38 protein-coding genes and 4 pseudogenes (1 of these 42 running past the window's edge) are annotated in these 48,352 nt (G+C 43.1%); 29 read left to right on the plus strand and 13 right to left on the minus strand.

Going from position 1 to position 48,352, the window contains the following annotated elements:
* Nucleotides 1-212 carry the 3' end of a ubiquinone-dependent pyruvate dehydrogenase gene (gene poxB / locus O9139_RS19400; protein WP_270881125.1) on the plus strand. It extends 1,510 nt beyond the left edge of the window, so 212 of the gene's 1,722 nt are visible here — the last part of the coding sequence; its start codon lies beyond the left edge, outside the window; it ends in the stop codon at nucleotides 210-212.
* Nucleotides 213-1,815: 1,603 nt separating this feature from the next.
* On the opposite strand, the gene O9139_RS19410 is transcribed toward poxB, so the two are convergent.
* The gene (locus O9139_RS19410; RefSeq protein ID WP_270881127.1) at nucleotides 1,816-3,717 is read right to left on the minus strand and encodes a TOMM precursor leader peptide-binding protein; all 1,902 of its coding nucleotides are present in this window, start codon (nucleotides 3,715-3,717) and stop codon (nucleotides 1,816-1,818) included.
* 491 nt (nucleotides 3,718-4,208) lie between these two features.
* Here O9139_RS19410 and O9139_RS19415 point away from each other — a divergent pair.
* A pseudogene (locus O9139_RS19415) lies at nucleotides 4,209-5,441 on the plus strand (IS110 family RNA-guided transposase).
* A gap of 424 nt (nucleotides 5,442-5,865) precedes the next feature.
* Here the strand turns inward: O9139_RS19415 and O9139_RS19420 are convergent.
* The gene (locus O9139_RS19420) at nucleotides 5,866-6,126 is read right to left on the minus strand and encodes a hypothetical protein (protein ID WP_270881128.1); all 261 of its coding nucleotides are present in this window, start codon (nucleotides 6,124-6,126) and stop codon (nucleotides 5,866-5,868) included.
* A gap of 236 nt (nucleotides 6,127-6,362) precedes the next feature.
* Here O9139_RS19420 and O9139_RS19425 point away from each other — a divergent pair, with 236 nt between their 5' ends.
* The 7 genes from O9139_RS19425 (at nucleotide 6,363) to O9139_RS19450 (ending at nucleotide 11,020) form a co-directional block, all read left to right on the plus strand.
* Nucleotides 6,363-7,718 carry a copper amine oxidase N-terminal domain-containing protein gene (locus O9139_RS19425; protein WP_270881129.1) on the plus strand — a complete coding sequence of 452 codons (1,356 nt, stop codon included), beginning with the start codon at nucleotides 6,363-6,365 and terminating at the stop codon, nucleotides 7,716-7,718.
* 366 nt (nucleotides 7,719-8,084) lie between these two features.
* Complete coding sequence (locus O9139_RS19430; RefSeq protein WP_270881130.1) at nucleotides 8,085-8,231, plus strand: hypothetical protein; 147 nt, start codon at nucleotides 8,085-8,087, stop codon at nucleotides 8,229-8,231.
* Between the two features lie 513 nt (nucleotides 8,232-8,744).
* Nucleotides 8,745-9,266 (plus strand): GNAT family N-acetyltransferase, encoded by a 522-nt coding sequence (locus O9139_RS19435; RefSeq protein WP_270881164.1) that lies wholly within the window; start codon nucleotides 8,745-8,747, stop codon nucleotides 9,264-9,266.
* Nucleotides 9,267-9,417: 151 nt separating this feature from the next.
* Nucleotides 9,418-9,885 carry a hypothetical protein gene (locus O9139_RS19440; protein WP_270881131.1) on the plus strand — a complete coding sequence of 156 codons (468 nt, stop codon included), beginning with the start codon at nucleotides 9,418-9,420 and terminating at the stop codon, nucleotides 9,883-9,885.
* A gap of 413 nt (nucleotides 9,886-10,298) precedes the next feature.
* Nucleotides 10,299-10,376 (plus strand): potassium-transporting ATPase subunit F, encoded by a 78-nt coding sequence (locus O9139_RS33380; RefSeq protein WP_377526295.1) that lies wholly within the window; start codon nucleotides 10,299-10,301, stop codon nucleotides 10,374-10,376.
* A gap of 32 nt (nucleotides 10,377-10,408) precedes the next feature.
* The gene (locus O9139_RS19445; RefSeq protein ID WP_270881132.1) at nucleotides 10,409-10,579 is read left to right on the plus strand and encodes a hypothetical protein; all 171 of its coding nucleotides are present in this window, start codon (nucleotides 10,409-10,411) and stop codon (nucleotides 10,577-10,579) included.
* A 21-nt stretch (nucleotides 10,580-10,600) separates the two neighbouring features.
* Nucleotides 10,601-11,020: a GNAT family N-acetyltransferase gene (locus tag O9139_RS19450; RefSeq protein ID WP_270881133.1), complete on the plus strand. Its 420-nt coding sequence runs from the start codon at nucleotides 10,601-10,603 to the stop codon at nucleotides 11,018-11,020.
* 232 nt (nucleotides 11,021-11,252) lie between these two features.
* Here the strand turns inward: O9139_RS19450 and gpmA are convergent, their stop codons facing one another.
* A complete protein-coding gene (gpmA, locus tag O9139_RS19455; RefSeq protein WP_270881134.1) occupies nucleotides 11,253-12,026 on the minus strand; it encodes a 2,3-diphosphoglycerate-dependent phosphoglycerate mutase in 774 nt (257 codons plus the stop codon).
* A gap of 116 nt (nucleotides 12,027-12,142) precedes the next feature.
* Between gpmA and O9139_RS19460 the strand changes: the two genes are divergently transcribed.
* Entirely contained in the window at nucleotides 12,143-12,379 is a 237-nt protein-coding gene (locus O9139_RS19460) for an Imm53 family immunity protein (RefSeq protein WP_270881135.1), read from the plus strand.
* Nucleotides 12,380-12,674: 295 nt separating this feature from the next.
* Here O9139_RS19460 and O9139_RS19465 read toward each other — a convergent pair whose 3' ends face one another.
* Entirely contained in the window at nucleotides 12,675-14,576 is a 1,902-nt protein-coding gene (locus O9139_RS19465) for an N-acetylmuramoyl-L-alanine amidase (protein ID WP_270881136.1), read from the minus strand.
* 905 nt (nucleotides 14,577-15,481) lie between these two features.
* On the opposite strand from O9139_RS19465, the gene O9139_RS19470 reads away from it, so the two are divergent.
* From O9139_RS19470 to O9139_RS33525, 13 genes and pseudogenes are all read left to right on the plus strand, one after another.
* Nucleotides 15,482-15,643: a hypothetical protein gene (locus tag O9139_RS19470; RefSeq protein ID WP_270881137.1), complete on the plus strand. Its 162-nt coding sequence runs from the start codon at nucleotides 15,482-15,484 to the stop codon at nucleotides 15,641-15,643.
* Nucleotides 15,644-15,717: 74 nt separating this feature from the next.
* Nucleotides 15,718-16,086, plus strand: a complete 369-nt coding sequence (locus O9139_RS19475) for an ABC transporter permease family protein (RefSeq protein WP_270881138.1) — start codon at nucleotides 15,718-15,720, stop codon at nucleotides 16,084-16,086.
* Between the two features lie 33 nt (nucleotides 16,087-16,119).
* Nucleotides 16,120-17,598 (plus strand): sulfatase-like hydrolase/transferase, encoded by a 1,479-nt coding sequence (locus O9139_RS19480; protein ID WP_270881139.1) that lies wholly within the window; start codon nucleotides 16,120-16,122, stop codon nucleotides 17,596-17,598.
* Between the two features lie 386 nt (nucleotides 17,599-17,984).
* On the plus strand, nucleotides 17,985-19,511 hold the full coding sequence (locus tag O9139_RS19485; protein WP_270881140.1) for an extracellular solute-binding protein: 1,527 nt from the start codon (nucleotides 17,985-17,987) through the stop codon (nucleotides 19,509-19,511).
* A 30-nt stretch (nucleotides 19,512-19,541) separates the two neighbouring features.
* Nucleotides 19,542-21,086: a type 2 periplasmic-binding domain-containing protein gene (locus tag O9139_RS19490; protein ID WP_270881141.1), complete on the plus strand. Its 1,545-nt coding sequence runs from the start codon at nucleotides 19,542-19,544 to the stop codon at nucleotides 21,084-21,086.
* Between the two features lie 22 nt (nucleotides 21,087-21,108).
* Nucleotides 21,109-22,005: an ABC transporter permease gene (locus O9139_RS19495; RefSeq protein ID WP_270881142.1), complete on the plus strand. Its 897-nt coding sequence runs from the start codon at nucleotides 21,109-21,111 to the stop codon at nucleotides 22,003-22,005.
* 1 nt (nucleotide 22,006) lies between these two features.
* Complete coding sequence (locus O9139_RS19500) at nucleotides 22,007-22,876, plus strand: carbohydrate ABC transporter permease (protein WP_270881143.1); 870 nt, start codon at nucleotides 22,007-22,009, stop codon at nucleotides 22,874-22,876.
* A 33-nt stretch (nucleotides 22,877-22,909) separates the two neighbouring features.
* Complete coding sequence (locus O9139_RS19505; RefSeq protein ID WP_270881144.1) at nucleotides 22,910-24,232, plus strand: sulfatase family protein; 1,323 nt, start codon at nucleotides 22,910-22,912, stop codon at nucleotides 24,230-24,232.
* Nucleotides 24,233-24,270: 38 nt separating this feature from the next.
* The gene (locus tag O9139_RS19510) at nucleotides 24,271-25,722 is read left to right on the plus strand and encodes a sulfatase family protein (RefSeq protein ID WP_270881145.1); all 1,452 of its coding nucleotides are present in this window, start codon (nucleotides 24,271-24,273) and stop codon (nucleotides 25,720-25,722) included.
* 30 nt (nucleotides 25,723-25,752) lie between these two features.
* Nucleotides 25,753-27,213: a sulfatase family protein gene (locus O9139_RS19515; protein WP_270881146.1), complete on the plus strand. Its 1,461-nt coding sequence runs from the start codon at nucleotides 25,753-25,755 to the stop codon at nucleotides 27,211-27,213.
* A 4-nt stretch (nucleotides 27,214-27,217) separates the two neighbouring features.
* Complete coding sequence (locus tag O9139_RS19520) at nucleotides 27,218-28,624, plus strand: sulfatase family protein (RefSeq protein WP_270881147.1); 1,407 nt, start codon at nucleotides 27,218-27,220, stop codon at nucleotides 28,622-28,624.
* A gap of 80 nt (nucleotides 28,625-28,704) precedes the next feature.
* Nucleotides 28,705-28,921 (plus strand): annotated as a pseudogene (locus tag O9139_RS33385) (IS6 family transposase); the annotation flags it as partial.
* Between the two features lie 301 nt (nucleotides 28,922-29,222).
* A pseudogene (locus O9139_RS33525) lies at nucleotides 29,223-29,411 on the plus strand (formylglycine-generating enzyme family protein); the annotation flags it as partial.
* A gap of 290 nt (nucleotides 29,412-29,701) precedes the next feature.
* Here the strand turns inward: O9139_RS33525 and O9139_RS19535 are convergent.
* On the minus strand, nucleotides 29,702-30,649 hold the full coding sequence (locus tag O9139_RS19535; protein WP_270881149.1) for a serine hydrolase domain-containing protein: 948 nt from the start codon (nucleotides 30,647-30,649) through the stop codon (nucleotides 29,702-29,704).
* A gap of 771 nt (nucleotides 30,650-31,420) precedes the next feature.
* Nucleotides 31,421-31,822: a DoxX family protein gene (locus O9139_RS19540; protein ID WP_270881150.1), complete on the minus strand. Its 402-nt coding sequence runs from the start codon at nucleotides 31,820-31,822 to the stop codon at nucleotides 31,421-31,423.
* A 1,258-nt stretch (nucleotides 31,823-33,080) separates the two neighbouring features.
* Here O9139_RS19540 and O9139_RS19545 point away from each other — a divergent pair.
* Nucleotides 33,081-33,995 carry a hypothetical protein gene (locus tag O9139_RS19545; RefSeq protein ID WP_270881151.1) on the plus strand — a complete coding sequence of 305 codons (915 nt, stop codon included), beginning with the start codon at nucleotides 33,081-33,083 and terminating at the stop codon, nucleotides 33,993-33,995.
* A gap of 643 nt (nucleotides 33,996-34,638) precedes the next feature.
* Nucleotides 34,639-34,823: pseudogene (locus O9139_RS19550) on the plus strand (hypothetical protein); the annotation flags it as partial.
* 254 nt (nucleotides 34,824-35,077) lie between these two features.
* Here O9139_RS19550 and O9139_RS19555 read toward each other — a convergent pair.
* Both O9139_RS19555 and O9139_RS19560 read right to left on the minus strand, forming a co-directional pair.
* A complete protein-coding gene (locus O9139_RS19555) occupies nucleotides 35,078-35,293 on the minus strand; it encodes a hypothetical protein (RefSeq protein WP_270881152.1) in 216 nt (71 codons plus the stop codon).
* On the minus strand, nucleotides 35,290-35,421 hold the full coding sequence (locus O9139_RS19560; RefSeq protein ID WP_270881153.1) for a hypothetical protein: 132 nt from the start codon (nucleotides 35,419-35,421) through the stop codon (nucleotides 35,290-35,292). Before O9139_RS19560 ends, O9139_RS19555 begins: the two co-directional genes overlap by 4 nt.
* A 248-nt stretch (nucleotides 35,422-35,669) precedes the next feature.
* On the opposite strand from O9139_RS19560, the gene O9139_RS19565 reads away from it, so the two are divergent.
* The 3 genes from O9139_RS19565 (at nucleotide 35,670) to O9139_RS19580 (ending at nucleotide 39,382) form a co-directional block, all read left to right on the plus strand.
* Nucleotides 35,670-37,040: a flavin monoamine oxidase family protein gene (locus O9139_RS19565; protein ID WP_270881154.1), complete on the plus strand. Its 1,371-nt coding sequence runs from the start codon at nucleotides 35,670-35,672 to the stop codon at nucleotides 37,038-37,040.
* Between the two features lie 227 nt (nucleotides 37,041-37,267).
* The gene (locus O9139_RS19570) at nucleotides 37,268-37,771 is read left to right on the plus strand and encodes a DinB family protein (RefSeq protein ID WP_270881155.1); all 504 of its coding nucleotides are present in this window, start codon (nucleotides 37,268-37,270) and stop codon (nucleotides 37,769-37,771) included.
* A 1,002-nt stretch (nucleotides 37,772-38,773) separates the two neighbouring features.
* Complete coding sequence (locus O9139_RS19580; RefSeq protein WP_408638369.1) at nucleotides 38,774-39,382, plus strand: maltose acetyltransferase domain-containing protein; 609 nt, start codon at nucleotides 38,774-38,776, stop codon at nucleotides 39,380-39,382.
* A gap of 1,087 nt (nucleotides 39,383-40,469) precedes the next feature.
* On the opposite strand, the gene O9139_RS19585 is transcribed toward O9139_RS19580, so the two are convergent.
* Genes O9139_RS19585 through O9139_RS19595 form a run of 3 tightly spaced genes read right to left on the minus strand, consistent with a single transcriptional unit; the run spans nucleotide 40,470 to nucleotide 44,175 of the window.
* The gene (locus tag O9139_RS19585) at nucleotides 40,470-41,585 is read right to left on the minus strand and encodes a Ger(x)C family spore germination protein (RefSeq protein WP_270881158.1); all 1,116 of its coding nucleotides are present in this window, start codon (nucleotides 41,583-41,585) and stop codon (nucleotides 40,470-40,472) included.
* Nucleotides 41,578-42,657, minus strand: a complete 1,080-nt coding sequence (locus tag O9139_RS19590; RefSeq protein WP_270881159.1) for a GerAB/ArcD/ProY family transporter — start codon at nucleotides 42,655-42,657, stop codon at nucleotides 41,578-41,580. The genes O9139_RS19585 and O9139_RS19590 overlap by 8 nt, the downstream gene beginning before the upstream one ends.
* An 18-nt stretch (nucleotides 42,658-42,675) precedes the next feature.
* Nucleotides 42,676-44,175 (minus strand): spore germination protein, encoded by a 1,500-nt coding sequence (locus tag O9139_RS19595; protein WP_270881160.1) that lies wholly within the window; start codon nucleotides 44,173-44,175, stop codon nucleotides 42,676-42,678.
* Between the two features lie 712 nt (nucleotides 44,176-44,887).
* Between O9139_RS19595 and O9139_RS19600 the strand changes: the two genes are divergently transcribed.
* Nucleotides 44,888-45,460, plus strand: a complete 573-nt coding sequence (locus tag O9139_RS19600) for a CBO0543 family protein (RefSeq protein WP_270881161.1) — start codon at nucleotides 44,888-44,890, stop codon at nucleotides 45,458-45,460.
* A gap of 490 nt (nucleotides 45,461-45,950) precedes the next feature.
* Here the strand turns inward: O9139_RS19600 and O9139_RS19605 are convergent, their stop codons facing one another.
* Both O9139_RS19605 and O9139_RS19610 read right to left on the minus strand, forming a co-directional pair.
* The gene (locus tag O9139_RS19605; protein ID WP_270881162.1) at nucleotides 45,951-46,394 is read right to left on the minus strand and encodes an ASCH domain-containing protein; all 444 of its coding nucleotides are present in this window, start codon (nucleotides 46,392-46,394) and stop codon (nucleotides 45,951-45,953) included.
* A 472-nt stretch (nucleotides 46,395-46,866) separates the two neighbouring features.
* The gene (locus O9139_RS19610; RefSeq protein ID WP_270880676.1) at nucleotides 46,867-48,084 is read right to left on the minus strand and encodes an IS110 family RNA-guided transposase; all 1,218 of its coding nucleotides are present in this window, start codon (nucleotides 48,082-48,084) and stop codon (nucleotides 46,867-46,869) included.
* Nucleotides 48,085-48,352: the final 268 nt, after the last annotated feature.

Here is a 48,352-nt window from a genome sequence, read left to right on the forward strand (position 1 = left end):
ATCCTAATGACTTGGAAAGCGCAGTTCGCCGAACGCTCGAACACAGCGGTCCGGTAGTGCTAGACGTAGTCGTCAATCGTCAGGAGCTGGCGATGCCGCCGAAAATCAACCTCGAGCAGGCTCGCGGATTTACGATGTGGATGCTGAAAGCCGTTTTGAACGGGCAAGGCAACGAAGTCATCGAGCTGGCGAAAACCAATCTCCTTCGCTAATAAATAGGAGTATTTTGGACTCCTACAATTGACTGGTCACACTGCCTTAGTCGCAAGTTTAAAATAGCCCCCATCTGATTGCCAGATGAGGGCTATTACGCTTACGTTAATACAAATAGAATTACAGCCGGTTACATCGCAAATATCTCTAGTATGTATCGGAATTTATTTGATTTGGTGACTATGTCCGATTAATGAGGTAGAGAACTTTGAGCGGCAGACCGTTAAACTAAAGGGCAGATTACGCTAATACCTGGTAAATGCTATAATTTAGAAAATAGTGGTCAAAAAGGCGGGAAAAGATGGATTACAAACTTTTACATTAGTGGATACTTAGCAATGCTCCCTTAGGTTGATTGGCGCTAAGAGAGATTTTTAAGAAATTATTTTATGATCATGGGAGGTTACTCATATCATTTCAACTAATAGAATGAAGTCGATTATATTAAACCATAAATTAAATTTTCTTGTATTATGTGTATCATTGTTCGTAGCATTATACTTGTTCTTTTTTATTGTGCCATATGCAGACAAGAAAGGATTTTTTAATGAGAACGAAACGCCGAATCATGAAGAAGTTATTAAATATATCCTCTTATGCATCCCTATCATAATTGGTTTTATTCTGTTTGCTACTAGTTACATACGAAAGACCACTTTTTTGAGGAGCTTTAATTATCCATTATTTATTGTAAATATTTATTTTGGATTCTGGTTTTGCATGTTAGCTGAAGGAGGCACAATATTATGGTTAATGATCCCGACATTAATTTTCTTAATAATCGCGTTGCCAATAAGCCTCTATAAAGGCATAAAAAAAGACAGGACATCCAAAGGTGAATAATACATTTGTTTGATATATCGAAGAAGGCGCTAACACCTTATAACTCGCACTGAAGCGTCGTTTTCCTGACTGAAGCGGTTTAGTCCCATGGCGATTAAGCTCCCTCGGAATGATTCAGTTTCCTCACTCAGACTCATGAATGCGCGTTTCCTCAGCGTTTGCCTTCCAATGGCATTTGTCCAAGCAAACAATATGTACCGAACGTATATTAAACCGAAGTGAAAAATCACTGGAGAGGAATGAGTAAATATGGGAGTAGGTTTTGGTGGTAGTTGCGCCGGTTACGGCCTGGGTACAAGCACCGCAGTTGTTTTAGTTCTTTTTATTCTCTTGGTAATCGTCTTAGCAACTTTTGCAATTTAAATATGAGGTAAACAAAAACGGTCCTATCGCGAAATAGATGCGACACGGGCCGTTTTTCTCAAAGGTGAACAAAAAGATTATCAAAGTATAGAGGGTAAACAAGAAAGACACTGGTCATTATGATGATAAAGACAAGTAAAGACTTAGATATATAAGAAGAAAAAGCACTTTGGGTGGCCCTCATTCGAAACCTTTTAGTGAGCAATTGACCCGTAGAATAATTTCATAGGTCGTAATGAGGAATCTGGTTTATTTCTGTAAAAAGAGGCTTTGCTTGCGTGATCCGCGGATTGTTGGCAGGCCCCGATTCTTTGAGCTACTACTTCTTATTATTCGTAACCTTGGTAATCAGGGAGTCTCGACAATAATAATGAGGGTATATCGATCCTTCGTGTCTTATAGAAAAGGATGTGGATACGGATTGAGTTGCCCGGCCATTAATAATTCTTTCGCATATCCAAGCTCCGCCGGCACCCGAAGCACTCTATCCAGCCCCGTCAATCGTTGCAAATGATGTCCGAACGTCATCGGCAGCATTCCCGGAATCAGAACTTTTACACAATGCAGCCCGTTTCGCAGCGTTTCCAGCGACGACTGATCCACTACAATCACATCGAGGTTTAAACGGCGAAATATCTCGATCGTGTCCTTCAGATCATCGGTTAGATCCGCATGACTTGCCTTACGCTTGAACTCCTCGTCGAATGTTCTAAGTGGGCGCTGTCCGTCCAGCAAAAATTGCAGCCGCTCCTCTGCTTGCGGCAAACCGTACAGCATAGCATGATCCTCCATTTGACATACGAGAAACGGATCGTCGAGCATTTGTAAAAAATGGTCCTTGTCCGTCTCAAATTTCTCTTGCAGGAAGAGCAACCTGCCGGCCAATTCGTGAATGGCACCTTTCGCGGCCCGTACCGGATCCAAATGAGCTCCCGCAGCACAGATAAGATTCATCTTATCTGGACTCACGCTTTTCGCGAGCGCCCAAATGCTCGGAATCCCATTCTCCATCGTCATGTTAAACAAATGTATATCGTATCCGGCCACTGTGTGCAGCCTTTCGACCATAAGCCGCAGTTCCTGATCGTTAGTGGAATAGGGGTCCAGTCGGGGGATAGGTAACTGAGCGTACCATGTCATCAGGAACGAGTCGCGCTCCGCTACTTCCAAAATTCCGTACAAGACGGCTTCCTCCAAGCTTCCGCCTAACGCGCACCCGTTGGAGCCTTCCTGGACGAAACCTCCACCGAATCCCGAACTGTAATAAGCGAGACTCTCCGGAACAAGGATCGGACACTTCCGCACTAGCGAATAGCCCCATATCCAATCGATCGGAAGATCGGGATCAAACGGTTCGTAAGTGAAATCAGGCTGCGAGTACTGTTCCTTCGAATATAACCCTACCATGGAGGGGTCGAGCGCATGATCCGCAACATGGTTGTAGCTGTCGTAGATTACGGTCCGTTTGCCACGGGGGGTTATACCGCAGTGTCGCTCCAATCCTTCCAAGATCGCAGTCAATTCGCTTTCCGCATAAGAAAAGCTGCGGCCACCCGTTATCTCATCTCCAACCAGAAACGACGGCAGATTGACCCCCACCCCGGCAAATGGTGACTCGAGGTCAAGCATCTTGGCATTAAAAAGGCCGGTCCGGGAATCCAAATAGTCTTTAACCAAATGTTGCTTTAGGTCGTCTATCGGACGGCATCGGTAACTATCGATGCTTATCTTCGGTCTCGGCTTGAGCGATATATTGGCCGCTTCGGATGAATCGTCGGACAAGCGGCCGCACACCGAACAAAGCGGGTCAGGCAGAATGAAATGGAGCGAGCTATTCAAAGTTTTCAGGTTAACGATATACATATGCTCTTCCGTATGGGCTCGGCTGCCCCGCAGCACTCGCTGCGTCTCTGCAATCAGCAAGTAAGCTACATGCCAAAGTTCAGAAAGGGAAGGACTTACGGCACGTTGTATGTACTCAGTCGAAGCCGTGAAACGCCGGTTATCCGCACACTGGGAGCAACTCGGTACACCAGGACGAACCAAAGGCCCAACTATGCCCTCATCCCTTGAAATAAAGCCCCGCAGCCACGGGATCCTGGCCTGCTGCAGCGCCTCTTCAGCCTCGATGTATCCAGAGGAAGGCCAGTCATCGTGCAGCACCAGAACCAATTTCGCCGCTATAGGTACGTCTTTAGTAAAATCTGTCTGTCGAATTACCTGATAACTGTCCAATAGCTTTCCGCATACGAATTCGGCCAATAAACCATCTCCGATAATTGATATGATAGCATTCATTCAGATCACCTCATCTTGCAGTATAAAAGCCGTTGAAACATGTATTTAAGCTTCTCTGCAATTTTTAGAAGCGTATTCCCATCTACCATTATCTTGAAATAAATAAATTAACGCGGAGCTATCACTTATCATTCATACCCAAAGATGATTTCATTTTATATTTGTGATGACTAATATATGCACGTATTGGACAGGGTGCTTATAATTATTCAATAAATACCCCAAAGCTGATTTTTAAATCGATCATCAATCTACCAAATGAGAGATTTTTGGGTACTTACTACATTGGCAGCATGGTAATGATGCAGAATATGTTTTTGAAAGTGGCGTTTTCAATTTTGATACAACTAATGACTAAGCTAACAGGACACGATAGCATTCCTGTAAAGCGTTAATTTTGAGCTTTGCAAAAAAAAAAGCGCCTCGGTACGATGGGAGTACGCAACGGGTCATAGCCCTTAAAATCCCATCATCCAGGAGGACGCTCTACTATGAAGTTTAAAGCACAGGACAAACAAAATCAACTCATTGAAAAAATTACCCCTCAGCATCTCGTCGTCGGAATCGACATTGCGCAACTAACACACGTCGCTCGAGCTGTAAACTTCCGCGGGATCGTAGTCGGTAATCCGTTATCTTTCTCAAATGATGAAGAAGGGTTTCAGATCCTCATACGCTGGATTCAATCGTTGCAAGCATCCCATAACCTTAACACCGCAATCATCGGCATGGAACCGACAGGGAACTACTGGTTAAGCGTCTCCAGATGGTTGTCTGAGAAACAATTCGAAGTTGTTCTTGTTAACCCTCATCTCGTAAAAAAGAATAAAGAGAATCGCGACAATACGCCATCGAAGAGCGACAAAAAGGATGCCCTCGTCATCGCAGATATGGTTAAAAATGGCTACTACTCGTTCATTCGCAACGCGTCTGAAGCTTTCGAAGAGCTTCGTGTCTTTCTCTCCAACCGAGACTCTGTTGTAACGAGACTCGTAAGTGCGAAGAACCAAATTCATCGTTGGGTTGACGTTGTGTTCCCTGAGTTGCGACAAGTATTTAAGAAACTAATGTGCAAAGGCTCATTGGCGACGTTACGTCTTTTTCCGACGCCTGAAGAATTGAAAAAGTTAACGCCTCCGGACATAGTAAAGGGATGGAAGTCCATTATGCAACGTCACCCTGGCGAGAAAAAGGCTCAAGCCCTTATTGCGTTTGCCAGTCATTCTGTTGGTTCTGTGCAAGCAACGCATGCGTACAAGCTGCACTTAAAGCAACTTCTTGCTGAATATGACCTCGCTTATGAGCAACTACAAGTCGTGGAGGCAGAGATTATTGCCGTTTTAGAGCGCATTCCTTTTGCTAAATCCATGCTTGTCGTCAAAGGGATTAGTGCGATTTCATTGGCAGGTATTCTTGGCGAAGCCGGAGATTTAAGCGGCTTTGTTCATGGCAACGCTTTGCTTCGTCATGCTGGTCTCAACCTTGCTGAGGCAAGCTCGGGCAAATGGACTGGACAGATGAAGATTAGTAAACGTGGACGTTCCCGCCTACGACGATTTATTTTCCTGATGACCATGAGATTGACTATCAGGAGAAGAAGATGAAGAAAATGAGGTCACTCAATGAAGCTTTGTGGTAAACTAGCTCGCACTCTCGTAGGGATGGCTCGCAGCAGTGAAGCCTACGATCCTCATAAAACAATGCCACTTCAGTTAGCAGCTTAAGCAGTATCTTACCGTTTCGTCGTACAAATTTTGGCTTATTCGCTGAATTTCAAAAGAAAGCACGGAGTACCGGATTCGATTAAACCAAAGGGCATCGACCCGTAACGATAGCAAGTCCGGCCTCCACCCCTTGGACAGGTGTAACGAAGGAATGAGAGGGCAAAGACCCGTTGAGCTATTGGAGTGAAAACCTCCAGGGGCGGCGTAGAGAATGGAAGAACATGGGGTTCTAATCTCACCCTCTATTTCCGCACGCCTTCATGTTTCCTGATCCTCAACTAGGGTTGCTCTAACAATCTTACCGTAGATCTGGCAAGACGAAATCTTGCGAATAAGCGAGCATTCGTGAGAAAACTGAATCGTACAGAGTGAGTTTAATTGCAAGTGGCTTTGTTTCTGAAGTGATTCAAAATTTTATTGTATTTTAGCTTTTTTGAACAACATAGGAAAAGTTACACAAGTAGTGCCTTTCGATTACTCCTTGGATAAACAGATAGGCACAAACCAATAGCCACAACGTTTTTTTATCGATACCCATCGTGGCAAATGCTAAAACTAAGGCCCCAAACAAAAAAACAATCATGTCATATGCTTTCGCTTTAGCTCGATTCGCGATTACCAGATTACGCTCATCTTTTTTGTCGATTTCCATCTGCTTTGCTGAGTCAGGATGATTCTTCACCATGCGTCGGCCGATTAGCTCTCCCATGCCGTAATGTAAAGCAAACTTTCCATAAAAAGGGCCATCCTGGCGAAGGATGGCCCTAAAACTTGCCGTTACAGATAGCGCTGAGAACCTTAGCAAATATACGAGTGCATTGTGAAAATATTAACAAATTCTCAAAATAGCATAAATACATATTTTACATAAGTCATATATAGTAGAAACTATTCATTTAAATATTTTTAAGGAGAGAATCGATGAAGAAGATGTTGAAGTGGATTGGAGCGGCGGCATCAGTCATGACCGCTATACTTGCCGGAGGAGCTTCCGTCGCAAGTGCTGCAGACGCTGACATTGCACTTCGTTCGGCAATGGAAGGTATGAACGGCACGTTAGGCTGGGCAGCTGATACCCAGATGATTATCGTTGACGTGGCCGGCAGCAAAGCCAGCCTAAAGGTGGGTTCGACTGATGCGACGATCAAAGGTCAAGCGGTCAAGCTGGATAAAGCACCCTACGTAATGAACGGAGCGACGCAAATTTCTCCTGCGACTCTGAAGCAGATTCAGGATGCTCTCAAAGGTAGCGACAAGCTGTTGTTCACATTCTCCTCGGTGGGTGACTGCCGCATCGAAGACGGCTACACTGGAGCTTCCGCACAGGATCTGAAGTGGATGGTTAATACAAAAGTACTGACCCGCATGACTGATGAGATGGAGGCAAAGAAATCGAACATGTTGCTCTTTAACGGCGATATGATTTTGGGATACTCGAAGAACTCCGACGTCAATTACTTGAACCGTCAGTACGCCTACTGGCGCGGTGTGGTTGGAACGGCTTTCGAGCACGGCATGTACGTATTCCCTGTGCCTGGCAATCATGAGGTGCAGGACAAGTACAAGGATGAAAATGGGAAAACGGTTAAAAAAGCTACGGAGTCAAACGAGAACACCTGGCGTGATAACATGGGCGACATTATAGTCGATTCGCAGCGGTTTTCGCAAATTCTCGGTGACAACATCGCTGGATTTGATCCGAATAATTATCCGCAAATCGGGGGCGTAGACAAAATTTCCACAAACCAAAAGCAGCTCGATTATTCGTTCGACTACCGAGGATCGCACTTTGCCATCATTAATACTGACCCGACAGGAAACGATTCGCATGCTCCAACTGAGTGGTTGGCGAAAGACCTCGCAGCTGCCAAAGCTCGAGGTATGAAGCACAACTTCGTATTTGGCCATAAGATGGCTTACACGTATATTTATGATCCTTCAATTACTGAACCGGGGGGCCTTGACGCAGATAAAACAGCTGCGGATGCGTTCTGGAAGGTGATTGAAGATAATAAAGCGACGTACCTAAGCGGTCATGAACATATTACAGATATTAGCCGTCCGAATAACGGCTCCGCGTACCAAATCATTGTAGGCTCCGGTGGTTCGCCATTTGAAGCCGTGAAGCCGACCGGTAAGGATACGGATCGTTACTATGCCTATGTAACGGCTAAGGTATACGAGAGCGGCAAGGTGCATTTCGATGCGTACGGTTTTGATGCGAACTTCGGTCCTACGCAGAATTTCATGAGCTGGGATCTGGAGCAGGGCTTCTAATCGGTCAATTAATAGTGAAGAGGCTTGGCGAGTTGCGCCAAGCTTTTTTGTGATTTGCGCTTTGCCAACCTGTTTAGGGTTATTAAGTGATTTTATAAAATAATAATAATAATATATCAGGTAGCCTGAAAGAAGCACAATCCAATTCAATTTACTTCGCAGAATACGGGTTCTGCGAAGTATGTGGTAAATTGAGAGAGCTAAGAACTCCCCATAAAATAAGCATATGCCTGCTGCTGCACACTTACACTACGCCAGACGGCCATCTTATCTGCTGGCGTTTTGAGTTAAAGTAACTAGCAGGATGCTTGAACGAGTAATTGAATAAATACCAATATTAATCTATGAGTCAGGATGTTGCTAAAAATGAGTTATCTGGGAGCCTTAAGGTTAAATCAAGAAAGCAAACAGAAAAAAATTGAAGAAATACTTGAAGAAAATAAAGCACAAAGCGTCGGGCAGGGTTATATTGACATCATAACTACTCTAGATATATTCGAAATTTGGTGTTAGAGCTCACAGAAATCGGAATAGCCATTAATAGTGTATCTTGGTGGTGCCATTGTATTGATGAGAATAGGAGTCTTTATGAATGTCCACATGGAATGGGAGGTCCCCAAAGCATTCATTTTGATGGCTGGTTCTGTGAAATGGGCTTAGATTTTGAAAGTTTTGATCTACCTGATGGTATAACAAAAATTAGAACAGGAAAATGTATCACCTGCTGAAATAAATTCAATAAATGAATCAATATTGGTATATATAAATCAATTTAAGTCAGATGAACGGACCTCGTGTGCAACCCCATCGTAGCGAGGCGCTCGTTTTTGTTCAAACGCCAAATTATTCATTTTACAGGAGTTCTAACGGGCAGGGTAGAGGTGATGAGGTGGTGATATTGTAATCAATGTGGACTTATTCGTTAAACTAACTGGCAGTTTAGATAAGAAGGAAATAATAGTAAAATAGGCTTAGCCACTTTTACAACGGTAATTTGCATGTTAGGAGTGTGGATCCGTGTTTACAATGGAAATTTTGCAAATAGAAGATGTATTAACTGAGATGCTTGATTCTTTTGAACGTTTTCAAATAACTACACGGGTGATTTTTAATGATAGGGGTACATGGTTTGAGACCGGCGATTCGTTTGAAGATAATTGGACGTTGGAAAGGAAACGGCAAATAGTCGAGCATTTTAAAGATACGATTAAGAATGGCGGTGCTGTTGTAATTGCTAAACAAGGTGCACAATTGATTGGTTTCGCTATTATAGAAGCTGTGCCATTTGGAAGTGAGTCTATTTATCGGGAGTTATCTTTTCTTCATGTAACCCGTTCCGTGCGAGGACGAAAGGTGGGTGAGTATCTTTTTCTGAAGGCAAAAGAAGTTGCAAAATTATTAGGTGCAGAAAAACTGTATATAGGGGCGCACCCATCCGTGGAAACTCAAAATTTCTATCGCAAAATGGGTTGTGTGCAAGCGGTAGAGATTAATGAGTTTATTTATAAACGAGAAATTCGGGACATTCAATTAGAGGTCACGTTATAACAAGTGTATTTTCTAAATCTGTAAACTAAATGGAGGTGATTAAGAATTTGATTAAGGTGTATAACTAAGAAAGCCTACCGTTCCTTCATGTATTGCAACCAAGTGTTCGACAATCGAATACAGCATATACTGATGTACGGAGGTGCTTGAGATGGATTTTCTGAAGGATTTAGGCAGGCTGGCAGGCGATGTGACAGGCAAAGTGCTCGGAGGAACTGTCCGTGTGGCAGGGGAGCTTGTTCGCAGTGAATATATAAAGGAAATCGGTAATGATATAGAACAGGTCACGGCCAAAACTGGCGTGATCGCAGGCCATGCAGCGAGCGGTATATGGAATTTAAGCACAGGCCTAATTACCGCGGATAAGCAGCAATCGAAAGCTGGACTCCATGAACTTGAACAAACGGCCATTACGACGGCAAGAGGAGTTGTCCATGGCATCGAGTATGTGGTTGAGTGCGGAAAAGATGTCGTGACAGGCTTCAAGGACAGCGATAAGGCGCGGTTGAAAGACGGCGTGAAAAAGCTGGGAAAAGCGGCTGCTATCAGCATTCTGGCTATCGGTGTGATCGATGTCGTCGATGGTCCGGACGTACCGGATTCCTCAGGTACAGTGTAAGTAAGACAATGTGCCTTCATAAAAACAGATATAACGAGATATCGTTGTGTCTGTTTTTAGTATTGGTACTAGTTAGTGTACCAGAATAGTGGTCAAGACAGCTAAATGAATATCGGGACGAAATGGACGTTCTTAATCATACGGCACCTGTTGATCGAAGGAACGCTGCAAAAGGTGTATTTATTGAATTGAAGAGATTTGGGTTAAACTTATAAAGAGTGGTGCGATGATGAAAAGCACCGGGGAAAGACTAATTACCAGAAAAAGCAAAAGGCACCCTGTTGGGTGCCTTTTGCTTTTAACTTTCGTCGTATTCGGTTTTTCCTCGCTTGCATAATTTCATCACTAGACTCCTCCATCATTTGCTCAATGACAAACCCCTCTTTTGACAACGCATTCACATAGGTTGATGCATGATCGTGATAGGGATAATTGCGGTTGCATTAATTGTATATCTCGGAATTGTCTTGGTAAAACCCGAGAAATTTTAATTATCTGATCTAAATGAAAGGGAGATCTTGAGATGGGAATGGGATTGTTACAGGTAGTTATTACACTGGTTATCATCATGTTGTTAGTGAAACCGGTCTTGGTAGCTTGGTACATTTTTGATATCAATAATAGAACGAATCCATCTAAAATTAATTATTTTCTTGGTAGGACTGTAACCTTATTATTATTTGATCCAGAATAATCAAAAGGGTGGGGATGGGAAATGAATTTATTCAGAGAGATGACAATAAATGATTATGAACAAATGATTGAATTATGGAATGGCATTGAGGGATTAGCTTTAAGCAATGCTGATTCTAAGGAAAACATTGAATTTTATCTGCAGAGAAACAGTGGATTAAGTTATGTATGCGAACAAGATAATAAAATCGTTGGGACTATTTTATGTGGGCACGATGGGAGAAGAGGTTTCATCTATCATGTGTCCGTAAATCCAGATTATCGAAAACAAGGAATTGCTAACAAACTAGTGCAAAAGAGCTTGGACCAATTGAACAAAGCGGGCATTGATAAGTGCCACATATTTGTGATTGAAGATAATTTAGTTGGAAATGCCTTTTGGTCTTCATCTGGCTGGGAAAAAAGAAGTGGATTTTTTGTATATTCAAGGAATACGCGATAAGCAAACACAGATGCAACTAAATGGATACAAGAGCTCAATAAACACGAAGAAACGGCAGCCGCACAAGGACTGCCGTTTTCTCAACTAACTGGCGGGATAGATTAAGATCATACGCAGGGAAACGTACTATAAGAAAGTGCAAGTTATATATCTTCCGCGCCTTGATTATAGCCACTGTCGATCGCGACGTGCTGAATGGACGCGATCAAGGCCACTTCTCCGAATGCACCTCTCACTCGGACGGAAGTGGTGACTGCCCGACATTAATAGTGGGGGGCATATGGGAAGGAATCGTTCCTTCCGGCATCTCGCCGTCAATGCCCAAGAAATAATGCCGGATCGGCGATAATTGCTCGTTCAATTCGTACACGAGCGGGATGCCGGTCGGTATGTTCAGATCGGCGATCCCGTCGGCAGGGACTCGATCCAGATGCTTCACCAACGCCCGTAACGTATTGCCGTGAGCCGCAATGAGAATGTGCTTGCCGGACGAGAGAGCGGGGGCGATTATCTCCTTCCAGTACTTTAACACTCTGCGCTCCGTATCATCGAGATTTTCCGTTAACGGAAATTCCCCTTCTTTTAAATTCCGGTAGCGTGGCGCGGACGCTTCGTATCGGGCATCGTTTTGATCCAATGCAGGCGGGCGAACGTCGACGGACCTGCGCCACAAGTGAACTTGCTCTTCTCCGTATTTCTCGGCCGTCTCGGCTTTGTTCAATCCTTGCAGGGCGCCGTAATGCCGTTCGTTCAGCATCCAGCTTTTGAATTCCGGAATCCACGTCAAATCCATTTCTTGAAGAATGATCCACATCGTCCGAATCGCACGCTTCAGAACGGATGTATGCGCTGCGTCGAAGACGTAACCCTGATTTCTCAGGATGATTCCGGCTTGTCTTGCTTCTTCGAGACCGTTCGGAGACAAATCCACGTCTGTCCAGCCCGTAAATCGGTTCTCGAGATTCCATTCGCTCTGTCCATGGCGGATCATTACTACTTTGATCATGCGGAATTCTCCTTGTATAAGGATAAGTTGCCTAACTCCATCATAGTTGTCAGCTTTGGCAAAAGCAAATGACCATAAAAATGGTCAGTATATAGTAAGGATTGTCTTGGGAGCATATGCAGCAAATAAAAATTGATACAATCGATAATCCTGGTTGGTTCATTCGAATTGACTTACTCGAGACTAGTCTCGAAAACGAAATTTTCAATCGCATTCAAATTGAACGTACTGAAACTGACTGGCTTATATGTAGAGTTGAAGACCACACTTTTATGGGAAGTGGAGGAGTGTTTAATTTAGATGAAATAATCGAAGTTTTTAAAAATTGGGCAATTTCTTGTATACAAAAATAAAACTCTAGGTGTTTCCCGCATCTCAGAAGAATAGAAGACCGACTACCGTTAATGGTATGCCGGTCTTCTATTTAAATTACGCAATATCATAATTTGATAAATTTGAAAATTTCAATTGTTAATACCTAGGGCTACGATAGCACAGTAGATAAAAGTATTTACGAGTTAGCAAGTTCTTGGATCTGGAACTTCAGTTATTTTTCGAAAAGTCCATCCATCGTATTTCCGTACAACAAACCTATAGAACTCTCAGGGAAATCAACATCTTCATCCGTCTTTCCTTGATAATTTTAGATCAATTGGCGTCGATGTCGACGTCCGAAGCTTTCACGAAGGCAAATCGATGGTTGAATTGTATGCGGTAATATTCTTCGTTGCCTATTACTTCTTTAGAATCAAGATAAGGATCATAGGTAAAAACTTTTGCATTGTAATAATCGCCTTTCACTTTCTCGAAGGCCACATACTCCTGTCCTTGTTGAATCGTATATTGCAGGGGATTGAGAGTGTTAGGGCTAACACCGCTCGGATATGCGCTGACTTCCGGATAAGCGCCTCCATATACCGGAATCGTTGCTTTTCCCGCTTTCGGCTTAATGATTAGTCCATCGGATTTCACCGTATTCCGTTGATTAGGATCGTAGAACCACGCCTTTTGTCCGCCGTACCAAATCGCGTCCCAATCCCCTTGACGGTCGGCTAGATAAAATGTTTGCCCAGTTACCGCTTTATCGCCCCAATTTAAGGCCTCCGTCTTATCTTCGCCTTGGGTAGCAGCATCGTCCAAGAGTGGAGCTTCGAAGCTTGGCGAAGTATACAAGTAAACAAAGTCGGAAGGTTGTGAAGGAGCGTCACTAAATGAGTTCTGGTTTGTCTGGAAATGCGGTTTAATCATCACAAGCTTTTGAGAGCCCCCGCTAGGATGAATCGGTGCACCCAGCAATTCCATATAATGTTCCCAATCCCAGAACGGTCCGGGATCACGATGCATCGTTTTTTGCTTGGATGCGGACAACCCGGGAACTTCTTCATGCCCGAAAATATGGGCGCGGTCGATCGGAATGTTATACTTATTGGCTAAGTATTTCACAAGTTTTGCCGAGGAACGATATAGTTGTTCGCTATACCAGGTAGCCCCTTCCTTGGCGAAGCCTTCGTGCTCGACCCCGATCGAATGCATGTTAAAGTACCAATTCCCTGCATGCCAACCGACATCTTTATTATTCACCATCTGCGTCACATCGCCGTCAGAGGATCGAATGACATAATGCGCCGCAACGTAGGAATACGGATTTTGAAAAATATTGATCGTGTCGTTGTAGCTTTCCTCCGTATCATGGATGAGAATATAGCGGATATCTGGCCCGTAATTGGGACGGTCGGCCGGGTCATAATTAGAGTAGTCGCCTGGATTGGCGCTGTGCTGCTGATAAGCAGCCGGAACGAAATGGCAGGAAATACTATTCGGACAATCCGCATCGTCTTGTTTACTAGTATGCAACTTTAGAGAATTCGCTGTTGCATCGTTATGTTTTAACTGTTGGGCGGCAAGATGCACAAGTTGTCCATTGGACGTTTGCCGTTCGGCCCCTTGATTGATCGTATCGTATACTACATTGGCAAAATCCAGAGCAGCAGACGCTTCCGTTGAACCGCTGAATTTGACTACGGCCCCATACCAGTCCTCTGGATTAGTCGGAACCGTTCCGGTCGTTTCCTTAGCGTATTGGGCTAGTAAAGCTGCCGCACCGCGAATATTTTGCTTCGGATCGCTTTTTAATTCATCCGGAGTAAGCTGAAGCAGCTTCGCCGCAGCTGAAAGAGTGAGATTGGAATCCTGTGTAACTGTTGTATTTTGCTGTTCCTCTGATCCTTTGGAATCTTCAAGGTCTCCATGTTCATTATCGGTAAGATGCATGATTCCGTATCCGGCTGATGTACTTGGCTCGCCATTGTGGTGCTCCCAACGGGTAAGGTTGTAAGAAACAGATAATAGGATGCTTTCCGGGACACCAAATTCTTTCGCGGCTGCAGTAAAAGCATCTTGAAGCGAATCACTCTGAATGACTGCGGCATTTGCAGAAAGAGGTTGCTTCACCCACGGTAATGAAACAGGTGTGAAGGAAACGATTCCAAAGAGTAAGCCGGTTAGTGCGAGTGGAACGATGAATTTCTTAATACGAAAATGATGGCGCATGATCAATCCTCCTACTAGATTAATTTACTAAATTTACTAATAGTTTCAGTAACATTATAGATGAAATTTTATATCCTCATCAACATTAGAAAATGAAATAAATTTACAAAAATGATACCTGGATCTAGTCAAATCAAACTAAATGCTAAAAAATACTTCAGGAATTTCCAATGATTCTACACTATTACCTATTTTTCAACGCAATTCCTAGCCGACCGCTACTTATCATCCCAAAAAAATGAACTAAAAGCACTATACTTTTTACCCTGAAAAACACGCCTGAAATGAATAGAATAAAGGTCAATATGGTGTTAGTGGAATAAAATGTGAATTTTGTTGAAACGCGTGAAGAGATCGTTAGAAGTACTTTTTCTATACTCGAGAGAACGTATCAAATCTGATGATAAACTAATTAAGGCTTAATAAGCAGCGCTAAACATCGTCTTGTCATTTATGACATCAAGTTCTTGTCAACCGACAATAAATTTCGCTGTCCAATGAAACAAATGTGCCTACATAAACTAGAGCGAAAAAGCTAGAGAAATCAAGCTTTTATTTTTTTATGTAGGTGAATTTGTGTCATAGAAAAATGCAAAAATTTCCCTACATTGTAGTCCTGTGAGACAAATCTCCCTACATGCAAGACACCGACCTCTAGACAAGTTAAAGATTCGATCAATTTTCAGCAAGCAGGAGATAAACTAACGGGAGTTTAGTGCAACAAAAAAATATTGTACACCTCCAGAATATGGAATAAACTTAACGTATCAATGTAGAACTTCGTATGGTTTATGAGAATGGAGGATTCGACCAATGGATAATAATTCAAACAAAAAAATGGCAAGTGGACTGGCAATTTAGTCAAAACCTTGACGGGCGGAGGGCCATTCTACGCGACCGAGACGGTGGATCTGTACATTTATAATTTCGCCTTCAGCACAAGCGGCTTCCCACAGATCGGGTATGCGTCGATGGCTGGTATTGTATTTGGCGTTGCCATTTTTATATTGACTGCACTTCTCGGTCTTCTTGCGAAGTGGCTGCAGCGGGCAGGAGGCAGGGGATGATGACAAGAAAAAATGGTCATCTGGTCATATCCTGCTGACGGTCTTCGGATTCATCTCTGGATTTTTCCTTTTATTTGTTGAAAACGAATCAGGAGTATATCACCTCGGGCTTAAATCTCCTTTCCGAATCCATGCAGTGGATGAACTATGCGCGCGCATGGAAGGCTGGCCACTTCTCGGATTATTTCAAAAACTCGGTGATCGTGACGGTATCGCCGGTCGTTATTGTTACCTTGCTGTGCATGTGGACCGGCTGCGCGCTCGGTCGCGTCAACTTCCCGGGTAGAAAGCTGCTCGTATTTATCTTCAGCGCTACAATGTTTATGCCAAAGGGATACACCATTATCCCGGTGTATTTGATCCTGAAACAGTTGGGACTCCTCAATACGATGCCCGGTGTCATTTTGGCGGAATCCTCCGGTGCCCATGTGTTGTTAATCTAAGGATAATAAATTTAGCCAGGGAGGCTGCTCTGAATGGAGAAAAAACCGCATATCGTTATTTTCAATCCTGATCAATGGAGGGGGGACGTCCTCGGACATGTCGGAAACGCTGCGGCGGTAACGCCGGTTCTCGATCGACTGGTCGAAACCGAGGCAGTTTCGTTCCGCAGCGCCTTTTGCCAAAACCCGGTGTGTACGCCGAGCAGATGCTCGTTTATGAGCGGCTGGTATCCGCATGTACGGGGTCATCGCACGATGTTCCATATGATGCAGCCCGATGAGCCGGTTCTGCTGCGCACGATAAAGGAGCAGGGCTACTCCGTATGGTGGGGCGGGAAGAACGACCTGGTTCCTGCGGAGAGCGGCTATGACGCTTACTGTGATATCAAGTATAAACCGGAGAAGCAGCCGCGCCCGGAATCAAACCTGCACGGATATGATCTGTGGAGGGGTGAGCCCGAAGGGGACAACTATTACTCCTTCTACGCCGGCAAACTTGAAAAAGACCCGGCCGAGGAAGCTTATTATGACAGCGATTGGGCGAATGTGTTAGGAGCCATCGAATTTATCAAGAACGCTCCCGAGGATCAGCCGATTTGCCTCTACCTGCCCTTGCTTTATCCTCATCCGCCTTATGGCGTGGAGGAGCCTTGGTTCAGCCAGATTGACAGGAAGAAGCTGCCGCCAAGGATTCCTGCGCCCGACAATTGGGACGGCAAGCCAAGTCTGCTTAAGGGTATTTACGAAAGGCAGAATCTTCAAACATGGTCGGAGGAACGCTGGGACGAGCTGCGGGCGACCTATTACGGTATGTGCTCCCGAGTGGATCATCAGTTCGGATTGCTTCTCGATGCCTTGAAGGAAGCCGGCATTTATGATGATACGGCGGTGTTCTTCTTCTCCGATCACGGCGACTTCACGGGAGATTACGGACTCGTAGAGAAAACGCAGAATACGTTTGAGGATACGTTAACCCGGGTACCTTTTGTTATTAAGCCGCCGAAGCACATTCCCGTTGTACCCCGAGTCAGCGATGCTTTGGTGGAGTTGATCGATTTTCCCGCTACTGTCGAGGCGCTACTTGATTTGAAACCGGAGCACACCCATTTCGGACGCTCGCTTCTGCCGCTTCTGGCGGGGGAAACGTACGAGCATCGTGATGCCGTCTTTTGCGAAGGCGGCAGAATCCATGGCGAAATTCACTGCATGGAGAAGGACAGCATCGCTCAGACGACACCAACCGGCTTATACTGGCCCAGGGTAGGCTTGCAGCAGAGTGAAAGAGCGGAGCATACGAAGGCCGTCATGTGCCGCACCAAAACGCATAAGTATGTGAGGCGCTTATATGAGTCGGATGAGCTTTACGATCTGCAAAGCGATCCCGGAGAAATGGCCAATCGGATAGATGACCCTTCTTTATCCGGCGTACTCGCTGAACTGAAGGACCGGCTGCTGACTTTTTATCAGGAAACGGCGGATGTGGTCCCGCATAAGACCAACCAGCGTTTTTAGCAAAGTTTTCGGTAAAAAGCCTATACAGATCGAAGATGAGGGGCACCTTTAGGTGCTCTCTCTTTTTTTGCGCCTGACTAGGCCCCAAATCATGGTACACATTTATACACCGTCCCTCCCACGGTCCCATTTCTTGTTTTTTGTATACCTGGAATTAAAAATAAATGGATTGACACAAAAATAGGCAAATGCTAATATAATTTTCATACTAAAGTAAGTTAATAGGAATTATATGTTTTATGTTTAAATTGTTCTTATAAAAAAAATAATCCGAATGTCAACCGGACCACCGGAGACTTCCCTTTCTCACTAAATGAAAGGGAAGTCTCTTTTATTTTATCTATGCGAGGAGAACGATGGAAATGGCAAAACGTAGGATGGGAAATATGAAAAAAAGAACCTTTTTATTAATGGCCGCAATGTTAGTAGTCGGGATGTTGGAGGGGTGTGCGCCCGATAGCAAGACTACAAGTAGCGTAGCTGGAAACACCTCACCCCAGGATGATTTAAAGGATAAGCTGGCAATTAACATAACGACGATCAGCTATGAGGGTGGAGGCTGGCCGGACCATCACCCAATGATTGATTTCCTAAACAAAAAATTCAATATTGATTTAAATATTCAGTGGATACCGGCTGATAGTTACTCCGAGAAATTAAATGTTCTTGCGGCCTCGGGTGAATTCCCGGATGCATTTCTATTGCAAAGGCCAGACTTTTTAAAATTTCGTGATAAGGGCGTATTCCTTGACGTCAAGCCATTGCTTGCTAAATACCCGAATTTGGTTAAAAATCTCGGTGGAGATAAGACCCTCCAATATATGAACCCGAACGGCAAATATTTTGGCCTCCCATACTACGGAATTGAAACACGAGATTCACTCGGCATTCGTAAAGACTGGCTTGATAAGCTTGGTTTGCAAATGCCAACAACCACCGATGATTTTCTAAAAGTAACGACAGCGTTTGCCACTCAGGATCCGGACGGCAACGGAAAGAATGATACAATCGGCTTTTCTGCAGCATTAACACCGACCAAGACGGATTTCCAATTTATTGACCAGATCAAAATGGCCTTCGGGTTAGTCAACGGGTGGGGGTTAAAAGACGGTAAATTAATCAGTTGGCATACGCAAAACCGGGAGCTGAAGGATTTCGCAACGTTCATGAACAAGGCTTACACTTCGGGAGCGCTTGATAAGGATTTTGCTGTTAACAAGAACAAGGACCCACAAGACAAATATACGTCGGGCAAGGTAGGTACGGACCAGATCGTTCCGACACAAGTGTACCAAAACATTGTCCCACCTTTGTTAAAAGTGGATCCCAAGGCGGAAACGGTACAGCTTTTGCCGCCGAAAGGTCCTACCGGGTTACAAGGGACGACGACTTCCTCTGCCACGCAAAAGGTTGTCATCAACGCAAAGATCGATCCGAAAAAGCAGGATCGGATCATGAAGCTGTTCGATTATTTTCTTTCGGATGAAGGAAATATTCTAACCAAGAATGGCATTGAGGGGCTCGATTACAAAAAAGACGGCAACAGTTACGTGAAGTTACCAGACTTTGATAAAGACCGGCCTTATTTGATCTCGATCTGGCTGCTGCGGAGGAACGATCCCAATATACAGATTCGCTTATGGGACGATCAAACAATGGTGGACAATGTCAATCATTGGTTTAAAAACAACGCTCCTTACAAAAAACCGAATGAAGCGGCCGGACTGGAGTCGGCGACAGATACGAAGCTTGGACCGAACATCGATGTGAAATTTATGGGAAGCATGGTCAAGGTGATTATGGGTGAACAGCCTATCGATTCCATTGATCAGGCGGTAGAACAATGGAAAAAAGACGGTGGCGATAAAATTACACAAGAATATAACGATGCTTATCAAGCACTTCAAAAGTAGCTATTTACTAAGCAGCTAGGGGCGTTGAACATGAAAAAATGGATGCTTACATCAGTGAGTGTATTATTAACAGCAGGATTTCTAACAGCATGCATGTCCATAAGCAAGTCGACTTACAGTGGAACAGATGGCGGCTCCTATGATTCGGGAACCAAAACAGTTCAAGACGACATGAAGGAAAAGCTGGAAATCAATATCATGACGATCAGTTATGAAGGGGGAGGTTGGCCGGACCACCATCCAATGATCGATTATTTGAATAAAAAATTCAACGTCGATCTGAAGTTCCAGTGGATACCCTCGGATAATTATGATGAGAAGTTAAATGTGCTCGCTGCCTCGGGAAGTTTTCCTGATGCATTTACCACCACAGGTGGCGAATTTTTGAAGTGGCGGGACAAAGGGGTTTTCCTTGATGTCAAGCCCATGATATCCAGGTATCCGAATTTGCTGAAAAACCTAGGCGGGGAACAGAGCCTTCAATTCATGAGTCCAAAAGGGAAATATTTCGGACTTCCCTATTATGCTATTGATACCCGTGATTCGTTTGGCATCCGTCAGGACTGGTTAGATAAGCTCGGTCTGAAATTACCAACAACGATGGACCAATTTTACAATGTCGCAAAGTTATTTGTTACCCAAGATCCAGATGGTGACGGGAAATCCGATACAATCGGATTTTCGACATCATTGACGCCGACTAAAGACGACTTTGATCACATCGACGACATTAAGGCGGCTTTCGGTCTTGTCAACGGATGGGGATTGAAGGACGGTAAAATAATTAGTTGGCATACGCAGAACAAAGAACTTAAAGACTTTGCGTCCTTCATGCACAAAGCTTATGTCGAAGGAGTATTGGATAAAGACTTCGCTGTGAACAAAACGAAGGATCCTCAGGAAAAATATTCGGCTAATAAAGTGGGAATTATGGACGTGGTGCCCACCAACTATTATCAAACCTACGATGTGAATTTGAAAAAACTCGCTCCGAAAGCTGTGACAGCCCAGCTCCTCCCTCCGAAGGGTCCCAATGGGCAGCAAGGTACAAAAACTAGCATGGGAACGCAAAAGCTTGTTATTAATTCAAAGATCGATCCAAAAAAACAGGAACGCCTATTGAAAATGTTCGATTACTTTGTTTCAGATGAGGGCAACATCATGACCAAGAATGGAATCGAAGGCGTACATTATAAAAAAGATGGGGACAAATACAGTAAGCTTGACGCTTTTGCCGGAGACCGTCCCTACATTATATCTACATGGCTACTGAGGCGGTTTGATCCCGATATTCAAATCAGACTTTGGGACGATCAGGAGATGGTAAACAAAGTAAACCAGTGGTTTACCAATAACGCCCCTTTCAAATGGCCGAATACATCAGTGGGCCTGGAATCTGCTACTTATAATAAGCTTGGAATTACAATTGACCAGAAATTTATGGCCGCACTCGTTAAAGTTATTATCGGCGAACTACCTATTGATACTATTGACCAGGCAGTGGATCAATGGAAAAAAGATGGTGGCGACACGATAACCAAAGAATATAACGATGCTTATCAGAAACTGCAGTAAGCATTCCTAGCGGAGGAACAGCATGAGAAACGGATTAATCAGGGGAATTCCTTTATATTTGATGATATTGCCGGGATTTCTATTTTTCGTCGTTTTTAAATATATCCCTATAGGAGGTCTGGTGATCGCCTTTCAGGAATACGATCCCTTTGAGGGGTTTCTGGGCAGTCCGTGGGTAGGCTTTGCCAACTTTCAAAGGTTATTTACCGATCAGGACTTTACGAGTTTACTTCGTAATACTTTAATACTTAGCGGACTCAATCTGTTTCTGTTTTTTCCAGCACCAATTGTTTTCGCTGTATTATTGAACGAAATCAGAAGGAGCTGGTTTCGCAAAAGTGTGCAGACGATCGTTTATATGCCTCACTTTTTGTCTTGGGTCGTTGTGGTCAGCATCACTGTACTGTTATTTTCCACCCAAGAAGGAGGGATTAACAATTTGTTGGCCGACTTAGGGTACCAAAGGGTAGAGCTGATGACCAATCCGCATTATTTTCGTGTATTGTACTTGGTGCAGAACATCTGGAAGGAATCCGGATGGAATGCGATTATTTTCTTAGCTGCTTTGGCGGCCGTTGATCCGACGCTGTATGAGGCAGCAGTAGTGGATGGGGCAAACCGTTGGCGCCAAATGTGGCACATTACTTTACCTGCGTTGAAAACAACAATTGTCATCCTATTCATTCTCCGGCTCGGACAAGTAATGGAATTGGGTTTTGAGCATATTCTGCTGTTGCAAAATCCTGTCAACATGAGCGTATCCGACGTATTCGACACCTACGTATACCGAAATGGAGTGCTGCAGGGGGATTTTAGCTATTCCACAACTGTGGGCGTTTTTAAGTCAGCCGTTGGTTTAGTGCTCATTATTCTGGCCAACCGGTTGGCAAAAGTATTTGGGCAGGAAGGAGTGTACTAACATGAGAAGATTTGATGCACGAGGAAACAGCGTGACATTCACTTGGTTTACATGTGGTCTCTTGCTGGTATGCCTGTTCTCGGTGCTCTTTCCCTTTTTGTATGTGATCATGACATCCTTTGCACCGCAAGAAGAGATTTTGACCCGAGGATTTTTTCTTATTCCGCATCATTGGACCATTAACGCTTACAGATACCTCATGCATAATGTTAATTTCTTACATTCGTTCTACAACGCCGCTTACATTACGATCGCGGGTACTCTGATAAACATGGTACTAACGTCGTTCATGGCATATGGGCTTTCCAAATCGTGGCTAAAGGGGCGCAAAATCCTTAATTTCATGGTTCTTTTTACCATGCTTTTTGGCGGGGGCATTATTCCTACTTACCTGATCGTTAAAAGTCTGCATCTTGTAAACAGTTATTGGGCGTTGTTCCTGACCGGAGCAATCGCTCCATTTCACCTTATCGTCTTACGCAGCTTCTTTCAGACGATTCCGCTCGAGCTGGAGGAATCCGCGCGGATTGACGGGTGTGGCGAACTCCGGTTGTTTTACCGGATCATCCTTCCGCTTTCACTTCCAGCCATCGCCACGTTCACCTTATTTTATGCGGTTCAAAACTGGAACTCTTATTTTAACGCGATATTGTATCTGAACGATTCAAGCAAATGGCCTTTGCAGGTGTATCTGCGACAACTGCTGAATCAGTCCGACGGAAGTGTGGAAAGTGCTGCGGATGCGTTACAGTTTACCCCAGCGGTAAGGATGGCTGCAGTTGTTCTAACTGCTGCACCGCTACTGATGGTGTACCCATTTTTACAGAAATATTTCAACAAAGGGATGCTCATGGGTTCTGTAAAAGGATAATTCCAGAGTAGGAGATAATGGGGAGGATGAAAAGTGAGAAATGTGATCATGATTGCTACCGATCAGCAGAAGGTAAGCGCTATGGGCTGTGTAGATGCAAGCTACCGGACACCGCAACTTGATAGACTAGCCGAACGCAGCGTGCGGTTTACAGGTGTCATCAGCACTTCTGCGCAGTGTTCGCCTTCCCGTGCAAGTTGGATGACTGGTAAATACCCGCATCAGGTTGGAGTAAACCAAATCGGTCATGTCCTTGATCCGAGGGAATGGGGAATTGCCAAGGAGTTTAACCATGCAGGGTATGAAACCGCTTATTTCGGAAAGTGGCACCTTGGGTTATCCGCTTCAGCCCACGACTTTCAAATTACGCACTATCGCACGGATGAATTGGAGCTTGGAGGAGCGAATACCGATCCGAGATTTCTTAGCAATAAAGATGCGGTTACGACAGCTATGGCTTTGAATTATTTGGAGGACTACCAGGGAGACAAACCTTTCTTTTTAAAAGTATGCTGGCACATGCCACATCCTAACGCGCCGATAGATCAACCCTTCGAACTGATCGAGCGTTACGCGGAACAATTTCAACTAGCTGACATGCCGATCCCGGACAGTTTTTTGCGGGATAACTTGGCAGGCAAACCGGTATTTCAGCGGGAACGTTCCGAGACAGGGGAGTCGTTGTTGACAGAGGAGCTTGTCCGTCGGGATGCCCAGCGTTACCGGACGATGCTCTCACTCATGGATTGGAATCTAGGCCGCTTAATCGCGAAGCTGGAGGCAAAGGGCCTGCTGGTCAACACCGCCATCCTATTTACAAGTGATCATGGGGATATGCAGGGAGCACACCGGCTGAGGCTAAAAGGGGTGCTTCCATATAAGGAATTGTACAATGTACCGCTTATTCTGTATGTACCTGGGGTGTCCCCTTCACGAAAGGTGATTCCCGATCTTGTTTCCAGCGCGGCTGTCCCTGGTACGCTGCTTGCTGCCGCCGGCCTTGAGGTGCCTGCTGAATTTGAAGGCGGTTCCCTGCTTCCGCACCTGAACCTAGTCGCTCCTCCCGTCCAAGAGCATGTATTTTTCGAGCATTACAAAGCTTATTGGGGGTACCATCCGATGCGTGGCGTGCAAACACCAGACTGGAAGTATGTATACTACTATGAAGACGATATGGAGGAAATGTACGATTTGAGGCAAGATCCTGACGAGCTTGTCAATGTGGCCGGGGAGCTCGAGGCGGAAACGGCACGCCTGCAATTGCGGCAGCAGGTGGACGACTGGTGGGATGCAACGGGAGGTTTATCAAGGCCTGCCATTGAGGATCTGAACAGCACTTGGGGGAAAAATGGGTAAACAAGGAGTTCAAGAATGAAACCATTGATGTTGGGCGTATGAACGAAAGGAAAATGAATATTATCTTGCTTATGACCGACCAGCATAGGTTGGATCATGTTAGTTACCATGGGTACGGACGCATGTCGACGCCAAATATTGATCGAATCGCAGAAAGTGTCGGCTTTACAAATTGCGTGTCCGTCAATCCGGTCTGTACTCCTGCTCGTGCAGCTTTGCTGACCGGAAAGTACACGCACCAGATCGGGATGGTGGCCATGTCCGGAGATTTGTCACTGCAGCACCCCACCTATCCTCGCGCATTGCAGGCACATGGGTATAAGACATATGGTATCGGCAAGTTTCATTGGCTACAAGGGTGGAAATTTGGTTCTCCCATCGGGAAGGGACATCCTTTGATAGAAATTAAAAATGACATTCGCCAATTCGGCTTCGATGAAGTATGGGAAGTGTCGGGCAAACAACTCGTCAGTCGCAATTATTGCGATTACGCCGAGCACTTAGATCGGCAGGGATTATTGGAGGAATACCGAAAGTTCAATGATCGTAATACGAAAAACACCAACGATGCAGAAACCCAACGTTTTACAGCAGAATCGTTCCCATTCGGTGAACACAATTATATGGATATCGTTATTGGCAATAAAATCGTCGAAGCGATTGAACGAAGACCCAAGGAAAGTCCGTTTTTTCTGTTCGGTTCGTTTGTCGGACCGCATCCTCCTTACGACCCTCCGCAATCGTACTTAGACAGAGTGCCTTACGAAGAAATCGACGATTTTTTACCCGGACCAAAAGGTCCTCTATCGAAGGAAACCAAGAAGCATCTATATAAGCTTCGACAGGCTTACAAAGCGATGATCACCATCATCGACGAGCAAGTCGGACGGATTTTAACCAAACTGGAGGAGGAAGGGATATTGGACGATACGGTCCTTCTGTTCACGGCTGATCACGGCGAAATGATGGGCGATCACGGACGTGCACAGAAGCAGTCTCCATATCATGCTTCTGCCATAGTGCCTGCGGCTATCCGTCATCCCAGTTATTTGCACGGGGAGCGGAATTCCGCTCCCATGGAGTTAACCGACTTTACCGCTACAATCCTCGATTTGGCAGGCCTTGACCCTACAGAGGCTCTCAGTAAGGATTGGCCCGCTTTTCATGACCGTGTGCCTTGCCGGTCGCTTCTACCAATCGTTGCAGGTAAAGTCGAGAGGGTGCGTGATTATGCTTTTTCTGAATGCCAGGGGCAGTGGCAGATGATCCAATCGGAACGCTGGAAATATGTTCGGCACTTGCAGTATGAAGATCCGGACAAGGTTCCTGAACAACTCTATGATCTAATGAACGACCCGGATGAACTTCATAATTTAATAGATCACCCCGCCTATTCGGACGCTGCGGAATGGTGCCGTAAGAGACGAGATTTCGTTCTCGATCAAACGCCAGCGGCCCAGCTGCGATGGGCTCCTGTTATCGGGGAATAGCTTTTATTTTAAACGAGAGGATGAAATTTTTTGCGTATTTTATTACTCGATTTAGATTCAACAAGCCCGGATCATTTAGGATGCTATGGGTATCATCGTAACACTTCGCCTAACATTGACCAAATTGCTGCCGAAGGCGTAAGATTTGAACGTTACTATACAACCGACGCTCCCTGTGCTCCATCACGCGCGGCACTAATGTCAGGAAGGTTTGGCATTCACAACGGTATCGTCGGTCACGGAGGTACGGCGGCCGACATGAGGCGTGAAGGAAAGACAAGGCTGTTTAAGGATACTCTTGCTAAAGAAAGCTTGCCTGCCTTTCTCCGTTCCGCCGGGTTAAAAACTGTGTTGTTTAGCCCCTTTGGGGAGCGTCATTCGCAATGGACGTTCTATGCCGGATTCTCTGAGATTCACAATTCCGGAAAGAGCGGCATGGAGTCTGCAGAAGAGGTAACGCCGGGTGTATTGAAATGGATTGAAAACAACGCTAAGGACGATAATTGGTTCATGTACATCAACTATTGGGATCCACATACACCTTACCGCGCACCCGAGGAGTTTGGAAATCCGTTTAGCGAGGAACCGCTACCGGAATGGCTAACCGAAGAAGTATTGGAGCGGCATAAGCAAAAAGTCGGACCGCATAGCGTCCATGAAATCAATATGTTTAACAACCGTACATCGCCTAATTACCCAAGGTATCCCGGAGAGATTCTCGATATGGATGGGCTGCGAAAAATGATCGACGGCTATGATACGGGCATTCGTTATTTAGACACACATATCGGGAAATTACTCGACGCGCTGAATAAGCAGGGAGTTATGGATGACCTAGTGGTCATAATTACGGCTGATCATGGAGAAAATCAGGGGCATTTGGGTATCTACGGTGAGCATGGAACTGCCGACCAAGGGACTTGCCGTATTCCTATGATTATCCGCTGGCCGGGCATTACGGGTAGTCGTGTAGACAACGGATTACATTATCATCTGGATCTGCTGCCTACACTTGCCGAAATGCTTGAAAAGCCGGTAGCTCCAAGCTGGGATGGAAGAAGTTATGCTTCATCTTTACAAAATGGAAATGACTGCGGTCATGATTATCTAGTCATTTCGCAATGCGCCCATGTATGCCAGCGTAGTGTGCGATTCGGCGATTGGCTCTACATTCGTACTTATCACGACGGTTATCATCTTTTCCCACAGGAAATGCTCTACCATCTCAAGAATGACCCCTACGAACAAGAGGATGTGGCCTTGCAGAATCCTAATGTTTGCAGGGATGCGGTGTATTTATTGAATCAATGGCATGATGAAATGATGATGACTATGCCGTACGATACCGACCCATTGTGGACGGTAATGAAAGAAGGCGGACCTTTTCATGCCAAGGGGCATTTAAAGGATTACATTGTGCATTTGGAGAATACCGGACGTGGAGATGCGATACCAGAACTGAAACGCCGACACCCGAGGGAGTTCGTTTAAGACGATGAAACGACCAAACATTCTCATCTTGTACACGGATCAGCAGCGGTGGGATGCACTCGGAGTCAACGGTAATTCCGATATTCAGACGCCCTATTTGGATCAGTTAGCAAAGGAAGGCATCAATTTTGACCATTATTTTGTACAAAATCCTGTCTGTATGCCGAGTAGAGCCAGCTTTCTTACCGGACAATACCCATCTGCTTTAGGGCTAAGCGAGATGGGGATACCTGTTCCCACAAACACGGTTACACTGCCCCAAATGCTAAAACCATATGGCTATATATCTGCTAATATAGGGAAGCTGCATTTTTTGCCTCATGCCAACCGGGATCATCGAAACCCTCATCCTGCATATGGTTTCGATCACTTGGAAATATCCGATGAGCCGGGTTGTTATGAGGATGCCTACCGGGCATGGGTACGAAGAAAAGCCCGAGGGGAGGAGGAGGATGTAGTCAGCATTGGACTGCCTCCTGCCGCGAAAATCTGGAATGATGCCATGGGGATTCAGGACCGGGTCATTCATCCAGACGAACGTTTTCCCAAGAGGGCGATACCGTTTCCAGGCCCTGACGATCTTACTCATACCGCGTTTGTAGCCGAACAAACGATGGAATTTATCAGTCAGAATATGGGGCAATCCTGGCTCTGCATTTCAGGTTTTTACTCTCCACATAGTCCTTGGGTTGTTCCTCGTCGTTTTCTGGATCAATATGAGCCTTCCAGTTTCATAATGCCGAATTTCCCTCCTGATTTGGAGAAAAAAAGGCAAGGAAAGCCTGATTTTACGGATGATACACTAAGAGCTGCACGCCATGGTTACTATTCCATGGTCAGCGAGGTGGATCACCACATTGGTCGCATACTGAGTCTCTTGGAATCCAAGGGGTTAAAGAACGATACGATTGTCATTTTTACTTCCGATCATGGGGAATGGCTGGGAGAACATTTGAAGTACGGAAAGGGCTTCCCGGGACTCGATAGTGTAAGCCGTGTACCTTTGATCATACGCTGGGGCGAAGATACTCAATCTGCTGGACGGACAATCCCGGATATTATAGAAGCGGTTGATGTCCTTCCGACGTTGTTGGAAATGGCGGGAGTGCAAATTCCTGGTTCCTTACAGGGGAAGTCGTTGCTTCCCTTCTTCGAAGGGAAAGTACATCCGCGTCGTGATAGCGCACTTACCGAGCATAAGGGTTGGAAAAGTTTGCGTACTGCCGAAAACCGTTATGTGTTGAAAGAAGATGGGGAAGAGATGCTGTTCAACATCACGGAAGATCCCCACGAATATGTTAATGTTGCACATGAATTCAAATATGCACAACAGCTGTCAGACATGCGCAAATTACTACTAGGTCGCCTTCTTGACAGAGAACGGTCTCTTCCGCGCACATGGGTCTATTAGGTATCCGAATTGGTTCTAGTGCAATGACGAAATCGTATGGTAACATAGACAAAAACAAGGGAAAGTAAAGGAACCATTAGATGAAGTCAGTAACAAATCTATTCAAATGGAAACATTTGATGTTGAAATCATATTGCTAACGGTGAGATGGTATCTTCAATATCGTTTAAGTTATCGGGACTTGGTAGAAATGATGGTCCGAACGACGTTTCTCGATTTCTCTTACAACAATAATGAGATGGTACATCAATTTGCTCCTTTCCTGAAATAGCAAAAAAAGTTCGTCCTCATCTACGTTAATGCTCATGATGATTACGATTGTTGTGATCCTGACAACCCCAATTCAGCCGTTATTCGTCATCTTGTTCGGATAATGATATTCCCTGTCAGCCCGGTTAAGGTTATAATCAATTTATTCCGATTATTTCCATGTGATTTATATGGTATAAGATAGGATTTAAAAAAGGGAAGAGAAGACATGTCGGAATTCGAATTGAAACCCTCCTGCTGCAATGTGAAGCGGGATCAGTTGGCTCCTGCGGAAGGTATTCAAGTAACCGGACTAAAAGCAACGCGGGGAAACGGCAAAGAGGGCATGGTTTATTTGCCAGGCGGCTCATTCTGGATGGGGACCGACGACGCGGAAGGATTCCCTTCGGATGGTGAGGGACCTGTGAGTGAAGTAGAGCTGTCTCCTTTTTATATCGATGAGACTACTGTGACCAATGCGCAGTTCGCCGATTTTGTGCAAGACACCGGTTTTGTAACGGAAGCTTTATTACTGGGATCATGAGCAAGAAACCTGTGACCCTTCAGAAGGATTGGTATTGTTAAAGTTACAACAACCCCTGAATTTTTAGCATTAGTAGAGAAGTTTAAGAATAAAAAGTAATAAATAATCACTTAAATAACTTGCTTTCCTTAACCACCTTACGACTTAACCGTCGTAGGGTGGTTTCAGTGTACGCAAAAAAATATGTGGATAGATTTGTGTCATTAATGTTGGCACATTTGTGTTATTAGACATCGGAAGACACCGGAAGATCTTAGGAATCTATTGGATTGCACGAATACGTATTATAGCTGCTGCAGTAGTAAAGGTGCGATAATTTGGCGGAACACATCTACAGGGTACTGTTCTTTTTTTCGCTTATCATTGGTTAAAACAACAACGGTCTTAAGACTAGGGACTATATAAATATATTGTCCTCCATACCCTCGGGCGTAAAAGTACTCCACAGAATGTGTGGACGAATTGTTTGAAGCCACAGGGTATGAATCAGTCCACCAATGCCAGCCATAGTAGCCCTGGCGTGGGGCTTCCACGAGGAATGCGGATCGTACAGAACGTGCAACCAGTTCCTGTGAAATGAGCTGTTTGTTATCCCATTTTCCTTGCTGCAAATATAGCTGCCCGAACTTCAGCATATCTGAAGGGGAAAGCCAAAGTCCAAAGCCACCTGTATGAATGCCTTGAGGATCCATTTCCCACTTATAGGATTCAATTTCAAGAAGCTCAAACAAATATAACTCCGCAAAGCGGGCGGTTGTCATACCTGTTGCTTGTACCAAGATGGCAGACAATAATTGAGAAACCCCTGAATTGTATTCCATTCTAACTCCAGGAGAATCTGATAGGGGTTGTTCCAAAACAAAATTGACCCAGTTGGGTGATCTAGCCATACGCGGGAAAGAATTCTGTCCACCAAATTCAGTCCAATTAAAACCGGCAGACATCGTCAACAGATGCAACAGAGTAATTTCCTTCTTGCGCGAATCGCGGTGCTGAGCAAGCTGCGGGAAAAATACGGATATGGATGTCATTAGTGGCGGCAGCAATCCCTTATCTATTGCGATACAAATCAGCGAAGCTAGGACACTTTTGGTGCAGGAGTTGATCCTTGCTATTGCTGTTTCTGTTTGAAGATCTCTATAGTGTTTAAAGGTAAGCTGACCTTGTTGAGTTATTAAACAACTTCTCAAATCCAGTGGTGCAATAGCAGTAAATAATGATGACAAATCCATTGTAGCCTTCCTTTACTGTCATAAGATGTAATTCATTCAGATTCACCATGTATCATACCATTTGGAGTGTCTGTATGACAAAAGCGTCGGTAGACGTAAGCATGCACCGATGGTCAATAAATGAGATTCATATAAAACGCTAAAGTATAAAGTAATTCGCATCGTACAGCACCTTTTTTTGTACGGAACTATTGGAGTCGGACAATGGAAACTGAGGAGAGACAGGACTTTCAGACGCAACTAGGAGCAGGCACAATGAATACTCCAAATGAAGTCTTTTAATCCAATGAGAGTATCCATGCTAATATTCAATAATCCAAGTGATATAAATCAATTCGTGATTACGTTGATAAATACGTTAGAAAGTTTATATAACGGTAAGTATGGAACTAAAATCGGATGGGGAAAAGACATTTCTTTAAGGCCTGCAAATAAATGTGAATTAGAAAGTGAAGGGATTCTGGGATAATGATAACACAGGAATTCTGCAAAACTGCGTAACCACCTCTTTCAACTCCGCGGCTGGCTCCCAAAGAACTCATTACGAGGTTATCGAGGTCTATTCCGCTAACGGATACGTTAGTTTAATAAAGACAGCGGCAGTCTAAGACTTTATTTTTCAAGTCTTGGTCCGCCGCTGTTCCATTTTTATAGACTATCTTTCAAGGTCTGGCGAAATTCATTCTAATAAACCTTGTTAAATCGCGCTTCTCAGTCTAAAACTTTATTTTCACAGGACAACTGGGATTGAAAATTGAATTTGAATTGATATTATGATGTTATGTTGAGGATAGGAGGGCTGGACACAGCTGCTTTTTGCTTTTTGTGATAACACACATAGGAACCAGCGATTAAGGCAAAACCGATAATGAAAAAAGCCCAACCGCTAGCTGGGTCGCCCACGGCGATCGAGGAATACATAGCACCTGCCAAGTCAAATGTGAGACCAGCGTATGCCCATTCTTTAACACGCGGAAAGCCGGGAATCAAGATAGCCGCCAAACCTAGTAGTTTGGCGATGCCAAGAAAGGGCAATAGATAAGCAGGGTATCCTAAATGCTGGAATAATTTTATCGCATCTGGAACTGACAGTACATCAGGAATAGCACCTGCCCCCATCAAGAGAACTAATAATCCTGTGATAAGCCAGTATAAGATTGTATCTCTTTTCATTTGAAAATCACGTCCTTATTCGCACGATTTAAACTTGCATATTAGCTAATTACTCTTTAAGTCGGCGTCTATTCTGCCTATCTTATAGGACTATTATGTCTTGCCAAGTAATTGTCTAATTGTTCGAATGTTCCCTCAAACCCTTGTTCAAGCATTGGTGCCATCGCATCGAATTTAGCTTGCTCCTCATCAGATGCACTGTTGGTCCTCCTTGAAGGGACAGGACGGTCATACCGTCACTTGCCTCGAGCGTCAGAATCTTTAGAATTTCAAGTGGCCAGTTCGGATTGAACGACTCGCGAATTATATTCCCTTCCTCATCGGAGAATGATTCGACCCGACTGGCCGGACATCCATTCTGGTTACTTCAAGAGAAAAGCCCTTTGGTCCCCACTCTAAATACAAGCTCGCGCGGTGCATTGAATTCACGTTTCAACAAAAGTCCTTTTTGGTTACTCATTGATTACCCTCCTTAGACTTCAGAGATGACCCTGATCTTTTAAATGTTTAATCAATTCGGTTAGTCTGGCCATTCTCTTCCCACATTTGGCGAAACGATTTCAGCAGATTATCTAATCCCATAATCGGTCCCGGTCAAAGATGGGTTCCGCAAAGAATTCAAAGTTGTTCTATTCATTGGCAAACCCTCCGATAATTTGCCGTTAAAGCCTTTGACTAGTATGGACTCATAACCTTCGAGTATAATATACCTCATTAGGAATATTCCAGTCAAGGAATATTCATTATAATTTCCATTGAAAACCTGAGAAAGCTTCAGAAAGAGTGTCGAGAGATATTTGTTGGAGCGAAAATGGTGCCAACTTTTTGAGGGCTCAAGCCTGTTTCGTGAACTCGGTATTCTGCAGCAATAACAGATGGAACTTGAAGTATGTTCACCGTGCATTAATCGGTACTGGAACCCTTGATCCTCCAATTTGGAGATCAGGGGAGAATTGAAAAAGAATAAAAGCTATTCGCCATCAGATAAAAACTAAAGCCGAATTTCGGTTGGAACAAGATAAAACCCGCTTCATATTGGGAGCGGGTTTTATCTTTTATTTTATTTGTAAGCAAGTTATGCTTTCGGAAAAATGAATCATGTAGATTAGAAGACAGTCAATTACGGCAGAAGGTGTATGTGCATTGACATTGAATAACAGAAAAAATAAGACATAGACTGTATTATTCCTGCTTCGAGTAGTGAAATTACATTAATTTTATTTTGTACAAAGGAAAAATAAAGTGAGGAGTGAAAGGCATGAACTCTAAACAACAAGCTCCAACCAAGCGGGGAGAGATAACTACAACCACACTTATAATACGTGTCCTTATCGGTGGTCTGACGGCTGCTGTCGTACTCACCGCTCTTAATTTGCTTACAACAAGATCGATAGCTACAACCCTGTCGGCTCAGAATATTATTGTCAGGATTATTTCCGGCGTACTCTATGTTGGAATTATGGCTCCTTTAGCGCGCCAGACCTTTTCTCGGGCGTTATCTCGCTTCCTCGCCATCTTCCTAGCATTATATATTACCGGAGCCTTGACAGATCTCGTTGAAGCGTATTATTACACCACCTTGTTGACGCCCGTTAGCTTGATTGCGGCATTAATATTCCAGGCGATCCCGCTGCTTATAATCTCTGGAATCATCTGTTGGCTGATACCAACAACGGAGAAGGTACAGAAAGCGCCCCGCTTTACTCATCAAGTGATTCGCAACCGTCGGTTATTATCCTGGATCTGGCGAATCGTCGTTGCAGGCGTGCCGTATGCCGTAATCTACTTGTTTTTTGCTGCTTTGGTGACGCCTCTTGAACATGCATACTACTATGATAAAGCATTTATTGACTCACTTCACACGCGCGTACCTTCGACCATAACTACACTAATACTTGAGTCTGTACGAGGCATCCTTTTTGTGCTGGCCCAATTGCCAGTCATCGTCGTCATGCGCAAATCGCGTTGGGGCACGGGTCTCTACATCGCGTTGATCGGGGCGGCTTTAGAGGCATGGATCCCACTTCTCGGCCAAACTTCCTGGCCAGTGATGATGCGCTTAGGCAATTTGTTGGAACTGACTGGTGATGCATGTGGACGCGCGCTTTTGATGGCCTTGCTGCTCGTCATGCCGTATCCTCAAATTAGATCACGTTTGTCTGAGTACAAATAGGTCCTAAGGAGGGAGTTTATACACTAATATCAAGACCCTAGGCAGCATAGACTCGGGCCATTGTACCGGGGATATAAGGGTTCCCCTCTGTCTGATAAAGTAGTGTATAATCTTATCTCGGAACAAATGGAATTATTATACTGTCCGAGAGAACGCTTGGAGACCGCTATGAAAGCAGGCCAGGTGTGATTCGATTTGAGGCGCTGGGTGGATAAAGTTTAAAAATTCGTGATACTTCTATGGGATACTATATAGAGAAATTCGTTAAAAAAGAAAAACACACATGTTGGTGACGCGAAATGCACATGTATGCATCGACGAACATATTACATTACAAAAAGAATTGTCGGGTGACAAGAACAATATCTCAATAAATGCCGCTTAAATAGCGGCTTTTCGTATTATTAGGTCAGCCAGAAATTTCTGGTTGGCCTATTTTTATGGGTGTTATATGATGGCGGTAGCCGGGAGAACGTGCGGTTTTTAGGGGACTCACCCCGTACAAAAAACTGTTCTCCCACTACCCCCAATGACCATGTTTGAGCTGGTAGAGGCTATGACCTCGCATCACAAGCGAAGCTATGGGTTTGGAGCCATCGGTGGGATTGCTGGCGAATAATTTATGGGAGATCACTATGCAATTTATGAATATCTTGTGTCGTATATTTACGATAATGAAGATTTTTTACAGCTTACTAATTTGTCTAAAGGGGAAGCAGGGAATATTCTGTGTGTGATTCCAAAAGACAAGCCCAACCACTATTCGCTTGGCAAATTGCTAAAAGAGAGATGGTGGGTCTGGATAATACTTACGTACTTTTTGAGTAGTCTTCATCCAAAGAGGATTACGCTAACGGACACGATACCAGAGGTGAAAGTAATGCTAAATATACGAAAAGCTAATATAAATGACCACGAGTTTTTAGTTCTAATTGACTTGAAAAATGATGGGTATTCATTTTCGGATGTAAGGTGCATTTGTAATTGAGGATTCGGTCATTATAACCGGACAATCATAGGCTCAAGGAACAGTGATTCATTCAACTAACTGAGATCAAAAAAGACACGAATGAAGCCGGCCCCTACTCGACAATCGCTATTAGAGCTTCTGCGGCAATCGTCTTGGCTGCCTCATTGCCTTGCGCTGAGCTCTCTGCAATAGTTAGGAGCGCTTTCTTGGCGATCTCCAGCTGTGTGGTTAAACGGTCAGCCATTTTGGCGATATCGATGGTAAAGTCGTCTGTTAACTCGCCATTGCCGATTAAGACGACCGCAGTAAATTCGAATCTATTCTTCACCTTTTATTCATCTCCTTCAGCTTGATTTCATTGCCGGCGTAGTCGATCCAATAGATGCACAATTCCCCCAATGGGCGAATATTTAAATCATAGGCTACTAAATGCTTCTTTGTAAATATTTTCACCATTACCCATCCTCACGGACGTAGCCTGCTTGTTACTCTAACGGATACGATAGTTTCAAACCAAACAAACAACAAGAAGTTGCCGTCAGTTTTACAACCGGCAGCTTTTTCACGCTAATGGCCAAACGGGTACGATAGTGGAGGAGCTTGCTTCAGGCAGCTCCTCTATTGTTTTATTGAAGTAACGGACAGCATAGGATAATAAGAAGGACCTAGTCTTATAAAAGTAATATTTGGAGGAATCGGATCTTATGGGAATAGGTCGTTTTCCTGAGCGTATTGTAGTTATTGGAGCAGGGATGGCGGGTTTGGTATGCACTTTGGAGCTTATGAAACAAGGATATAACGTGCGTTTATTAGAGGCAAATAGTCAACCGGGTGGTCGCATATACACAATGCGGGATCAATTTGCTGACGGATTATTTTGCGAAATCGGGGCGGCCTTCATTGGAGCGCATCATTTTCTCACATTGAGTTATGCTCAGCAAGCCGGGGTTCAATTAATAAATTTACCAGTCCCGAATAGAAGTTTGTCATATATCGACGGGAGATTAATAATAGATTCTCCGGCCGAACCTGCACTATGGCCTGTTTCACTTACAGCCGAGGAAAGAATTTTAGGATATGCGGGAATGCTGGAAAAGTATCTCAAGCCGGGGCTTAAAGCAGCGGGTAATCCTTTTTTGCCAGGCTGGCCCACACAACAAGCGGCACAGCTCGATTCAATGACAATGGAAGAATATCTTAAGGGCCAAGGAGCATCTTCGGGTGCGATTAAGCTGTTAGAAATAGGATATATGCAGATGTTGGGCGATGGTATTCGCAAAGTATCCGCATTACAGCGACTGCTTGACCTAAAAATGGCCAGTTCCGAAAGAAATACACAGACTATAGTAGGTGGGATGGATCAATTACCGAAAAAGCTTGCCCTTACAATTGGCTCTAATATTAGTTATGGATGTGCTGTGACGCATATTGAACATAGTAATAAAGGAGTAGTTATCCAATTTACTAATTCCGGCAAAGTTTTCACTATCTGCTGTGATCGGGTCATTGTGGCCATTCCGTCTACAGTCCTACGTACAATTCATTTTTCCCCGCCACTTAGCAAAGAAAAAAATGATGTCATTCAAAACCAACTTTCTACCTCCGTTACGCGTACAGTCATACAAAGCCGAACTAGATTCTGGAACAGCTTAAGTTCTTTTACTACAGTAAATACGGATCTGAAAATTGGATGGTTGCTTGATGCTACATTCACTCAAACGACATCAAGGAGGGGGTTAATTTGTTCGTACTCCTCCGGTGAATCGGCGCGAGTCATATCTAGAGCTGGTAACTTTAATTCAGCTGTATCAGAAATCAAACAGGTGCTTCCTGAATTGTCGTATAATTATGAAGGTGGGACGGTCTTTTCTTGGGATCATAATCCATACTCCCGTGGTGCATATGCTTGGTATAAGCCGAAACAGATGCTTCGAATGCTCCCAACACTTTCTGCCGAACAAGGTAGAATTTACTTTGCTGGCGATAATACAAGTCTTTTTCCCGGTTGGGTTGAAGGTGCGATCTCTTCAGCGTTGCGAGCTGTAAATCAAATTATTGCCAATGCCAGCATATAGTACGGTAAAGTATGTATTAATAACTAGTACGAGACAATAACCTGATAACTAGCAATTTTGCTACATAGTCTTTTGAACTAACGGGACACGATAGCTCAACGATTACAAAGAAACGGCAGCCGCAGAAGGTTGCCGTTTTTCTCAACTAACGGGTAGGATAGTTAAAGAAGGGTTTTTACCAAATAAAACAGAATAAGTAAGAATCGTGGAAAAAGGAGGTATTTATAATGACGCATTCCGCATTAAAAATGTACGACTACCACGTATGGGCAAATGGGGTTATAATCGATCGTTTAAAAGAACTTCCACAGGACATTTATCAAAGAGAAATTCAGAGTGGTTTTTCTTCGGTATCGAAGGTGCTAACGCATATTTATCTCGTAGATTACGCATGGTTTGAGATTAGCTCGGGTAAAAGTATGAATGAAGCAATGGCGTTCACAAATCAACTAAGCGCACAGGTGGAAACGAAGAGCATTGAAGAAATGAAAAAAATATTTCTAGACTTATCTGAAAGGTATAAAGCATTTCTCAATAGTCAAGAAGATCTTGAAAAGTCGATTGTGGTGGATAACCCCTATGCCGGTGTGCTTGAAACTTCTATTTCTGAATCGGTACTGCACGTTGTCACTCATGGATCATATCACCGTGGCAATATAGCTACCATGTTGCGACAAATGGGGTACACCTCTGTTATGCAAGATTTTGGACTGTATCTATATTCAAAATAGAATGAGTAACTCACTCACCAAATCCCTTGATTGCTAATCTTGAGGTCTTTTCTTATTGGGTTAAAATGAACAGATTCTCAACTAACGTAGAACGATAGTTAAATATCAACAAAAAAGGTTGCCGGTTTCACGGCAGCCTTTCGCTCGTTTCCTGACTCAGACTCATGAATGCGCGTTTCCTCAGCGTTTGCCTTCCAATGGCATTTGTCCAAGCAAACAATATGTACCGAACGTATATTAAACCGAAGTGAAAAATCACTGGAGAGGAATGAGTAAATATGGGAGTAGGTTTTGGTGGTAGTTGCGCCGGTTACGGCCTGGGTACAAGCGCCGCAGTTGTTTTGGTTCTTTTTATTCTCTTGGTAATCGTCTTAGCAACTTTTACAATTTAAATATGAGGTAAACAAAAACGGTCCTATCGCGAAATAGATGCGAACACGGGCCGTTTTTCTCGTGGTATTGCTAAGAGCTGAAAAAGAAAACGACACTATATGGATAACCTGGATTAAGTGCTTCCTGGAAAAAAAAGAGATTATAGATGAATATTGTGACTACAAAGAGATATTAGAAAAGGCAGAATGTTGAATTCAGCTAACGGATAAAACCATAGAGGTTGAAGCTTACCATTGCAGTTTATGTAATGAATGGATTATAAATCAAATGCAGTATCAGGATATATCTGTAAATATTCCCCGAATTGAATTAGTTTAAAGATGTAAATATTGAAATGTAGACGTTTCAGATCTTCTAAATAGCGCTTTAACGATGGTCTTAAAGCTATTATTAATCTAACGGGACACATTAGTTTAAAACAATAAACCGGCAGCAGATCAGAGATCCGCTGCCGGTTTGTTGTGCGTGGGGAGGTCGAAGAAATAGAAGTAATCGGCTCTATAGCAATCTAAAGAGGTTATTCTGGGTTCACCAGTTGTTCTTTGAATAGTTAATTGTAGTTTGTTACACTTAAAAAATAAGAGTAATAATACACATATGTAGAAAGGAATGTCAGAAGTGACACAACGTGAAAATATAAAGAATGGATTATTGTTTACGGACATGGGAGAAGGCTTGCCGGAGGAACGGCTTAGGGGGAAAGAGCTGGTATATGACTTTAACCAAACAAGACCGTCCGAGGTGGCCAAACGTGAAGAATTGGCTAAGCAACTTTTTGGAAGCTTGGGCATAAATTGCTGGATTGAACCACCTATTCACTTTGCCTATGGCTCTAACACGTTCATTGGTAACGATGTCTATGCGAATTTTAATCTTACAATCGTGGATGATACAACGGTTAAGATTGGAAATGGAGTCTTATTCGCTCCTAATGTTACGATATCTACGACCGGACATCCCATTGATGCAGAATTGCGTGCAACAGGGCAAATGTATGCATTTCCAGTTATCATTGAAGACAATGTATGGATTGGGAGCGGTGCAGTTATTAATCCGGGTGTAACTATAGGGAAAAACAGTGTAATAGGGGCAGGTAGCATCGTCACGAGAGATATTCCGCCAAATGTGGTTGCAGTAGGCAGTCCATGTAAAGTACTGCGGCAAATTACGGAAGAAGACAAAATTTACTATTACAAAAACCGGAAGGTGCAACCTTAATCTCACGTTAAAGGGGCTATTCTGCACCAAACAGCTATCGAAATGGTTAAACAAACTGTTTACTGCACTCCATGGTGAAGTTCCATAGCCAACTGGTACATTCGGATAACTGCTAGGAGTTGTGATATCAACAGACGCACCTTATACTGTTTGATTTGGAGTTGTAGGTAAACTATTAGGAGTCAGTCCGCCTGTTGTAAGTGAGCTACGTGCATTTACTATTGCTGGAACAGCAAGAGTATACTCCAAATGAAGTCATTTAATCCATTGAGAGTATCCATGCTAATTTTCAATAATTCAAGTGAAGAAAATAAATCAATTCGCGTGATTACCTTGATAAATATGTTAGAAAATTAACTATTTAAGCCACAAAAACCAAAAACCCATCGTCAAAATAATGGCGATGGGTTTTTGTCGGGAATGGGATAAAGTTCTTGTCATTTATGACATCAAGTTCTTGTCAACCGACATAAATGACCAATGACACAAATGTGCCTACATAGACCAGAGCGAAAAAGCTTGAGAAATCAAGCTTTTATTTTTTATGTAGGTGAATTTGCGTCATAGAAAAATGCATAAATTTCCCTACATTGTAGTCCTGTGACACAAATCTCCCTACATTCTAGACACCGACTCGATAAATTTTCAGCAAGCAGGCGTTAAACTAACGGGCAGGAAATTTCCAATTTACGGTAGAGGTAAGGGTTTAGGGGAGGGGTTTAAACTTGAAAATAGCTAAACTATCACTTATAAGTGGACTCATTGTTACTATATTGATTTATATTTTGTCATTATTTTTAAACAATGCTATTAGTCAACGAATATCGGGATGCATTGGCTTAATTCTAATACTCACTACAATTATTATAAGTGGCTCACTGATATCAGGTGACCGCCAATGAGCTAATGATAGTACAGAAACCACCAATGATAAAAAGCAAAGGGACAGTATCTCTATAGCATGTTTTCTTGCAGCTATCCCGATTTTACTTCTTTGGGGATATCTTAAATACTCTAAGTGAAAAAATGATTGAGTTAATGGGAGACAATTAAAGCCCTTGAGGCGTTACTGTGCTTTTTCAAACCGCTATTTTTCGAACTTCCCATAATCCTTAATTTTAGTTTGAACATTGCAGCGTACCTCTATATTAGGATATATATCCTTCCAAACAAGATTTGTCCATTCGGAGTAGCTCAAACTATTTCTTATGCGTTTTCCTAATCCTAAACTGTCAACCTTATTTTTTTGCATCTTTGTTACCATTTCCTTTGTTTCAAATTGAATATAATCAGAAATTGAATTTTCAAGCTTCTGTCTATCCTTTTCATCACTTAGATGTAAGTCTCCAATATACTCTAATATTGATCCTTTGAGGCTAATGTTAATATCAATTGAAAATTGGTTATACCCGCTTGAATGTACTTTAATCTTTCTTTTGCTTATCAGAGAGCTTAACATTACATGCTCTCCCTTTGATTCAAGATCTATACTCAGTTCACCTTCCTTAAAGTTTCCACGTAATATTGAAAAGATAAGTGACTTATCTGGACCTATTTTAGTAATGTAACGATCTTCATTAAACAATGCGATCCCATCTATAACCACGTCATCGTTCACTGCTCTAATCATTGGAGCAACTGGATCAATCCCATCATCAAATAGATCTCTCGTGAATTCAAACAGTGTAATATGGGGAACTGTCTGAGCTTTACCTTCCTTTTCTAACAATCGATCAATATACTTTCCAGTTCGCGGATGGGGTAAATAATCCTTCATTAAAAGATCGTGGGCATTTCCATTCACTAAGGTAACTTTTACTCGCTGCGAAATTGCAGGGTCACGTACCAAAGTGTCAATATGCTCCCATAATCCCTTTTTGGCTAAACTTAAACCAAATAGTGTATTTCTTAATTGCCCGCTTACTAATGAAAGTTCAGTTTTTCGAGAAAGCATAATTTTTGCCGCTTTACTAGTTGTCGAAACCGCGGTTAAAGTCTCTCTCTTTGTTTGGCCCTCGGGATCTGCTTTAGGAATGCTGACAGAGATCATTAATTTATCTTCTTGTCCGTTATTCTCACTGGGTAGTAAATCATAGCTTGTAGTTTGAGTGAATCCCAGCTTTTCTAAAATCCGTTGATCTCCACAACCAACTATAGATAAGGGAATGATTAGTACAGCGCAATAAAGAATTGCCTTATACATGTTCCCTATGCCCCTTTCTAATCCATAGAATGAAAAGTATCAACGCTGGTAATCCAAATGCTACACAAGTCTCCGCATATCCAAGAATTTGCAACCATTTTTCAACCTTGCCAATCACATCTGGGATCCAAGCAATTAGAAAGGTAGTTGAAAGAACAAACACTGCAAGCCAGTTTGGTTTGACTTTGGGCAGAATCCTTTGTAAAGTCTCAATTGCTGACCAGCAGTACATAACAATTGTGATTAACATACTGAATAAGAAAAATCCATATAACAAATTCTCAAGACGTTCTATGAACGGTAATTTTATATACGATAATAAATCGAGAAGAGGATATTTGAGTCTGGTTAATTGTCCGAAGCTGAAAAAACCAAAGCAAACAAAACAGACCAATAAATAAGAAATAGCAGTTATCAAATTTCCTATATGAACAGCCTTAATAAATTTGTTGTGATTTTCGGCAAACGGTATAAGTAGTAATGCAATTTCGTAACCAAGAAAAGCCGTATAGCAGTCCAGTCCGCCTTTTAGGAAACTTGTGCTCCCCTTGAAAAGAAATGTAGTTAAATTTGCCCACTCAAAATCATGAATAAAAAATGTTAGAAGAAGCACCATCCAAATAACAATCCAGAAGAAACTAGTCGCTGCTTTTGAAATATTGTAAATACCTTTTATTATCAATAAATATGCGATAATATCGACCAAAGCTTTGAAAAACATAGGATGTGTTGTTGGAAAAGCAATCATTTGAAAGATGATTACATACTGTTTAGCGACAATACAGCCCAGCATACTCCAAATAGAGATCATAACGAAATAAATCGTATTTGTTACAAATTTAGGCAACGAGTTCTCCAGAATGTCGAAAATTGAAGTGCCCTTACCTAAACGATGTACTAACGATATTAGGAAAATGTTGAAGGTAGATATGCAGGTGAAAATAACGATTCCCAGCCAACCGTTATATCCTAAGTTTTGGGCTAACAGTCGAGGAAGGCTGAATATGACTACTCCAGTCTGAATCATGAAGATGAGGATAGTAACATGGAAAGAAGCTAGTTTTTCTTTCACTTTTTAAAACCCTCTCCATTATTTTTTCATTTTGTTCCTTAGCTGGTTTGGCGACTTGGATTGTGCAGGTCTTTCTTTAAGGGCCCAAAATGGTGCGCGGACAAATACATCTCGCCAGTCTTTAAAATTCATTGGGGAAACAGGTGTCAAATAAGAGGTATTTAAACTTGTCAATCCTGACAAGTGAATGATGATTATCGCAATTCCCATCATTAAGCCCAAATTGCCTAGGGTACCGGCTAATATAATTAATCCGAAACGAATTAAGCGAATGGAAGCACTCATTATATAGCTTGGAATTACAAATGAAGCGATTGCGGAAGAGGCAACAGCAATAATAAGAATGTTACTTGTAAAACCAGCTTGTACAGCCGCCTGCCCAATTACAATTCCGCCGACGATGCCTATGGTTTGCCCAATCTTTGTTGGCAGCCTGGCACCTGCTTCCCGTAATAATTCAATCATAATTTCCATCAGCAAAGCTTCGTAAATAGGTGGGAAGGGAACTCGGCTTCGGGACTCGGTGATCGTGAGTAAAAGTGTCTCAGGAATCATTTCATAATGATATGTTGTTACAGAAACATATAAAGATGTAAAAGTAACCGTAACGAGGAAGGCGATAAATCTTAATGCTCTTGTTGCCGTTCCTAAAGCCCACCTTTGATAGTAATCGTCAGGTGAAGAGAAGAACTCAAAAAAAGATGCAGGCGCCGATATAACTGACGGACTCCCATCCAGGATGGCTAGAACTCTTCCGGCAACAAGCCTAGAAACAGCCGAATCCGTACGTTCTGATGCGGGAAATAAGGGGAAGAGTGAGTTGGGACAATCATCTATGTATTGGACCAACATGTTTCCGTCATGTACCGCATCGACTTCAATACTTCTAATTCGTTTAACAAGTTCATTTACATATTCCATATTGACAATGCCATCAATGTATAGGATATAGACGTCCGACTTTGTAACTTCACCTACTTCTAATTTCAGAACCTTTAAGTGTGAACTTTTAACTCTTCTGCGGATGAGGGAAAGATTAATTACTGCGGTCTCAACAAATGAATCGTGAGGTCCTGTAATTACGGATTCTGTTTCGGATTGTTGAACCGTACGTGAATCAGGCTTGTACGCGTTAATTAAATAAACATTTTCTTGGTGGAAGATAGCAACTCCCCCATCTAAAATCCCTTTAATTAAGGATTTCGAATCAAAGATTTGATGATAATGACTGCGCTGAAGAAGCAGACCTACCTCATTGGCTTGAATGTTCGCAAATGGGGTCGCGATGTCGCGCGTAAATTCGTCATTACCTAATAGATGTCCAAAGTAAACAAGATCAACGTTGATCTCGGGAAGATTTCGATGAACAAAATCGTAGCAATTAATGAAGTTATCCAAAGTATGTTGAAGAGAAGGAACTGTAGCTGAATCATTAGATAATTCGATATTAGGAAGAGGAATGGTAAATTCATTTTCCTTTTTTGTGCGCGAGAAGAATATTCGTTGAAGAATTGACATGTGCACTTCTCCTCAAAATTATGGATATAATTACTTTCCACATTTTCTGGAAAATTATTCTTAGGGGTCAAATCTTTCCGAATAGTCTTTTGGAATATCCAGAAATTGTTGGAGCAGATTCTGCCGCTAGGCTAAAAAAACATCATTCAAAAAATGAATGATAAATGCCCGTTTCGCGCAGCACGGGGGAAATGTTATCAAGTTCTTGTCATTTGTGTTATCGAGTTCTTGTCATCCGATGTCCAATGACACAAATGTGCCTACATAAACCAATTCGAAAAAGCTTGAGAAATCAAGTTATTATTTTTTATGTAGGGAAGGGGGCAGGGCACGAAGCCGAAAAAACAGAGAAAAATAAAATGTAGGTCACTACTATATAAAATAATAATAATAATATTTGTCGGGTGACAAAACATTATCTCATTAAATGCCGCTTAAATAGCGGCTTTTTGTGTTTATGGGATAAAGTTCTTGTCAAAACCAAATGACAAGAACTTTATCCCATTCCCGATTGTTGACAAGAACTTGATCTCATTCCCGACGGGGGGAGGGTAGAGGTGATGAAAAAAATTGTAATCAATCTGGACTTATTCATTGAATTAACGGGAGATTAGTGGAATCCGTCCAGTTCGACCCAAAGGTAAGTATATGCATAAATTTTCCTATGGTGACGGACACTATGAGTGATCATTGACATATAGGTGGTATATTAATGGATGAAAATATGGAAAAAGCAAGGGAATTAGTTACTGCATTAGTCCAAACGAATATAGAAAGGTTCATGAACCATGGTGGGTTTTTAAGCCCCCAATGGTGGCTGCTCGTTGCATTTACAATCGTTCCATGGGTTATTTGGGTAAAGATAGTGGATAAAAAAAGAAAGCTTGAACTTGTGGTGGTTGGACTATTCATTGCGATTGTAACTAAGCTTTTAGACTTAGTCGGTTATAATTTAAATTATTGGGATTACCCAATTCAAATGATACCTCTTGTGCCTGAGGCATTTGCTTTTGACTTGTCAATGGTTCCTGTCGCGTATATGTTGTTATATCAGTATTTTAAGACGTGGAAATCATATTGTCTCGGTTTACTTTGTATGAGCGTGATCTACGCTTTTATTGGGGAACCTTTTTGCAATTTGATCATGGTTGTTGCGTATTTCAAGTGGAAGTATATTTACTCATTCTTGTATTATAACGTAATCGGAATCACCGTCAGAACGATTGCAGATAATCTTAAAAGGACATATGAAGGGCTAAACTCTTACCCGGCTAAGGAAAATTAAAATTTAGGAAAAACGCTGAACGGAGTACGTAAACACAATAAAACAGCCGTAGTCTAAGACTTTATTTTTCAAGTCATAGAATGCGGCTGCTTTAAATTTAGGGCGCGTCTAATACTTATTTTTCGTAGTCGTTTACAAAGAGCTCCTTAACCATACGATTCAAAATGACCGCGTTCAAGTTCGTGAATATCTCCGGCATTATAACGAGCATGTTCAGAGCCAATTCCAGCGTGAACGGGAGCTTGTACAAAATGAGCTCTCACATCGCTTGCAAGAAATTGCACAGTAGCTTCCGGGGTAATTCTAATTGGCTCATCTGAAACAGAGTGAACGTAATGCCATCGTTGGGTTGCCATCCCTAGCGGTTAAGGAATATTGGACATGGGGGCCATGGCTACCCGATTTTTCAATAGTAAACCTTTAATTTCATAAGGAGAAAATAAGTAATTGGTCAAGTCAGAACCTCCATTAATTGATTGTTTACATAGGGTCATATCATCAACTCTTCGCCTATCGGATATTCCCATAGTCCCAGTTTTCCCTTCACTGGAATATAGGGCTTCAGCAGACGGAAACCAGCTATTTCCCACGCAAAATAACCTGGACTGTAATCACCTAACAGGAAGTCATCCCCCGTCACGACCTTCCCGCAATCCAGAATGGCTGACGTATGATTAGCGTCGATGACTTGATAACAATTCGTAAGCTCGCAAGTTGCAAGGATAACTCCCGTAGGGAGGTTTTGTTCCGTATAGCCATTCTTGGCGAGTAAAGAACGGATGGGTTCATATTTGCAGTCCTGCTTATCGACTTTCTGGCTTGCATGAATGGCCAACGGTCCGCGATACCGGGTCTTCCAGGATCTTGTTTCATAGAGAGTCTCGCCTTGGACAAGCAGAGTCGCCCACGGTTGAATCATGGATAATACTTTCATTCCTCTACGCTCCATTACTGTTCATAATGTAGTACTATTCCCCAAACATTCTCCAGACTTTCCATACCCGCATAAAAAAGACGCAATCCCTCCCATCAAAAAGACTGACAAAAAGGAGCGGTTAGCTAAAATGTAGGGAACTTTGTGTCATTAATGTAGGGAGATTTGTGTCATTAGACAGTCAGTACATACAATTGTGTTGGGTGACAAGAACATTATCTCATTAAATGCCACTTAAATAGCGGCTTTTTATGTTTATGGGATAAAGTTCTTGTCAAAACCAAATGACAAGAACTTTATCTCATTCCCGACGGGGGGAGGGGAGAGGTGATGATATTGTAATCAATGTGGACTTATTCGTTGAACTACCATGAAAATTAAAGATTAAGGCATTCTCAGAAAAAGGGCAGCATGAAAGAAGACGCTGCTCTTTCATTTTTTAAAGTGTAGCGGCGCCTATGAAATGGGGGGATCAGGAGACTTCCGAAATCGAAACGTTATAACCTAAGCTCTCAAGCCTTCGAACTGAATTCCGTACAATTGCTCCGAGTTTCTGTTTGTCAAAGTAATCTTCACCTAGATCAACATACATTTCTTTTCTTGTCAATAAATAATAAGCGATTCTTAGCATGGCATGGGCCACAACAATAGCAGCTCTTTTTCTGCCTTTTCGTGCTAAAGTTCGCCTATACATTGCACCAAGATAGTTTTTGGATGCACCTACCGAATGCGCTGCTTCTGTTAAAGCAGATTTTAAATATTTGTTTCCTTTTTTGCCTTTGGAAGACTTTCGTTTGCCGGCGCTCTCATTATGTCCAGGCACTAATGCAGCCCAAGAACATAAGTGAGCCGCACTAGGAAACTGTTTCTCTATGTTTGTTCCGAGTTCAGCTAGAATCTGTTCCGCCATCCGAGGGGCAATTCCAGGTATGGAGTCCAAGCGTTCTACGTCTTCTTGATACGAACTAACCCTGTTTGCAATTTCTTGATCTAACATTTCAATTTGTTCGGACAGAAAGTCAATATGAGTTAGAATTGTCTTGATCATTAAACGCTGATGGGGGTTTACGTAACCTCGAAGAGCTAGCTCAAGTTCTGCTTTCTTCTTTTTCAGTGTTCGTTGAGCGAAGTTTGCCAATTTCTCAGGATCATCTTCACCTTCTGCAATAGCGCGAAGCATATCCTTAGAGGAAACGCCCATAATATCGGAAACAACAGAGCCGAGTTTAATGTTTGCTCCTTCTAGAACCTTTTGTATTCGATTGTGCTGTCTGGCCCGTTCTTCAATAATGCTTCGGCGATAACGGACTAACTCTCGAAGTTCTCGTTGATCGCGGTTTGGAACGAAGCTAGCTTTTAGAAGTCCATGGCGTAGAAGTTGGGCGATCCATTCAGCATCTTTGACATCTGTTTTACGTCCTGGTAGTGCCTTCATATGTTGGGCATTTACGACTAAAAACTCGATATCCTCAGCTTCTAGCAGGTTAACAATTGGCTTCCAAAAGACTCCTGTGCTTTCCATAGCAACATGAGTACATCCATGTTTTTTAATCCAGTCGATTAATTGCAACAAAAAGACTGTTTTAGTAGAAAACGTACAAATCTCCTTTCCTTCTGGTGTCATTACACATGCTGTAATGGAGTCTTTATGAACATCCAAACCACATGCGCGTTCAATGAGAATTTCCATTGAAAGCATCCTTCCTACGGCACTAAAATTGGAGCTGGTGCAACAACCAAAATAGGATTAATCTACCATGAGTGCTTCCCAAGAGGGAGCGACATTCTGTGATGCACCGTGGTCGTCGGAGTCAGACTAACGGATGGGCTCTACCGCACCATAGTTCATCGACCTTCTTCTCCCAGCCGTAGTAGCAGTATTGACGGCTTTTTGATTTCATTTTCATCCTCTGTGATGCAGCGCTGTTTCGCGCGCTGCATGATTGGCTAACGGGCAG

The organism is Paenibacillus aestuarii (assembly GCF_027789125.1).
GTDB lineage: Bacteria > Bacillota > Bacilli > Paenibacillales > NBRC-103111 > Paenibacillus_E > Paenibacillus_E aestuarii.

Coding starts and splice junctions, on each gene's coding strand:
- O9139_RS19410 (WP_270881127.1), bottom strand. CDS start 3,717: ATGAATGCTATCATATCAATTATCGGAGATGGTTTATTGGCCGAATTC.
- O9139_RS19420 (WP_270881128.1), bottom strand. CDS start 6,126: ATGGTGAAGAATCATCCTGACTCAGCAAAGCAGATGGAAATCGACAAA.
- O9139_RS19425 (WP_270881129.1), top strand. CDS start 6,363: ATGAAGAAGATGTTGAAGTGGATTGGAGCGGCGGCATCAGTCATGACC.
- O9139_RS19430 (WP_270881130.1), top strand. CDS start 8,085: ATGAGTTATCTGGGAGCCTTAAGGTTAAATCAAGAAAGCAAACAGAAA.
- O9139_RS19435 (WP_270881164.1), top strand. CDS start 8,745: ATGGAAATTTTGCAAATAGAAGATGTATTAACTGAGATGCTTGATTCT.
- O9139_RS19440 (WP_270881131.1), top strand. CDS start 9,418: ATGGATTTTCTGAAGGATTTAGGCAGGCTGGCAGGCGATGTGACAGGC.
- O9139_RS33380 (WP_377526295.1), top strand. CDS start 10,299: ATGATCGTGATAGGGATAATTGCGGTTGCATTAATTGTATATCTCGGA.
- O9139_RS19445 (WP_270881132.1), top strand. CDS start 10,409: ATGGGAATGGGATTGTTACAGGTAGTTATTACACTGGTTATCATCATG.
- O9139_RS19450 (WP_270881133.1), top strand. CDS start 10,601: ATGAATTTATTCAGAGAGATGACAATAAATGATTATGAACAAATGATT.
- gpmA (WP_270881134.1), bottom strand. CDS start 12,026: ATGATCAAAGTAGTAATGATCCGCCATGGACAGAGCGAATGGAATCTC.
- O9139_RS19460 (WP_270881135.1), top strand. CDS start 12,143: ATGCAGCAAATAAAAATTGATACAATCGATAATCCTGGTTGGTTCATT.
- O9139_RS19465 (WP_270881136.1), bottom strand. CDS start 14,576: ATGCGCCATCATTTTCGTATTAAGAAATTCATCGTTCCACTCGCACTA.
- O9139_RS19480 (WP_270881139.1), top strand. CDS start 16,120: ATGGAGAAAAAACCGCATATCGTTATTTTCAATCCTGATCAATGGAGG.
- O9139_RS19485 (WP_270881140.1), top strand. CDS start 17,985: ATGAAAAAAAGAACCTTTTTATTAATGGCCGCAATGTTAGTAGTCGGG.
- O9139_RS19490 (WP_270881141.1), top strand. CDS start 19,542: ATGAAAAAATGGATGCTTACATCAGTGAGTGTATTATTAACAGCAGGA.
- O9139_RS19495 (WP_270881142.1), top strand. CDS start 21,109: ATGAGAAACGGATTAATCAGGGGAATTCCTTTATATTTGATGATATTG.
- O9139_RS19500 (WP_270881143.1), top strand. CDS start 22,007: ATGAGAAGATTTGATGCACGAGGAAACAGCGTGACATTCACTTGGTTT.
- O9139_RS19510 (WP_270881145.1), top strand. CDS start 24,271: ATGAACGAAAGGAAAATGAATATTATCTTGCTTATGACCGACCAGCAT.
- O9139_RS19520 (WP_270881147.1), top strand. CDS start 27,218: ATGAAACGACCAAACATTCTCATCTTGTACACGGATCAGCAGCGGTGG.
- O9139_RS19535 (WP_270881149.1), bottom strand. CDS start 30,649: ATGGATTTGTCATCATTATTTACTGCTATTGCACCACTGGATTTGAGA.
- O9139_RS19540 (WP_270881150.1), bottom strand. CDS start 31,822: ATGAAAAGAGATACAATCTTATACTGGCTTATCACAGGATTATTAGTT.
- O9139_RS19545 (WP_270881151.1), top strand. CDS start 33,081: ATGAACTCTAAACAACAAGCTCCAACCAAGCGGGGAGAGATAACTACA.
- O9139_RS19560 (WP_270881153.1), bottom strand. CDS start 35,421: ATGGTGAAAATATTTACAAAGAAGCATTTAGTAGCCTATGATTTAAAT.
- O9139_RS19565 (WP_270881154.1), top strand. CDS start 35,670: ATGGGAATAGGTCGTTTTCCTGAGCGTATTGTAGTTATTGGAGCAGGG.
- O9139_RS19570 (WP_270881155.1), top strand. CDS start 37,268: ATGACGCATTCCGCATTAAAAATGTACGACTACCACGTATGGGCAAAT.
- O9139_RS19580 (WP_408638369.1), top strand. CDS start 38,774: ATGTCAGAAGTGACACAACGTGAAAATATAAAGAATGGATTATTGTTT.
- O9139_RS19585 (WP_270881158.1), bottom strand. CDS start 41,585: ATGTATAAGGCAATTCTTTATTGCGCTGTACTAATCATTCCCTTATCT.
- O9139_RS19595 (WP_270881160.1), bottom strand. CDS start 44,175: ATGTCAATTCTTCAACGAATATTCTTCTCGCGCACAAAAAAGGAAAAT.
- O9139_RS19600 (WP_270881161.1), top strand. CDS start 44,888: ATGGATGAAAATATGGAAAAAGCAAGGGAATTAGTTACTGCATTAGTC.
- O9139_RS19605 (WP_270881162.1), bottom strand. CDS start 46,394: ATGAAAGTATTATCCATGATTCAACCGTGGGCGACTCTGCTTGTCCAA.
- O9139_RS19610 (WP_270880676.1), bottom strand. CDS start 48,084: ATGGAAATTCTCATTGAACGCGCATGTGGTTTGGATGTTCATAAAGAC.